The 53,680-nt window shown below is 64.8% G+C and carries 40 protein-coding genes and 2 tRNA genes; 23 read left to right on the top strand and 19 right to left on the bottom strand.

The features are described 5' to 3' along the window. The 5 genes from VKP62_17000 to VKP62_16980 form a co-directional block, all read left to right on the top strand. The coding region (locus VKP62_17000; GenBank protein MEB3198891.1) for a hypothetical protein at positions 1-237 on the top strand (237 nt) is incomplete at its 5' end. A 113-nt stretch (positions 238-350) separates the two neighbouring features. After that, the gene (locus VKP62_16995; protein MEB3198890.1) at positions 351-842 is read left to right on the top strand and encodes a hypothetical protein; all 492 of its coding nucleotides are present in this window, start codon (positions 351-353) and stop codon (positions 840-842) included. Positions 843-943: 101 nt separating this feature from the next. After that, positions 944-4,666 (top strand): AAA family ATPase, encoded by a 3,723-nt coding sequence (locus tag VKP62_16990; GenBank protein MEB3198889.1) that lies wholly within the window; start codon positions 944-946, stop codon positions 4,664-4,666. Between the two features lie 64 nt (positions 4,667-4,730). Further along, positions 4,731-4,804 (top strand) — tRNA-Arg (locus VKP62_16985). 136 nt (positions 4,805-4,940) lie between these two features. Beyond that, entirely contained in the window at positions 4,941-6,740 is a 1,800-nt protein-coding gene (locus tag VKP62_16980) for a DEAD/DEAH box helicase (GenBank protein ID MEB3198888.1), read from the top strand. Positions 6,741-6,829: 89 nt separating this feature from the next. Here the strand turns inward: VKP62_16980 and VKP62_16975 are convergent, their stop codons facing one another. Further along, positions 6,830-7,207, bottom strand: a complete 378-nt coding sequence (locus VKP62_16975) for a DUF2237 domain-containing protein (protein MEB3198887.1) — start codon at positions 7,205-7,207, stop codon at positions 6,830-6,832. 233 nt (positions 7,208-7,440) lie between these two features. Between VKP62_16975 and VKP62_16970 the strand changes: the two genes are divergently transcribed. Then, positions 7,441-7,830, top strand: a complete 390-nt coding sequence (locus VKP62_16970) for a DUF5335 family protein (protein MEB3198886.1) — start codon at positions 7,441-7,443, stop codon at positions 7,828-7,830. A gap of 46 nt (positions 7,831-7,876) precedes the next feature. Here VKP62_16970 and VKP62_16965 read toward each other — a convergent pair whose 3' ends face one another. The 5 genes from VKP62_16965 to VKP62_16945 all read right to left on the bottom strand — a co-directional run bounded on the left by VKP62_16965 (position 7,877) and on the right by VKP62_16945 (position 13,401). Then, positions 7,877-9,316 carry a hypothetical protein gene (locus tag VKP62_16965; protein MEB3198885.1) on the bottom strand — a complete coding sequence of 480 codons (1,440 nt, stop codon included), beginning with the start codon at positions 9,314-9,316 and terminating at the stop codon, positions 7,877-7,879. After that, positions 9,265-9,579: a hypothetical protein gene (locus tag VKP62_16960; protein ID MEB3198884.1), complete on the bottom strand. Its 315-nt coding sequence runs from the start codon at positions 9,577-9,579 to the stop codon at positions 9,265-9,267. The genes VKP62_16965 and VKP62_16960 overlap by 52 nt, the downstream gene beginning before the upstream one ends. Before the next feature lie 88 nt (positions 9,580-9,667). After that, the gene (locus VKP62_16955) at positions 9,668-10,972 is read right to left on the bottom strand and encodes an acetyl-CoA hydrolase/transferase C-terminal domain-containing protein (GenBank protein MEB3198883.1); all 1,305 of its coding nucleotides are present in this window, start codon (positions 10,970-10,972) and stop codon (positions 9,668-9,670) included. Between the two features lie 45 nt (positions 10,973-11,017). Then, positions 11,018-11,389, bottom strand: a complete 372-nt coding sequence (locus VKP62_16950; GenBank protein MEB3198882.1) for a response regulator — start codon at positions 11,387-11,389, stop codon at positions 11,018-11,020. Continuing rightward, positions 11,389-13,401, bottom strand: a complete 2,013-nt coding sequence (locus VKP62_16945) for a response regulator (GenBank protein ID MEB3198881.1) — start codon at positions 13,399-13,401, stop codon at positions 11,389-11,391. Before VKP62_16945 ends, VKP62_16950 begins: the two co-directional genes overlap by 1 nt. 97 nt (positions 13,402-13,498) lie before the next feature. Here VKP62_16945 and VKP62_16940 point away from each other — a divergent pair, with 97 nt between their 5' ends. After that, positions 13,499-14,596, top strand: a complete 1,098-nt coding sequence (locus tag VKP62_16940; GenBank protein ID MEB3198880.1) for a hybrid sensor histidine kinase/response regulator — start codon at positions 13,499-13,501, stop codon at positions 14,594-14,596. Between the two features lie 18 nt (positions 14,597-14,614). Here the strand turns inward: VKP62_16940 and VKP62_16935 are convergent, their stop codons facing one another. Both VKP62_16935 and VKP62_16930 read right to left on the bottom strand, forming a co-directional pair. Continuing rightward, a complete protein-coding gene (locus VKP62_16935; GenBank protein MEB3198879.1) occupies positions 14,615-14,917 on the bottom strand; it encodes a hypothetical protein in 303 nt (100 codons plus the stop codon). After that, the gene (locus VKP62_16930; GenBank protein ID MEB3198878.1) at positions 14,914-15,570 is read right to left on the bottom strand and encodes a response regulator transcription factor; all 657 of its coding nucleotides are present in this window, start codon (positions 15,568-15,570) and stop codon (positions 14,914-14,916) included. Before VKP62_16930 ends, VKP62_16935 begins: the two co-directional genes overlap by 4 nt. A gap of 220 nt (positions 15,571-15,790) precedes the next feature. Here VKP62_16930 and VKP62_16925 point away from each other — a divergent pair, with 220 nt between their 5' ends. Beyond that, positions 15,791-16,228, top strand: coding sequence for a universal stress protein (locus VKP62_16925; protein MEB3198877.1), 438 nt, complete (start codon positions 15,791-15,793; stop codon positions 16,226-16,228). Between the two features lie 85 nt (positions 16,229-16,313). Here VKP62_16925 and VKP62_16920 read toward each other — a convergent pair whose 3' ends face one another. After that, positions 16,314-17,282 carry a 2-dehydropantoate 2-reductase gene (locus tag VKP62_16920; protein ID MEB3198876.1) on the bottom strand — a complete coding sequence of 323 codons (969 nt, stop codon included), beginning with the start codon at positions 17,280-17,282 and terminating at the stop codon, positions 16,314-16,316. Between the two features lie 56 nt (positions 17,283-17,338). On the opposite strand from VKP62_16920, the gene VKP62_16915 reads away from it, so the two are divergent. Next, positions 17,339-18,457 carry a tRNA pseudouridine(13) synthase TruD gene (locus tag VKP62_16915; GenBank protein ID MEB3198875.1) on the top strand — a complete coding sequence of 373 codons (1,119 nt, stop codon included), beginning with the start codon at positions 17,339-17,341 and terminating at the stop codon, positions 18,455-18,457. Between the two features lie 220 nt (positions 18,458-18,677). Beyond that, the gene (locus tag VKP62_16910) at positions 18,678-19,466 is read left to right on the top strand and encodes a hypothetical protein (protein ID MEB3198874.1); all 789 of its coding nucleotides are present in this window, start codon (positions 18,678-18,680) and stop codon (positions 19,464-19,466) included. Between the two features lie 49 nt (positions 19,467-19,515). Here VKP62_16910 and VKP62_16905 read toward each other — a convergent pair whose 3' ends face one another. Together VKP62_16905 and VKP62_16900 are read right to left on the bottom strand one after the other, a co-directional pair. After that, entirely contained in the window at positions 19,516-21,042 is a 1,527-nt protein-coding gene (locus tag VKP62_16905) for a leucyl aminopeptidase family protein (protein MEB3198873.1), read from the bottom strand. Positions 21,043-21,110: 68 nt separating this feature from the next. After that, positions 21,111-22,262: an ankyrin repeat domain-containing protein gene (locus tag VKP62_16900; GenBank protein MEB3198872.1), complete on the bottom strand. Its 1,152-nt coding sequence runs from the start codon at positions 22,260-22,262 to the stop codon at positions 21,111-21,113. 279 nt (positions 22,263-22,541) lie between these two features. Between VKP62_16900 and VKP62_16895 the strand changes: the two genes are divergently transcribed. The 11 genes from VKP62_16895 to VKP62_16845 all read left to right on the top strand — a co-directional run bounded on the left by VKP62_16895 (position 22,542) and on the right by VKP62_16845 (position 46,420). After that, the gene (locus VKP62_16895; protein MEB3198871.1) at positions 22,542-23,183 is read left to right on the top strand and encodes a hypothetical protein; all 642 of its coding nucleotides are present in this window, start codon (positions 22,542-22,544) and stop codon (positions 23,181-23,183) included. Positions 23,184-23,432: 249 nt separating this feature from the next. Continuing rightward, the gene (locus VKP62_16890) at positions 23,433-24,077 is read left to right on the top strand and encodes a hypothetical protein (protein ID MEB3198870.1); all 645 of its coding nucleotides are present in this window, start codon (positions 23,433-23,435) and stop codon (positions 24,075-24,077) included. A gap of 138 nt (positions 24,078-24,215) precedes the next feature. Next, positions 24,216-25,223, top strand: a complete 1,008-nt coding sequence (locus VKP62_16885; protein ID MEB3198869.1) for a dihydrodipicolinate reductase — start codon at positions 24,216-24,218, stop codon at positions 25,221-25,223. A 17-nt stretch (positions 25,224-25,240) separates the two neighbouring features. Then, positions 25,241-26,896 carry a PfaD family polyunsaturated fatty acid/polyketide biosynthesis protein gene (locus tag VKP62_16880; protein ID MEB3198868.1) on the top strand — a complete coding sequence of 552 codons (1,656 nt, stop codon included), beginning with the start codon at positions 25,241-25,243 and terminating at the stop codon, positions 26,894-26,896. A gap of 24 nt (positions 26,897-26,920) precedes the next feature. Beyond that, positions 26,921-34,189, top strand: coding sequence for an SDR family NAD(P)-dependent oxidoreductase (locus VKP62_16875; GenBank protein MEB3198867.1), 7,269 nt, complete (start codon positions 26,921-26,923; stop codon positions 34,187-34,189). Further along, a complete protein-coding gene (locus tag VKP62_16870) occupies positions 34,186-41,238 on the top strand; it encodes a beta-ketoacyl synthase N-terminal-like domain-containing protein (GenBank protein MEB3198866.1) in 7,053 nt (2,350 codons plus the stop codon). The genes VKP62_16875 and VKP62_16870 overlap by 4 nt, the downstream gene beginning before the upstream one ends. Next, complete coding sequence (locus tag VKP62_16865) at positions 41,235-42,272, top strand: 3-oxoacyl-ACP synthase III (protein MEB3198865.1); 1,038 nt, start codon at positions 41,235-41,237, stop codon at positions 42,270-42,272. Before VKP62_16870 ends, VKP62_16865 begins: the two co-directional genes overlap by 4 nt. 1 nt (position 42,273) lies before the next feature. Then, entirely contained in the window at positions 42,274-43,188 is a 915-nt protein-coding gene (locus VKP62_16860) for an alpha/beta fold hydrolase (GenBank protein ID MEB3198864.1), read from the top strand. Further along, positions 43,185-44,810 (top strand): fatty acid CoA ligase family protein, encoded by a 1,626-nt coding sequence (locus tag VKP62_16855; GenBank protein ID MEB3198863.1) that lies wholly within the window; start codon positions 43,185-43,187, stop codon positions 44,808-44,810. The genes VKP62_16860 and VKP62_16855 overlap by 4 nt, the downstream gene beginning before the upstream one ends. Beyond that, on the top strand, positions 44,807-45,829 hold the full coding sequence (locus tag VKP62_16850) for an NAD-dependent epimerase/dehydratase family protein (protein MEB3198862.1): 1,023 nt from the start codon (positions 44,807-44,809) through the stop codon (positions 45,827-45,829). Before VKP62_16855 ends, VKP62_16850 begins: the two co-directional genes overlap by 4 nt. Positions 45,830-45,880: 51 nt before the next feature. After that, on the top strand, positions 45,881-46,420 hold the full coding sequence (locus tag VKP62_16845; protein MEB3198861.1) for a hypothetical protein: 540 nt from the start codon (positions 45,881-45,883) through the stop codon (positions 46,418-46,420). A 14-nt stretch (positions 46,421-46,434) separates the two neighbouring features. Here VKP62_16845 and VKP62_16840 read toward each other — a convergent pair whose 3' ends face one another. The 6 genes from VKP62_16840 to VKP62_16815 all read right to left on the bottom strand — a co-directional run bounded on the left by VKP62_16840 (position 46,435) and on the right by VKP62_16815 (position 49,588). After that, a complete protein-coding gene (locus VKP62_16840) occupies positions 46,435-46,632 on the bottom strand; it encodes a hypothetical protein (protein ID MEB3198860.1) in 198 nt (65 codons plus the stop codon). Positions 46,633-46,653: 21 nt separating this feature from the next. Next, positions 46,654-47,361 (bottom strand): response regulator transcription factor, encoded by a 708-nt coding sequence (locus VKP62_16835; GenBank protein ID MEB3198859.1) that lies wholly within the window; start codon positions 47,359-47,361, stop codon positions 46,654-46,656. 5 nt (positions 47,362-47,366) lie between these two features. Next, positions 47,367-48,290 (bottom strand): HAMP domain-containing sensor histidine kinase, encoded by a 924-nt coding sequence (locus VKP62_16830; GenBank protein ID MEB3198858.1) that lies wholly within the window; start codon positions 48,288-48,290, stop codon positions 47,367-47,369. Between the two features lie 41 nt (positions 48,291-48,331). After that, positions 48,332-48,853, bottom strand: a complete 522-nt coding sequence (locus tag VKP62_16825; protein ID MEB3198857.1) for a hypothetical protein — start codon at positions 48,851-48,853, stop codon at positions 48,332-48,334. Positions 48,854-48,879: 26 nt separating this feature from the next. Beyond that, the gene (locus VKP62_16820; GenBank protein MEB3198856.1) at positions 48,880-49,152 is read right to left on the bottom strand and encodes a hypothetical protein; all 273 of its coding nucleotides are present in this window, start codon (positions 49,150-49,152) and stop codon (positions 48,880-48,882) included. An 85-nt stretch (positions 49,153-49,237) separates the two neighbouring features. Beyond that, entirely contained in the window at positions 49,238-49,588 is a 351-nt protein-coding gene (locus VKP62_16815; protein ID MEB3198855.1) for a hypothetical protein, read from the bottom strand. A gap of 112 nt (positions 49,589-49,700) precedes the next feature. On the opposite strand from VKP62_16815, the gene VKP62_16810 reads away from it, so the two are divergent. After that, positions 49,701-51,644, top strand: coding sequence for an OPT family oligopeptide transporter (locus tag VKP62_16810; protein MEB3198854.1), 1,944 nt, complete (start codon positions 49,701-49,703; stop codon positions 51,642-51,644). A gap of 53 nt (positions 51,645-51,697) precedes the next feature. Here VKP62_16810 and glk read toward each other — a convergent pair whose 3' ends face one another. Next, positions 51,698-52,702, bottom strand: coding sequence for a glucokinase (gene glk, locus VKP62_16805; protein ID MEB3198853.1), 1,005 nt, complete (start codon positions 52,700-52,702; stop codon positions 51,698-51,700). 17 nt (positions 52,703-52,719) lie between these two features. Next, positions 52,720-53,430, bottom strand: a complete 711-nt coding sequence (locus VKP62_16800) for an HAD family phosphatase (GenBank protein MEB3198852.1) — start codon at positions 53,428-53,430, stop codon at positions 52,720-52,722. A 123-nt stretch (positions 53,431-53,553) separates the two neighbouring features. Between VKP62_16800 and VKP62_16795 the strand changes: the two genes are divergently transcribed. Beyond that, positions 53,554-53,629: transfer RNA gene (locus VKP62_16795), tRNA-Arg, on the top strand. The last annotated feature ends 51 nt before the right edge of the window (positions 53,630-53,680 follow it).

The following is a 53,680-nucleotide window of genomic DNA, read 5'->3' as shown; positions in this document are numbered from 1 at the left end:
GAGTTTGTGGCCGAGGTGATGGACCAGTTGGGGATGGCTTCCCAAGAGACGTTCACCAAAGATGATTTCGTCAAGGTGATGGGTCGCATCACGGATTTTGGCAAGGACATGATTCAAAACGCCCCCCTGCTGGAATCCGACGACGCCGAGGCGCGCACCCACATGGCCGCCATGTTGGATGCGTTGAAGGCACACGCCCTTCCGCTCCTCCAGCGATCCTCCGCCGACGTTTCGTGACGGAAGGAATCGGCCGCTTACCGCCGAGGCGTGCGTCACACGCCTGCGGCCACACCCTGCTCGCCCGCTCCAGCACCAGCGCGCTCGCCTTGGGTGGCGTTTGGTTCGGGAGATTGAACGGATTCCTGCTGGCGTCTCTGTTGGCCCTCGATCCCTCTTTGGCGCTCGCGACCACCGGCACGCCCAGTCCAGCGACCTCCGCGCCGGCTGAGACTTCGCTGGAGGCCCTGATCAAGGAGAGGCTCGCCATCCCGAAGCCTGACCTGACGCAACTTCAGATCGAGGAAGCCTACCGGGCATTCGAACAATCGTTGTGGGGAAGGCGCGTAAAAATCGAGGGAACGGTGCTGGATGCCGTGCAACGTTCGGGGGGCTATTTCATCCAGGTTCAACTGCCCCATATGGCGCGCCCCATGCTCCTGCCTGCGCACCGTGAGGCCGCTGTCGCGGCCAGACGGGGAGCCAAGATCACCGTCACGGGAACCCTCAGGGGTTTGCACGGGATCCACCTTGAACCGGATCTTGACGACCTGCGTTTCCCTGAGTTGCCCCCGCCGGGAGGAAAACCATCGACCGCTCCATCCCCCAGCCCCAAGGTCAAATGAACCTGGATTTTCCCGAGTAGCCCGGCTCTAACCTTGATTTTCGGGAATAGTAACAGGGAACTTCCCCAAACAAGGGACGTTCTGCGGGGGAGATAGGCGACTTGCAACCCGGGGAATTGATCGCCAATCGGTTCAAGATCATTGATGAGCTGGGCACCGGCGCCATGGGCGTCGTCTGGCTCGTTGAAGACGTGGACACGGCCCAACGGGTGGCACTCAAACAGGTGTCGACCCACCTCGGCGACGAGGGCGCTCTGCGATTCAAGCAGGAATTCCGCTTGATGACCCAGCTGCGCCATCCGAATTGCTGCCAGGTGCATGAATACGGGCAACTGGAGGATGGCACGCCGTTTTTCACGATGGAGGTGGTTCCTGGGCACGGCCTGGACGAACGGATTCCTTTCGAACCCGCTGCTGTCCTCCGCCTGCTGCCATCCCTGTTGGCAGCGCTTGGACACGTCCACGAACTCGGCTTCGTCCATCGCGACCTGAAGAGTCAGAACGTCCGCATCAAGCCGGATGGCACCGTCAAGCTGATGGACTTCGGCCTGATTGAGTATGCCGGCACACGTGACCTGCCCATTGCCGGCACCCTGGGATACCTGGCGCCTGAAATCGTCCTCAAAGGGGAGGTGGATGGCCGGGCCGACCTCTATGCCATCGGTGCGCTGATCTTCGAACTGGTCACGGGTCGTCTTCCCTTCACCTACGACTCGCGGGCGGAAATGTTGCGAGCCCACGTTCACGAAGCCCCTCCCGAATTGCGACGGCTGGTCCCGGATTGCGATCCCGTTCTCGATCGGGTCGTACGCAAATTGCTCGCCAAGGCCCCCTCCGACCGATTCCAGTCGACGGAAGAGGTCCTGTCCGCCTTGGGTTTCGAAGCGGGTCGCGCCAGCCGAAGCCTGCTCTCGCCGCCTCTGATTGGTCGAGAGCACGAGAGCTCCCTGCTTCAGCGCGCCGTGGAACGCATGATGGACGGCCAGGCGCCTCCCACCATCCTGCTGGAAGGCCCGCCCGGCATCGGAAAAACCCGTCTATTGAGAGAGTTCCGGGCTGGCCTGCAAGTCGACGGAATCGTGCCGGTGGTGACGGGCGCGGGCCGGGGCGAAGACAGCACGCCTTACGCCCCCTTTCGTGAAGTCTTGCGAGGCTTGGTGCCCGCCCTGAAGGAACACATACCGGAACGATTGGAAGTTCATGCCTCGGTTCTTTCCTCAATCTTGCCGGAACTCTCCCAGGCCAGCACGCCTGAGATGGATGATCCGGCCAAGGAAAAGCTGCGCTTGATGGCCGCGATCGGCGATCTGTTCGCCAGCCTGGCCGCTCGTCGCAGCTTCGTGGTGATCCTGGAGGATTGGCACCTGGCCGATCCCTTGTCACGGGACCTGTTGGATTATCTGCAACGTAACCTGGCGCAACTTCCCCTGCTACGGGTCGTCGCGACCCGCCATCGTGAACACCTCCAAGGGGAGTGGGTGGCGCATGTCGAAAACGTGAAAATCGCCGCGTTGGGGGACAACGAGATCGCCCAGATGGTCGCGCGCATCCTGGGAAACGACGCTTTGGTCGCGCCTTTGCTCCGGCCGTTGGCCGAACTGACCGAGGGCAATCCTTACCACGTGCAGCGCTTGCTGGAGCACCTGGTGCGGGAGCGCCTGATCACACCCGGTATGGATGGCTGGTTGATGGACGCGCCTCTGCAGCCCGGCGCCCTGCCCCGCAATCTGCAGGGGCTGCTGCTGCGCAAGATGGCGCAGCTACCGGAGGACGCCATCACCGTGGCACGCATCGGTGCCGTGCTCGGGCGAGGCTTCGATCTCGCCCTGCTGGGTGAACTCACTGGCTTTGGGGAAGAGCGTCTTTTCGACGCTCTGGAGTCGCTGGAACGACAGCAGGTTCTGGAGCTCGATGACGACAACCACTATGACTGGTCACAAGCCATTTTCAAGGAAGTGGTCTACGAGAGTTTCACGCCCGAACACCGAACCGCCATGCACGCTCGCGTGGCCGCCGTGCTTGAAAAGCGCATCGGCAAGGGCAAGCTGCGCGAAGCCCCCTTCGATCTGATCAAAGGGGTGGCCGACCATTACACCGTGGGCTGCCGCCCGGACAAGATCGTGACCTTCGCGCTTGAAGTGGGGCGTCGAAGCGCCATGTTGTTCGCGAATCGCGAAGCCGAGCGGTACCTCAGCACCGCCGTGACCCTGCTTCAGGCAGATGGGGACCCGCGCTGGGACAAGCCTCGCCTGCTCGCCCTGCGGCTTTTGGGGGACACCCGGCGAATGTCCGCCGACATCGCTGGCGCCAAACACTGCTACCTCGAGGCCATCCCATTGGCCCAACGCGTGGGTGCCTCGATGTATCTCGCACGCATGCTCACCTCGCTGGCGGATTGTTACACGAGTGAAGACAATCTGGCCGAGGCCCTCGGATGCTGTGAGCGGTCGCTCGAAGTCTCCCTGAGATCGGGCGACCAGGCCTCAGCAGCCCGCTGCTATCTGACCTCTTCCATGCTGCGATACATGCAGGGGAACCTGGCCCAGTCCGTGGTGCACGCCGAGGAGGCCCTGCATCGTGGCAGGGAAGTGGATGATCGAGGGGTGGTGGCCGAGGCCCTGGCCTTCATCGGTCACCTCTACGTCGCGACCATGCCCGAGAACGCGTACGTCGGCATTGCCCACCTGGAAGAAGCCGTCCAGCTGCTGGATGAACTTGGCCACAAGGTTGGCCTTCAGAATGCTTACAATTTCCTGGGCGCTGCCTTCTTCAAGCTGGGCGAGTTCCGCAAGGCGGAGAATGCGTTCCGCCTCAATCGCAACCTGGCCTTCGAACTGGGTTTACGGGAGGAGGAGGCCTTCGCGCATCTGAATCTGGCCATCACCAACTACGAATTGGGAGAGTTTGACCTCGGGCTGGTTGAAGCGGAATCGGCGGACGCCCTGGCGGCGGAAGCTCAGATGCATCTCGTACACGCCTTGGCGATTACCTTCAAGGCCCCTGGTTACGCGCATCTTGGTAGATTGCGCGAAGCCTCCAAGGCCCTCGCGGAGGCGGAGGGATTGTTCAGGGCCAGTGCGAACAAGATGCTGGAAGCCCGGGTGCTGGAACACCGAATGGCCCTGCTGCTGTATCTGGGGCGCGCCGCCGACGCCCTGGAAACGGCGGACGGCCTGCTGGACTTGCTGAAGCTGACAGGAAATACGGAACCGGAAGGCCACGTGCTGGCCATGCGCGCCGAAGCCAAGGCTCGTATGGGCAACCTGGCGGGGGCTCAACGTGACCTTGAAACGGCCTGGGCCAAGGCGCTGGAGGGCGGCGCACAGGCTTTGATGATCCACGTTCACAGAGAAAGAGCCTGGATTGCGCTCCGGGAAGAACATTACGAAAAGGCCAAATTGGAGGTGGAGGCAGGGCTCGTCCTCGCTGAAAAAACCGACGCGATTCTGTCCCTGTGCGACTTGCTGGGCTTGCTCGGAGAAACCCGCCTCGCCCTGGGGGACAGCGAGGCCGCAATGGCTTTCCAGCGCCTGACCGAATTGGCCAGCCATTCCGGTTCACGCCTTCAAGAGGCCCTGGGATATTTCGGGCAGGCTGCCTCCCGCCCCTATGACCCGGAGGCCAAACGCCACGCGGAACGCGCCCAGCAACTGGTCCATTCCATGGTGGCCGGGTTGGACGGGGAGGCCGTCAAACATTTTTGGAATCCCATCGAAAGGCAACGGGTCATGCAGGGCAATTACATCGACTTCAGCTTGAGTCGGAAGCGCGCGCAAACGCCGCAGGGGCCGATCGGGCTGCCATTCGGGATGAACAAGTTCTAGCCCGCAGCCAGATCGACGGCTCGACTTGCGGTTATGCGGGGGACCTGATAGCATTTGAATGCAAGCGCCCATAGCTCAGTTGGATAGAGCGTTTGACTACGAATCAAAAGGTCCCAAGTTCGAGTCTTGGTGGGCGCGCTCGATTCCCCCGGCACCTGACAGGGTGTCGGGGTTTTTGCTTACACATTTCCCCTACGGCAGCGTGCAGCTGACGCCTCTGATGGGCGAAGCCGGGTTGCGTGGGGCCGATCTTTGGTCCGCCAGGAGGATCACGATGACCACCACCCTTCCCTTCACGTCCTGGGAACTCCGCCCGGAATTGCTGGCAGGACTGGAAGCCCAGGGCCTCCAGACGCCCACCCCCGTCCAGTCTGAGGCCTTTCCAGCCGTGCTGTCGGGCCGCGATCTGCTGGTGCAGTCCCGCACGGGCACCGGCAAGACCTATGCCTTTGCCCTGCCGATCCTCCAGCGCCTCCCGGTCACCGAGCGTCCCCGCGTGGACGCCCTGATCGTGTTACCGACGCGAGAACTGGCCCTTCAGGTGGCCACCTCGATCACCAAGCTCGCACGCCCGATGGGCGTCGAGGTCGCGGCGGTGTACGGGGGCGGGTCCTATCGGGACCAGTTACGCGCCATCGCCCACGGGGCCCGCATCGTGGTGGGTACGCCGGGACGGCTCGTCGACCATCTCGAGCGGGAGCGTCTCGATCTGTCTTCCTGCCGCACGCTGGTCCTGGATGAGGCGGATGAAATGCTGGACCTCGGCTTCGCCGAGGAACTCGAACGAATTTTTTCCGCGCTGCCGGCGGACCGCCAGTCATTGTTGTTCTCCGCCACGCTCGCGCCCGAAATCCGTGCCCTGGCCACCAAGACGCTGCGGGAGCCTCAGGAAATTCGCCTGTCCCAGGGCGGCAAGTCCGCACCGGAGATTCAGCACGTGGCCTACGAGTGCTTTGCGGAGGCCAAAACCGATGCCTTGGTGAATGTCCTGCACGTGGACCAACCCGCTCTGGCGATCGTCTTCTGCCACACCAAGCTGGAGACAGAGCAGATCGCCGAACGACTTCGCGAAGAGGGATTTTCGGCTGGATTTCTCAATGGTGACCTGCCTCAGGAGGCTCGCAGTCGCACGCTCAATCAGTTTCGTCGCGGCCTGATCGACCTGCTGGTGGCCACCGATGTGGCCGCCCGCGGCATTGACGTGAAGGGCGTCTCCCACGTCTACAACCTCGGCGTCCCGCGCGACCCGGAGTCTTACATTCACCGCGTGGGTCGAACGGGCCGGGCTGGGGCCAGCGGGGAAGCCGTGACGTTCGTGCCGCCTCGCGATGCAGCGCGCTTTCGGCGCATGCTGATCAACGCAGGAGTCGAGATCAAGACGAAACCTGTTCCCCAGCCCTCCGATGTCCGAACCAAGCTGCGGGAGCGCTTCCATGAGCAATTGACGGCCCGCATTGCGACCGGTCCTGACCCCGACTATCTGGCACTCGCCTCCGAACTGTTGGGCTACATCGAACCCGCCGATCTGGTGGCGGCCCTGCTGGCCGGAAACGAAGACGCGCGTGCGACGCTGTCCGCGGGGAACGATATCGTGGTGCCGCGTCGACCAAGCCCGGTGGCGGCGGCCAGCGGACCTGCGCGTGCCAAGCCAAGTCCACGCGGTGCCAAAGGCGACCGGCCTGGCGAAGCTGCTCCGGCGCGAGGCGCGCGCGGAGGCGAGACCCCCAAGGGACAGGCTGGAACGGACCGCCCATCCAAGGGCGAAGTGAGAGCCTTCGTGCCGGATGGCGAGGAAGGCCCGAAGCGCCCGCTGCGACGGCTAAGTGAACATCACGAACCCGGCTTTACGCGCCTGTGGCTCAATCAGGGCAAGTCTCACGGTTTGACGCGCGGTGCCCTGGTCAAACTGGTGTGCGGGGTTGGCAATGTGCAGGGGGCCGCGATCGGGGCGATCGCCATCCATCCGCACTTCGCCTTCTTTGACGTTCGCGACGCGGATGCCCGTCGCGTGTCGACCCAACTGAACGGCATGAACTATCGCGGACGCGCCCTCAAAGCCAACGTGGTGGAGTGAACCGGGAGGATTCTCCTCGGTTTTCCCTCCCAGGCGATTCCGCTTGCCTGCGTGACGGCGTCGCCCCCTCGCGCAGGCACGTTTCATTCTCAGCGGGCGTCAATGGCGAATGGCTTCAGGTCCTCCAGACGGCAAAACTCCAAGGCCGCCACGTGAGTAGATTCCAGCAGGACGTAGGGGGCTTTGCCGGCCTCAAAGGCCTCTTGCCAGCGTGGCGCGCACAAACACCAGCGATCGCCGGCCTTGAGGCCGGGAAAACCCCATTCTGGGCGCGGGGTCGACAGATCGTTGCCCATGGCTTGGCTAAAGGTCAGGAAGTCATCCGTCATGACGGCGCAAACCGCATGAAAGCCGACGTCGTCGCCCGTGACCTCACAACAGCCATTGCGGGTGAAACCGGTCAAGGGAGTCGTGCTGCAGGACTTGAGTTGCTCACCATACACGTTGAACTGCGCGGACGGTCCCAGGGAACTGAATGACGAGGGCACGGTGAGAGGCTCCTTTCAAGCTGAGCCCGCAGTATCCCATACCGGCTGGCGCCAAGCTAGCATCGCGAACCAGTCGAGGGGCTGCCGTTCGGCATCTCGCGGGCTTGCATGTTGGCATCCGCCCCCAGGGCAGGACACCCTTGTGGTCATCGCTGGCGCGATCCAGACGTGGACGGCCACGGGGTTCGCCGCGGCGGCATCCCAAGGAGGTCATGATGAGCACCCACGCGGTTCCTCCGGCCCGCTGGCAGGAGTTCCTCTGCTCGCTCGGTAATCATCGGCTCAATCAACCGGTCAGTATTCAGGTGTCTGGAGGAGAACTCGGCAGCCAAGCACTGGCGGAACACCTGCCACTGGTGGGGCTGTCTCTGGAACAAAAGGGCTCGGAGTCAGGCGCCATCGAGGTCACCCTGGCGGGTGGAAGTGGCCCCTTCACCCACCTCGTGCTGGAACCCCAAAGCGTGTGGGCCCAGGAAGACGCTGCCGGACGCGTTCACGCACTGGACATCGAAGACAAGGCCAAGGTCAAGACTCTGATCTTCTTCGAGGAGCCCGCCCGGGAGCCCTCCCTGGAAAGCCCTCCCACCAGCGAGGTCGATTGACGGGCCACCCGTGCCGCGGGGCAAGAGGTGATCCGCGCCAGGCTACTCAGCCCTCAACCATCTGCTCGTGGCCAAAGGTGATGCCCCCTCTCGATTCGAGCTTGCCCAACAGGGCGAGACCCATATCCCCCGAGAGCTGGAATTCATTTCGGCGAACCCGCTGGATGTTGCCCTCCTGCAGCGAAAAATCCGAACGATTCAAGCCACCGCTCACCAGAGCAGTCACAGCCTGCTGAAGCGCAGCGGGATCGCCGGTTTTCATTTTCGCCAGGACCTCAGGACGGACAGACAGCGTCATCCTGACTGTATCCTCCGATGACAAACCGGCGATGAAACCCTCATCCAACGGTCGCCCGTACACGTCTTCAACCGTGTTACGCAACGCCGCGAATTGTTCCCGGCTCACCGTCATCGTCACATTAGCGCCCGTGACCACGCCTTCCTTGGAGACCAGGCTGATGGTTCGCTCACCGCGCACCTGACCGTTGGCCCCCTGGTTGAGCAAGGTGGCACTGGCCCCGGCCTCAGCCGCCACCCGAATCTTCATCGTCCGCTCACCCGTGCGACCATTGAGTTCCTGGCCCACCCCCACCTCGCTGCCAGCACTGGCGGATGCGGCAGCCAGGGTCAATTTCAGCAGCCCTTCGAGACCGTTTTTCTCGAAGGCGTCGGCATTCTGGATCAAACCGGTGCTACCTTTTTCGGCTTGGCGCAACCCCGCCTCCAAGGAGGCCTCGGCCGAGGCGGCGGTGTAGAGCCCGATGTCCTGGGAAATGGATTCGAAGATGGTATTGGTGGCCGGCGAGGGCGGACCCCCGGTGGCCTGCTGCAGTGCTTCGGTCAGCCCGGGGACGGTGTTGAGACCACTCGCCTTCGCCACGGAATTCAGCACGTGGGACAGCGTGGCCCCGCTCGATGGATCGTTCGGGTCCAGCCGCGTGGTCAGGGTCACGGTCTGGTTCGCGCCGAGTTCCGCTTCAGCCTTGGCCTCCGCCGTCAGGCCAACTCGGTGCTGCCCCCATGTCACCCCCGCGTTGACGCCAACTTCCGCGCTGTAGGCCGCTCCGTCCCGCGACACGTTCGTGAGTTTGACCTCGAGGCGCGTCTCGGGCTTCCCGGTGGCCGGGTCGAGGATGGGACGATTCTGTTCATACAGAGCCTCGACGCGCCGAACCGTCAGCGTGGCTCCCCGATCCAGCTTGACATTGGGCGCCCCCGTGAATTCCGTGGGTAGCGTGACGCCAGCCTCGACCTCCACCGAAACCGCTTCCCCTACGGCCAGTCGCTCGGTCAACACGGGGCCGAGGGGCCCCATGCCCTTGTCCGTGTGGACCCGACCGCCGACAGGCGAGCCGTCCAGCACAGGGAGGACGATGCTCTGGAACGCGTCGCCGGCTGCACTGGTGACCGTGGTGGCAAGCTGAACCTGCGTCTTTACGACACCGTCAAGCGCCTGCTGGCCTTGTCGAAGGCCCGCTTCCAGCATCTGACGCCTTGGCCGGCCAGGGCGGCCAGGCCCTCTTGGGCCCCCTTCAGCGCTTTACCCGTGACGTCCGCCGCCTGTTCCGTGCCCGGCAGGACCAGTCGACTGGTGGTGCTCGAGCCTTTCAGGGCCTCCGGCTTCGCCTCCAATGGTCCGGTGTTCACTGCTTTTTGGCCGCTGGGCGAGTTGGCTTGCTTGGCCGGCGGTGGGGGAGGTGGCGGAGGGGTGAGCTTGGCAGTGGCCTTGCGGTTGGGTTGAATCTGCATCGACACTCCCTCCAGGGTTTCTGGCGAAATACAGCTGGCTAGTGCCCCTTATACCCTTGGTGTCGCGAACGAACCGGTCTGAGGGTCTTTATGGCATGGGAATCGAGAACTGGCGCCGTGCCAGGATGGCCGCCCGCAGGTCGGCCTGGTGGGACGGGTCGGCGATCGCCCAGAGCGCCTCCGCGCGCTCGCGCAAACTCTTGCCGCGCAGGTCGGCCACCCCGTGCTCCGTCACCACATACTGCACGTGCCCCCGGGTCGTCACCACCCCGGCACCAGGGGCCAGCACGGGCTTGATCCGGCTCAGGCTGCCTTGCTTGGCGGTGGAGGGAAGGGCGATGACGGCCTTGCCGCCCGGGGCGATCGCCGCCCCGCGCACGAAGTCCATCTGTCCCCCGATGCCGCTGTAGATCTCGGTGCCGAGGGAATCCGCACACACCTGTCCCGTCAGGTCGACCTCCAGGGCGCAGTTGATGGCCGTCATGTTGGGCTGCTGGCGAATCAGGCTGGTGTCGTTGACCACATCGGAGGGATGAAAAACCACCGACGGATTGTCATGCACGAAGTCGTAAGTCTTGCGCGTCCCGATCACGAAGCTGGTCACCGTGCGGCCAGGGGCCAGCAGCTTGCGCGCATTCGTCACCACGCCCCGCTGAATCAGGTCCACCAGACCATCGGAGAACATCTCCGTGTGGACGCCCAGATCGCGCTTGCCCGCCATCGCGGCGAGGGCCGCGTCGGGAATCGCCCCGATCCCGACCTGGAGGGTGGCGCCGTCGCACACCAGTTCCGCGATATGCGAGCCGATGGCTCGGGACACGGCATCCAGCGGACGGGGCGGCAAGGTGAGCAGGGGACGGTCCGTCAGGACAAAGGCATCCAGGTCGTCGACGTGCAGCACGCAGTCGCCCATGGTGCGAGGCATCTGCGCGTTGATCTCCGCCACCACCACGCGGGCCGACAGCACGGCCTGATGGGCCACATCAACCGAGGTTCCCAGCGAGCACCATCCGTGGTGGTCGGGTGGCGAAAGCTGCACGATCGCCACATCGATCGGCAATAGTCCCTGCCGCATCAGGTGGGGAATGTCGCTCAGAAAGACCGGGATGAAGTCAGCCTGGCCCGCGTTGACCGCGGCCCGCACCCGCGATCCGCAGAACATCGAATGGATTCGCACGTGCCCCTGAAGGGCCGGGTCGAGCAGCGCTTCCTCGCCCTCCTTGTGCATCTGGTAGACCGCCACCTCCTCCAGGGCGAGCGCGTGACGGGCGAGCGCTTGTTCCAGCGAAAGCGCGACGGCACACCCGCCGTGCAGAAACACGTGATTGCCGCTGCGAACCAAGCGGACAGCCTCTTCGGGTGAACACGCACGAATGCGCCAATCTGAACTCATCGAACGCTCCACTCCCGGGGATGAGCCGACTTGGGTCAGTGCCTCTCAGACCGAGGCAGACGGCAAGAAGGACAGGACCTGGTCGCAAAAGGTCGACACATCGATCGGTTTGGACATGTAGCCCCGAAACCCGTGCGCCATGACCCGCTCCCGATCGCCCGCCATGGCGTGCGCCGTCAGGGCCACGATAGGGATGTTGCGCCACTCAGGCGTCGTCAAGATCGACCGCGTGGCGTCCCAACCATCCATATCCGGTAACGAAAGGTCCATCAGGATCAGGTCAGGTTGCCGCTTCCCAAGGGCCTCAAGCGCTTCGCGCCCCGTGCAGGCCTCGTCCACGTCAACACCCTGAGATTCCAACAGAAAACGAGCCAATGCCCGATTGTCCTCGACATCCTCGACCAGCAGTATGCGCATCAGGAATGAGAGCCTTTCTGAGCGAGAACCGCACGCAGCTCGAGCAGCAAAGAGTCCGCGTTCAGGGACGCCTTGCGCAGGATGCGCTGCGCTCCCGCACTGAGGCGCTCCTCATCGCGCGGGGTGAGCGTCATTGCAGTCAACACAATCACGGGAATGGTCCGCAGGTCGGCATCGGAGGCCAGGGTTTCGATCACCAGGAAGCCATCCATCTCGGGCATCAAAATGTCGAGAACGACCAGATCAGGGCGCCGTTCCCGGATGGCCGCCATCGCCTGCTGCCCATCAGACGCCTCACGGACGTCGAAGCCCGCCGAACGCGCAAGGTCACGCACCAGCGCGCGCGCATCGGGTTCGTCGTCGACAATCAGGACCTGATGCGCCTGACCGGGAACCCCTTTGATGGTTCGTCGCAAGGTTTCCAGCAGGCGCTCACTGGCAATGGGTTTGACAATACAATCCGAGGCACCCAGGCCAAACGCCATCGCCCGATCCTCCACGATGCTCATCATCACCACGGGAATTTCCGCGAGGACCGGATTGGCCTTCAAGCGTCGCAACACCTCCCAACCGTCCAGTCCCGGCATCATGACATCCAGCGTGATCACGTCGGGGCATAGCCGCTCCGCCGCCTGGAGCCCCGCTTCTCCGCCCAGGGCAGTCAAGACACTGAATTCGCTGCCTTGGAATCGATTGACCATCAGGGCCAGAACATCGGCGTCATCGTCGATCGCCAACACCACGGTTCCGGGCGGCCGCTCACCCGTCGCCAAGCAGGCTCCCGGCGTCGAAGAGTCTTCCATCCCGGGGGCCAGCGGAAGTGACAAGGTGAACGTGCTTCCAACTCCCAGTTCACTCTCCACGCGAACCGTGCCCCCCATCATCTGGGCCATTCTGAGGCTGATGGCCAGACCGAGGCCCGTGCCGCCCACCTGGCGCGTGCTGGAGGAGTCCACCTGGCGAAATTCCTCGAAGATCAATCGCTGATGCTCAGGCGCAATGCCGATTCCTGTATCGGTGACTGCCACGCTCCAGCCCTGAGGCTCTCCGGACAGACGCACCTGAATGGTGCCGCGTTCCGTGAATTTGATGGCATTCGAGAGCAGGTTGACCACAATTTGCCGCACTTTTCCCTCGTCGCCCGTGACGCGCGCAGGCGAGTCCTGAACGGCCAACTCGATCGACAGGCCCTTGTTCGACGCCAAGGATTCAAGTGCGGTGATACAGCCTTCAACCAGGCCACGAGGCGCAAAGTCGGCTTCAGCCAGCTCCATCTTGCCTGCTTCGATCTTGGACAGATCGAGCACCCCGTTGATCAGCTCGAGCAGATTCCGAGCGTTGCGAAGAACCCGTCCGAGGCCTTCCCGTTGCTTGTCCGTTACAGGCCCCAACGCCCCATTCGACACCAGTTCGGTGAACCCCAAGATGGCGTTCATGGGGGTGCGCAACTCGTGGCTCATATTGGCCAGAAACTCGCTCTTGAGGCGACTGGCGGAACGAGCTTGCTCGTAAAGTTCAGCGTTTTCGATGGCCACCGCCGCCTGCGCCGCCAGCATGATGGCGAATTCCTCATCTTCCGCGGTGAAGGCATCGCTGCTGCGTTTTTCCGTGCAGTAAAGGCGCCCGAATACCTTACCTCGACGAAGAATGGGCACTCCGAGAAAGCCTCTCATGGGAGGGTGGTTGGCAGGAAACCCTGACGAGCGCGGGTCTTTGGGCATGTCCGCCACCCGCAGGGGGCGCCCCTCCGTGAGCAACGCGCCCAGAAGTCCCTTGCCTTCGGGGAGGTGTGGCATGGCCGCCACCTGTTCTTCCGTCAGCCCGTGGTGCAGAAAACGCTCGATCCGGCCGTTCTCATCCAGCGAGGCCAACGCGGCGTACTTGGCATCCACCAGATGCGAGGCCAACGCCACCAAACGTTGCAACACCGCATCGAGGTCCAAGCCCTGATGGAGCAACATGCCGGCTTCCACGAGCTGCTGCAGTTTTTGTTCGCGCAAAGATGCCTGCACGCCTGCCTCCCCCCTGCTCCGCCACATTATAGGTTCCAGCACCGCGAGCGTCCACGATGCTGCACGCGTCAAGTCAGAAGCCGACTATAATGGCGACATGCCGACTGAAAACGAATCCGCGCGTCAAATTCTCGTGATCGACGACCAGGAGGACAACCTGGCGCTCATGGACGCCATCCTGGATGCACGCGGATTTGGCGTCTTGCTGGCCCAAGACGGACCGACCGGTCTGAAAATGGCCAGAGAGCACAGCCCCGACCTGATTCTGCTGGACCTTGCCATGCCAGGCATGGATGGATTCCAGGTCCTTGAGCAGTTGCGCCAGTCAGCCAGAACACGACGCATTCCAGTGGTCATCCTGACAGCCAACGCACGTGAAGCCGCCCTGGTCGAGCGGGGCCTCGAATTGGGAGCCACCGAATACCTGACCAAACCGATTCAGATGGATGAGCTCGTCGTCCGCCTCCGAAGTGTTTTGCGCCTCTCGCAAGCGGAACGCGAGCTCGACAGGTTGAGGCGTGACTTCGCCTCGATGCTGGTCCACGACATGCGCGCTCCTCTGGATGGCGTTCGGCTCACGTTGGGCGTGCTCAAGCGTCAGGAAGAAGAGGGATCGACGCGCTGGATCATGCTGGACCATGCCACCACGGCCACGGAGGAGGTGGCCGCCCTTGTGGATGGTCTCCTGCAGGCCAGCGCCTTGGAGGAGGAGGGGTTCGTTCCCAACTTTCAGCGGGTCGAACTGGGGCCGCTGATCAAACGTTGCTTGACCATCCTGCGCCCCATGGCGGTGTCTCGAGGCCTGGCCATGAGTGCCGCTGTACCCCCCGATCTTCCGGCGGTCAGGACTGACCCCGACCTGGTCAAGCGCCTGATCGAAAACCTGCTGGCCAACGCCCTCAAATTCACTCCGGAAGGGGCTGTCCAGATATGCGCCCGGACCGTGGAGGACAGGCTGCTGGTGGAAGTCCACGACACCGGGCCTGGCATTCCGGATGTCGACAAGGCCCGGATTTTCGACCGTTATGCGCAGGGCGGCGGCGAGAGCGGTGGTCGCCAGCGCGGCTATGGACTGGGTCTGGCCTTCTGTCACCGGGCCATGACGGCGCTCGGTGGGGCCATTCGCGTGGAGGACGCCCCCGGTGGCGGCAGTGTCTTCAGCTTCAGCCTACCATTGGAGAAGGGCGGAGCCTGACACGCGGCCGGTTGAGTGTCATTCCACTGGTGGGGCTGGCTCCTGTGTCTCAGAGTGGGGAAACGCCTCGCCCCTCTCCCGCCGGCCCTCGATGTAATCGTCGAGCACATGAACCATCGTGCGCGCGTTGCGACTGATCCGCAGCAGGGCCTCTCGTTGGACCTCGCTGATGGGACCAAAATGGCCTTGAGTAAGTACTTCCGAGAATCCCAAGGCCGCGTTGATGGTCGTGCGCATGGTATGGCCGAAAAGGGCCAGCGCGGCTTCAGCCGAGGCTGAATCCGAGGGGTTCCTCAGCGACAGGATTTTTTCGTCACTCACGTCAAAAAACCCTTTCGAATGGCATAGTCCACCAGTTCGGAGCGTTTTTTGAAGCCCAGCTTGTCCATCAAATGGGCGCGATGGGTTTCTACGGTGCGGACACTGATCACGAGGTGGCTGGCAATTTGCTGGTTGGTTAACCCTTTGGCCACGAAGCCAAGAATCTCACGCTCGCGCGGCGTCAAACGCTCGAAGGTTTGGGGGTCTGCGCCGCCAGCCTCCAGGCGTTCCAGAAAATCGGCGGCCAGGTGGGCCTCGTACTGGGGTCGAATGAAGGCGCCCCCTCTGCGAACCTCCCGCACAGCTCCCACGAGTTCCACTTCTGCGGCTTTTTTGAGGACATAACCAGAACCTCCGGCTTGCAGGACGCGGTAGATGGAGGCCTCGTCATCCAACGAGGTGAGGATCAGCACCTGGGTCTCCGGAAGATGAGCACGCAACCGCGCCAACGCCTGAAAGCCGTCCAATTTGGGCATCTGCAAGTCCAACACCACGACATCGGGACGACTGACGAGCGCGAGTCGCACGGCTTCGTCTCCGTCGCGCGCCTGCCCCACCAGGTCGAAGTCTGGCTCCAGCGAGAGAATCGCCGACAGGCCGGCCAACACCACGGCGTGGTCATCCGCGATGAGTATGCGTGTCTTCTCGGCCATGTCAGCGTTGCCTCCCTCGCCGCCTCCCAAGGTATCACTGTGCTCGTGGCAAAGCATCGGGGTTTCTTGCGGAGGTCCTTCTTCCGGTGACAAACAGTTCCGTAAAATCCCCCCAAGCCTGTGAACCCCAGGCCCGCTAGGATATCTGAGACGCACGCCCGACCGATGGGGGCCGTCAAGGGGCCGAGCCGTCGGCTCGATGCGTCCAAGGAGGTGGCCAGTGAAAATTTTGATCGCGACCGATGGTAGTCCCTGCTCCCATCAGGCCATCCGACGGGCAGCCACGCTGTTGCCGCTGCAAGCAGCGGAACTCCACGTGGTCAGTGTCGCGAATGTGGTACCACTGATTGCGGCTGGTGAGGTGGGTTTTGCTGCGGCCGCCCAGGTCCATCGCGAAATGACTCAAGCTGAATCCCACCTCCAAAACGCCCTCGCGGTGCTGGGGAACCTCGGTTTGAAGGCCAAGACGCACGGACGTGAAGGAGACCCTGCCCATGAAATCGTGGCACTGGCGGGTGAACTCGCCGCGGACATCCTCGTCCTGGGGGCACACGGAAAAAACGGCCTGGAACGCCTGCTGATGGGCAGCATCTCGGATGCGGTTCTGCACCAATGGCGGGGGGCGGTGCTGGTGATCCGCCCCGAGACTGCGAATTAGCTCCAGGCGAGCCTGCGGAGGCAGGTGGCGTTCGCCGCCCTTTCCTGTTGCGTCGACGGCAGGCTGAGGCATGCCACGAAGCCCATCAATCCGTGGCCCGCGCACCACCGCCGGCGCGTCTCCCTCCGCGGGTGATGTGCGTGATCAGGCGGGCGATCGTGGCATTGACCGGAGCTCGCAAGCCATGCCGCCTGGCCAGGCGGTCCACCGCCGCGTTCAGAAATGGCATCTCGGTGCTGGCTCCTCGACGCAGATCCTGAATCATGGCGTTCCAGTTGTCACGGGTGTTGTCGAGGGCCGTGAAGACACGGTCCGCGTCCTGGGGGCCCAACACCACCCCCTCCGCCGCGGCGACGGGCATGGCCTCGGCGAGGATATCCTCCACGATTTCCCTCAATTCCGGGGACCCCAGGATGGCCCCGTTCCGTTCATCCAGCACCGCACAGATGCCGCTGACACTGAGATTCAACAACGCCTTGCGCCACTCGACCTCCGCCACGCTACCACCGTGTCTGGCGCGCAGATTGGCGGCATTCAACAGCGCCAGAACCTGCTCGGAGGCCTTGCCGACTTCCGGCTGATCATATCCTGACTCGAACAGCGGCGCGCCGGCCACCACGGCTCGACGCCCCTGCTCGAGGGAGACGCCCACCCAGCATGTCAGGCGAACCAGATGAGCGGTGGGCAGATATGATCGGGCAAATTTATGGACGCCAAGGCCATTCTGGACGAGGGCGACGGTCTGCCCGGCCGCCACATTCGGCGAGAGAACGCCGACCAGCTTTTCCAGGTCGGTGGCTTTGGTCGCCACCACGACGATGGCCTCTTCCGGGATGGCAAAGGCCTGATCGATGGGCACCACCTCCGGGCGAAAGTCCCCGCTCTCCGCGCCAGCCAGCTGGAAGCCGGACTCTGCCAGCCAGGTGGCGCGCGCCGCACGAGCCGCCAAGGTCACGCGGGTGACGTGACTGAGATGGGCCGCCATGTAGAGACCGATCGCCCCGGCTCCAATGATCCAGACAGGGGGATTGGCAGGTGCCTCTCTGAGTTTCAAGCACCCCTCCCGGCAACATCGCCCCGGCCGCCTCTCAGAGGCGTATGATGGGGCCTATGATGCCCCTGCCGAACCACCTTGTACGCGACCATTGGCTCTACGATCCTGCTCGTTGGCCTTTCCTTACCTCGGATGTACCCGGTACCGGGGGCCGCATTCGCCAGGAAGTGGACGACTTTCGCGTGGACGAGCGACAGGCCGCGCCTTTCGACGGCGAGGGAGACCACGTGGTGGTCCGGATCGAGAAGCGGGACCGGACGACCCGTGACGTCATGGACGCCTTGCAGGAAGCATTCGGGCTTGATGTCCACGCGGTGGGTCACGCAGGCCTGAAGGATCGCCGAGCTGTCACCACCCAATGGCTATCCTTGCCGGCGTCCACCGGGATCTCCATAGACCATTGGCCCGAGATTCCCGGGGTTCGTCTGCTGGAGGTGGACCGTCACGGAAAGAAGCTTCAAGCGGGTCATTCAGGCGGCAACCACTTCCAGATTCACGTACGCGGCGCCGATGGGCAGGCAGATCAAGCCAGGGCCGTACTGAGCCGCCTTCAACGGACCGGGGTACCCAACTATTTCGGGCCTCAGCGCTTCGGCCGTGACGGAGACAATGCCTGGGAGGGATTGCAACTTCTGGCGCGGGGGCGGAAGCCCCGAGGGTGGCGCGAAACGCTGCTCTGTCAGGCCGTGCAGAGCTGGGTGTTCAATGATTGGTTGGCGCATCGACTGGCCATTGGGTCCTTTGCAGAGGTGTTCAGGGGGGACATCGCCATCAAGCACGTCAGCGGGGGGAAGTTCCAGGTGGGGGACGCCGAGGTCGAGAATCGCCGGGCCGCGGACTTTGAGATCAGTGCGACCGGGCCGCTGTTTGGGCGTAAATTTCACGAAGCCGCCGATCGGGCCCGGGCCGAAGAAGACCAGGTGTTGGCAACGCTGGGCCTGGAAAGAGCGGGTTTCAGGCCCTTGCCGGGTTCTCGTCGCGCCATCCGGATTCCGCTGGGTGACGCCGAGGTCAGCCCCACTGAAACGGGATTTTGGCTGCGTTTCAGCCTGCCTCCGGGCGGTTATGCCACGGCCGTCTTGCGGGAAGTGCTCAAGGACCATTCCGATGTCGATGGGGAGGGAATGGCCGCCACGCCGGAAGACCGACTCGAAGGAAGTGACGACGACGCCTGACGGGGTGGCGGGAGACACGCCGCAGGCCCCGGTCACTCAGCCCTCGCTGCTCCCGAGCGCGAGCGGCCGAGTCTGAAGATCGCGCCAGGCACACGGCGGAGCGAGGCTCTCAAAATAAAACCTTGCTTAAGTTTTTGTGATCCGACGACAGTTCGTTTCACCGTGGGGGATGAAACAAGCAGCTGGGTGTGGCGTGTTCCCCGGCGAGAGAGAGTGTGTTGTGCGAGCCGACGATCCCAAGCATTCCGGATTCCCTGCTGCGAGCCCGACCGCAGCCCCCAAAGCCGGCCCTGCAGAGCGTGGCGCGCCGGACGGGTCGGCCAAGGGCGCCTTTGGCCGGGATGCGATGGCCACCCAGGCGAAGCCCGAACAAGTCGCCGGGTCCGCCGTCGCTGCTGCGTCGTCTCGGGAGGGCGCCGAACCGACGGGCAACCCGCTGGCCTCCAGTCCCGCTCGGAAAGCGGTGGATGGCCTGGCCGGTACCGCGGGGGCTGCAGACGCCGCGCGCGCGGTCCCCTCGACGGCCCGCGTGTTGCGAGCAGCCTCGCAGTCTGGGGGCTTGGGCAAGCTTTCTTACGCCGGACGTTTCGCGGCCCAATTCGCGGATGAGGCCGTTCGCCTGGCTGGCGTGCTGACGGCGAAGGCACCGGCTGTGGCCAAGGTGTTCAATGGCCTGGCCCGCACCGCCCCCTTGCTGGGCGCGGGCGTGGCTGCCCTGGATGTCGGACGGGCAGCCATGGAAAATGATCCGGTCAAAAAGCAGGAAGCCACCGGGCTGGCCGTGCTCAGCGTGACGGGCGGCGCGGCGGGGCTGCTGGCAGCGGGCGGAGCCGCGGGTGTGGCGGTGGGCGGACTGGCCCTGGCTCCGCTGGTGGTACCCATGACGGTGATCGGGATTTCCGCCACGGCGGTCTCTCTGCTGGACCAGTTCTTGCTGGGCGGTACGCTGTCTCGCCCCATTGGAGCAGCCTTAGGGCGGGCCACCAAGGCCTTGGGCTTATCGTCTTAGGCGGCTGACGCGCGGATACCTGCGGATCCGCAACAATCGTTGCCCTCCGTCACGCCCCTGGGGCACCGGCTTGCAGCCAGTGCAGCACCATCCTGATCGGCGCTCCGGTGGGCCCCTTGATGCGATACCCATCGACCTTGTTGGACCAACCGACCCCGGCGATGTCCAGGTGAACCCAAGGCTTGCCGAAAGTAAACGGCTTCATGAACGAGGCGGCCGTGATGGAACTCGCCTCACCGCCAGGGTAGTTGACGAGGTCCGCAATGTCGGACTTGACCATGTCGTCGAAGCGGGGCTCGTTCAAAGGGAGTTCCCAACCCGGGTCACCAGCCAGGCGTCCCGATCGTATCAGGGCAGCGGTCATGGCAGACTCGGTGCCCATCACCCCACAGATGGTCCGTCCCAGGGCAATCGCTACCGCGCCAGTCAAGGTGGCCATGTCGACGATCGCCCTCGCGCCGAGGTCCTTGGCCGCATAGGCCAGCGCGTCGGCCAAGATCACGCGACCCTCTGCATCCGTGTCGTTGATCTCAGCCGTCAGGCCTCCATACATCGTGAGTACTTCATTGGGACACAGCGCGCGATCACTCGGCATGTTCTCCACGCTGGGAATCACCGCCACAAGGTTCACCGGCAGGCGCAGATACGCCGCGGCCAGCACAATGGCCAGGGCGGCCGCGCCACCGGCCATGTCGTACTTCATCTTTTCCATTCCACGGGAAGGTTTGATCCCGATGCCGCCTGAATCAAAGGTCACCCCTTTTCCGACGATGGCAATGGGGGGCACCCCCGGCTCACCCCCCTCATGGTGGAGGGTGATCAATCGAGGCGGCTGCTCACTGCCCCGCCCAATCGCCACAATTCCGTTGAAGCCCCGCGAAGCGAGTTCCTGCTCGTCCATGACCGCCACCCGAAGGCCCGCCTCCCCAGCCAGACGAGACGCCTCGTCGGCGAACACGGCCGGCGTCAGGTCGCCCCCTGGGCGAAGAATCAGACGCCGGGCGTGGTCGATCGCCGTGACAATCTGCGCGGCGCGGGTCCAACCAGCCTGGTGGGCCGCGTGATGCAGCGGCTCTCCCACCCATTCGAACACCGTGAGCCGAGGTTTGGGTTCAAGCAGCGCCTTGCTGGCACGCACGAATTCGAAAACCGCCAGGCGAGCGCCTTCACCCACAGCCGCTGCCAGGTCCGCCGGAGCGGCGTCGCCATCCTCCCGGGTCGCCCGCAAGCCCGTCGGCAGATGGTAAACGGCTGCAGTGACCTCAGCCTCCTGCAGCGCGCGGGCCGCAATTCCAGCCGCCCGACGAAGGCCCTCCAGGTTCGTCCGATCCGGTGTACCAAGGCCCGCGAGGGCGATTCGACGGACGGGAAGCTGCGGAGCGTAAATGAGTAAACACTCATCGGCCCGCCCCCGGAAGTCACCGGCGGCCAGGACGGAAGCCACCAGCCCACCAAGTTCAAGGTCCCAGGCTTGGAAGGCCTCGGGCAAGACGAGGGTGGTGTCGGAGAAAACGACCAGAGCGGACGAATTCGGGTCCGCCAGGGAGGAAATGGCCTGATGAAGCGGGGAAGACACGATGAACCTCTTTCCACGCCGCCGATTGGGCCGAAACGAGGCCGGGGGCGACGGACCGGTCCATCAGCTTACCATCGGATAGGCTCAAAGTGGTGGGACGGGGTATCCCAGGCCTGATTGAGCGTCAATTCGCGCCGAGTGGCCTCCTGGTATACCCAGTCGATCTTTGAGATGACCTGATTGACGGTGTCGTTCCCACATTCCTTTTGCCCGGTCCGCGACTGATAGAGCAATTTGGCCAGGGCCACCCGGCTCTGCATCGTCGTCAGGTTGCGCCAGTCCCGCCCATCGATCACCCGGTTCCGGTCCACGTCGTAGCGGGCCAGTTGCTTCTGCAAATCCGGCACGACGAAAGCGGCTTTGGCTGGATTTCCCTCCGTTCCCCCCACGACGGCGAGCACCTTGGGTTCAAAATCGCTGCGGACCGGGACGACTTCAGGCCTGCCGCTCAAGGGTGACATCCGGGCCTCGGTGCCCGGAGCGGCCAGGGAGATGGTCGTGGCAGAGGGAGTGGGAAGGGAGGCAGCAACCGGTTTAGACGGCTGTGCGGCCGGGCGTGCCTGAGACTTCGTTTTGAACGCCTTGAGCTGAGCGAGTATGCCCGGATGGTTGTAAGCGCTGGCCAGATCGTGCGCGGCAAATCCCCGCTTGTCCTTCAGGTCGGGATTGGCGTTATAAGCGAGCATTTCATACACCAGCGTCCCGTGCCCCTGCTGGGCAGCCCACATCAAGGGGGTGTAGCCCTCGTTGTCCCGTACATTCGGGTCAGCCCCTTTGGCCAACAAAATCCTCGCGACGGCCAACTGTCCGTCCTGCGCGCTCCAGTGAAGGGCCGTGTAACCGTGATTGTCGCGGGTATTGAGTGCTGCACCCGCATTCACCAGCTGTCGAACCACGGTCTCGTACTTGTTCTGGGTCGCCCAGATCAGCGCCGTGTAGCCCTCCCGATCCTGGAGGTCGAGATTGGCCTTCAGGTAAACCAGGGTGGCCACGGCATTGACCTGCCCGTTCAGGGCCGCCCACATCAAGGGCGTGTAGCCTTCGCTGTCCGGGGTGTCCAGACTCTGCCCCTTGGCCACCAAGGCCTTGATCCGGGCCACGTCGCCGCTGGAAGCGGCCAGACCAAGTTCGGTGGCACTGGCAGCCGAGACGGGCTCAGGGGCGCTCAGGCTGGAACACAGAATCATCGTGGCGGCGATGAGCAAAGGCGCGACTCGCATCGTCGGAACTTCCTCGCGGAACGGAATGGACACCAAGTCCCTGTTCGGAAAAACGGGGACGCAAGTTCCCTATACCCGACGAGGGGCGCCTTCTTCGCCCCAAAAGGCGCGCTCCCATTATGTTCTCGCGTTTGCCTGAAGGCGCGCCGAGGGCCGGCCGGCGACGGGTCGGCACTGTAATTTTTAACTAAAATTTAACCCGATAAGCAGGTCAGAATAATTCATTAACAGGAGATTATAATTGCATAATTTACTGGTTAAGTACTGGAGGTTCCTGCCGTGCATCAACGTTTGCTTCTCACTTCCATGACCTTCTCGGTTCTCGTCGCCTCGGGATGCGCGGACGGCCCCACGCAGGCGGTCCTGCGGACGACTGAGCTCAAGCCGGCCTCGGCGCCTCAGGCTGCCGGCGCGTCGATCGGCGTCAGCCTCGAACAGGCCACATCGCCATCGATTCGTTCGGAGGGCAGCTTGTCCGCTCCCGCCGTGCCCCCCCAGGGGAACGTCCTCCCGCAGGCCATTCCCTTGCCCCCTGCCGACTCGGTAGCCATCCCGGAGGCCCCTCAGTTCGACCTGGCGGTTCGCCGCAGCACTGCCGCGGGTGAGGCGGAAAGCCAGAACATCCTCGATCCCTGGCGCCCCTATGGGGTGGGCATCATGAAAAAGACTGCCACCTCGGTGACGATTGCCTGGCGCACGGATGCTGACGCCAAGGGGATCGTGTATTTCGGCAAGACCTTCGGCCTGGAGCGCCGCGGTTATGACGGGGTCTACCACCTCAACAAGTCTGAAAAGTTGCAGCAGGTCACCATCGAGGGCCTTTCCCGGTTTCGCTCCTACACCTTCACGGTGGTGGGCCTCGGCCCCCTCGGCATGCAGTTTCCGAGCTACCCCTTTCAGACGCGCACCCATCTGTTTTGAAGGGAAGACGGACCGCCGGGTCTGCCTTCCCCTGACCTCCGACGCGTTCCCCGCTTGACTGGAGCCTTACCTTGATGAACCGCCTTGATCAACTCATCCGGGGTGGAACCACCGACCCGATCGCCGAAATTTGACGCCTTAGTCCTTCCTTGGTGTGTTTTTTACCAAAAAGACGCAAGCGGGCGTGACTTCTTCGCGATAACCCTGTCGTGTCCTCCCGTACGCCTTGAGGGTCCGAGCTTGTTGAAAGTGGCCACAGCCGTCGTCTTTTCCGTCGCCTTGCTGGTCGCCAGTGGCTGTGCCCGCGCCGGTAACCCTGGCCCCGTGGTAAGTGTGCCGGGGAGCCTGGGAGTTCGAAGTGAGGCAGGCCTCGCGGAGGGTTTCAATAAGGTATACGCCGCGGCGTTTGCCAAGGCTGACGCCAACGCAGACCTGATGATCGACGAGTTCGAGGCAGGGCCCTTCATCGACGTGCGAGATTATCAACGCGCAGATGACGATCGCAACGGCAAGCTGTCCGAGCGCGAGTTTCGCACGTGGGCCTCTCGGGGAGGCGTGTTCGGCCTGTTCCACCAGAACGTGGGAGACTTTGTCCGGATCTACCGGCGGTCCTTGCTCAAGGCGTTTGAGCACCTCGACACCGACAAGAATGCGCTGCTGAGCCCCAGTGAATCGAATGACGCCGCCCTGCAACGCGCCAACCTGACGCTCACACTGAAAGGCATTCGAACCGCGGTCCGGATCACCGCCATCGACGCCGCCACCTTTCAGGCCGCTGATAAGACCCAGGACGGCCAGCTGAGTCAGGCGGAATTCGAGGACCTGGCCATCGCGGCCTGGGTCACCCTGATCAACCCACCCAAGGGCGACCAGAGCACGACGCCTCTGCGCTGAACTCGTTCTGAGCCCTCCAGGTCGGCGTCCGGATTCCACTGCCCCCATCCCCTCAGGCGGGACAGTTCCCTCCCAGGCTGCTAAAATCAACGGGTCGCGCGCTCCGCGCGACCGGCGGTGAGCTTTGGGAGGACCAGCGTGGCAGAGGGTTTGCGGGTTGTACTGTTTGGCTTGGGGCCGATCGGGGCTTCCATCGGGCGCTTGGTAGCGGAAAAGCCGCACGCGACGATCGTGGCCGCCGTGGACGCCGACCCGGAGAAGGTCGGCCGAGACCTGGGCGAGATCCTGGGACTCTCTCAATCGCTGGGAGTCCCGGTGCTGGGCAGCCTGGCGGAAGGGCTCGAGGTGCCCGCCGATGTGGTGGTGCATTGCACCGGCAGCTACCTGGTCTCGGTCCGAGACCAGTTGGTGTCTTGCCTCTCGGCAGGCCGAAACGTGGTCTCGACGTGCGAAGAACTGGCCTATCCGTTGCGGAAACATCCCGCCCTGTCGCGGGAACTCAATGAGATTGCGGTGGCCCACGGCGTGACGCTCCACGCCACGGGCGTGAACCCAGGGTTTGTGATGGACAAGCTGGTCCTGACGCTCTCCTCCGTGTGCCAGCGCGTCGAAGGCGCCACCATCACCCGGGTCGTGGACGCAGGTCGTCGCCGTCTGCCTCTGCAGAAAAAGGTGGGTGCCGGAATGACGGAAGCCCAGTTCCGGGCGGAAGTGGAAGCGGGGAGGATCAAGCATCACGGGTTGCCGGAGTCGGCCGCTCTGATCGCCGACGCGTGGGGCGTACCGGTGGACACCATCAGCGAGACGATTGACCCGGTGCTGGCTCGGGCCACCACCACGACCGATTACCTGACGGTCGAGGCTGGTCAGGTGGCGGGAGTCCGCCAAGTTTGCGTGGCGTCGCGTGGGGAAGAGGAAGTTCTGCGGCTGGTCCTGGAGATGTATGTGGGCGCCTCTGCGCCGTCAGACCGGATCGTGTTGCGTGGGGTGCCGGACCTGACGCTCGAGATTCCGGGCGGCACCCATGGTGACCTGGCAACGGCCGCCGCGATCCTCAATGCGATTCCGTTGGTGGCGGCGGCCCCCCCTGGTCTCCGCACGGTGGCAGACCTGCCCGTGCGCTACAGCGACGCCTACCCCGCCTGAACGCAAGGAGCCCTTTCATGTCGCCGCTGACCACAGAGCCTCCTCGCACGGCGATCGCCGCGTGGCGTCAAGGCGCCGGAACCGTCCTCGAAACCGAGGGGGAATGGACCTTGGGACTGCGTTCTCTGGGCCGCTCTATGGTCCTTTTGGAGCGCAACGGAGGCGCATGCCTCGGGATGGGAGGCAGCCTCCTCTCCGAGCGGCAAGGTGACGGCGATGCGCCGGTCCTGGGAATCATCCCTGCCCTGCGCCCCGCGCAGCTGGGGGCGCCCGACTTTCTGCGGGACCACGGCCTGAAATACCCCTACGTGGCCGGCGCGATGGCCAATGGGATTGGCTCGGAAGCGATCGTGGAGGCCATGGGGCGGCATGGAATGCTTGGATTCTTTGGAGCCGGCGGCCTATCTCTCCCACGGGTGGAGGCGGCGATCGACCGCATTCAGGCGGCCTTGGGAGAAGCTCCCTACGGGTTCAATTTGTTGCATGCGCCGAACGAGCCGGACCATGAACGGGATACGGTGGCCCTGTATCTCCAACGCGGGATTCGACTCGTCGAAGCGGCGGCCTACCTGGACTTGACCTTGCCGCTCGTGCGCTATCGCACGGCGGGGATCCGCCTTGGCGAAGACGGGCGTCCCCATGCCCCGAATCGCGTGATTGCAAAGGTTTCACGGGTGGAGGTGGCCTCCAAATTTCTGGCCCCACCGCCGGAAGGCATGCTGACCAAGCTGGTGGAGGAGGGGCACCTGTCGGCCGAGCAGGCGGAATGGGCGCGGGCGCTCCCCGTGGCCGACGACCTGACCGCCGAAGCTGACAGCGGGGGGCACACCGACAATCGGCCGGCCCTCTCGCTGCTTCCGACCATGTTGGCCCTGCGTGACGCCCTGGCCAAGCAGTACGGTTATGCCCGGCGGCCCCGAGTGGGCCTCGCCGGAGGCATTGCCACCCCGGAGAGTGTGGCGGCCGCGTTTGCGCTCGGTGCAGACTACGTCGTGACAGGCTCCATCAATCAGGCCTGCGTGGAGTCTGGCAGTTCCGACGCTGTGCGCGCGATGCTCGCACAAGCGCAGCAGGCCGATGTGGCGATGGCGCCTGCAGGTGATATGTTCGAGATGGGCGTCAAGGTCCAGGTCCTCAAACGCGGGACCATGTTCCCCATGCGCGCCACACGGCTCTATGAGCTTTACCGCAGCCACGACAGCCTGGAGGCACTCCCGGAAGAGGTGCGCAAGTCGCTGGAGAAGGACTACTTTCGAGCCACCTTGGAGAGCATCTGGGAGGAAACGCGGCAATATTTCACCACCCGTGATCCGAGCCAGATTGCGCGAGCGGAGCGCGACCCCCGCCATCGGATGGCGCTGGTGTTCCGCTGGTATCTCGGGCACGCGTCGCGCTGGGCCAATGCGGGTGAACCGACCCGCAAGCTGGACTACCAGGTCTGGTGTGGTCCCGCCATGGGCGCCTTCAACGCCTGGACGGCCGGAACCGCGCTGGCTGAACCCGCTGCGCGTGGGGTGGTGAGAGTGGCGCACAACCTCCTGGTGGGAGCGTGTGCGCTCAAGCGCTGGGAGTTGTTGCGGTGTCAGGCTTCAGGGGCAGCGCTGCAGCTGCCTGTCGGGTTGCCGGTTGCGCCGGTGCTCTCCGACCTTGCCCTGGAACAAGCGCTGGCTTGACCCCCACACAGAACGGGACCCCACGTGACTCAATCGATTGACGCCAAGGCAGCCTCCACCCCCATCGCGATCGTGGGGCTCGCCTGTCTGTTTCCCAAGGCCCAGAACCTCGGGTACTACTGGGGCAACATCAAGCGAGCCGTCGACGGGATCGGCCCCGTTCCGGAGACCCACTGGAAGCCAGCAGACTATTACGATCCCGACCCCAAGCGCCCCGACCACACCTATGCCCAGCGGGGAGGCTTCATTGACCCTGTGCCCTTCGACCCCACCGCTTACGGCATCGCACCCCACGCGCTGGAGGCGACCGACCCGGCTCAGGTGCTGGGCTTGGTGGTCGCCAGCGAGGCGCTCAGACATGCGGGTTATGGACCCGACAGGTCATTCGACCGCAGCCGGGTCAGCGTGGTGCTGGGCGTCACGGGAACCTTGCAACTGGTGATTCCCTTGGGTGCCCGTCTGGGACATCCCCACTGGCGCCGGGCGTTGCTGGAGGCTGGCGTCCCAGCTGACCAGGCCGATGACGTGGTGGCACGCTTGGAGGCCACCTACGTACCGTGGCAGGAAGCCTCCTTCCCGGGCCTGCTCGGAAATGTCGTCGCCGGGCGAATTGCCAATCGCCTCGACCTGGGCGGGACGAACTGCGTCGTGGATGCGGCCTGCGCCTCGTCCCTGTCAGCCATTCATCTGGCGGCCCTCGAGCTGTCCGCCGGCCGCTCCTCCATGGTGATCACGGGCGGCGTGGATGCCTTCAACGACATCTTCATGTACATGTGTTTTTCCAAGACGCCTGCCCTCTCCCCCACCGGCAATGCCAGACCGTTTGATGCAGAGGGCGACGGCACCATTCTCGGTGAGGGGGTGGGGATGGTCGTGCTCAAACGCCTGGACGAGGCTGAGCGAGATGGCGACACCATCTATGCCGTGCTGAAGGGGGTTGGGACGGCCAGCGATGGTCGAGGCAAGGCCATCTACGCGCCGGATGACGACGGACAGCAACGGGCGCTGACGGCGGCCTATGCCGCAGCGGAGGTCACGCCGGCGACGATCGAATTGCTCGAAGGACACGGAACCGGGACCAAGGTCGGCGATGCCATTGAAGTCACCGCGCTGCGTCGCATCTACGGCGAGGCCGAGGCCCACCGACCCCACTGTGCCCTGGGATCGGTCAAGAGCCAGATCGGCCACACCAAGGCGGCGGCTGGAGCCGCTGGCCTGATCAAGGCCGTGCTGGCGCTCCACCACAAGGTGCTTCCCCCCACGTGCAAGGTCAAGCAGCCCTTGCCCGGCATTCAGGACGCTCAATCCCCGTTTTATCTTCCTGCAGAACCCCGTCCCTGGCTGCGTCGGCGTGCTCACCCACGCCGGGCGGCGGTGAGTTCCTTCGGGTTTGGTGGCAGCAACTTCCACGTCGTCCTGGAGGAACACAAACCGGAACGCCGCGCCACGGATTGGGACGGCCGGGTCCAGCTGGTGACCCTCTCCGCCGACTCGCTCGACGCCCTACACGCGGCGCTCAAGCCCTTTGGAACGCTGGAGAGTTGGGAAGACCTGGAAGTCGCGGCCTGTGATGCACGGGCCGGTTTCCACCCGGGAGCCGCTCACCGTCTCGCGTTTGTGGTCGAACGCGACAGCACTCAGGTGGCTGACCTCGTGGCCCGCCTGCTGGCAAGGACGGCCGAAGGACGAGACTTCGAGTTCCCCGACGGCGCCTGCTATGCCTCGGGCCCTTCGGCGGGAGGCCTTGCCGTGCTGTTCCCCGGGCAGGGCGCGCAGTATGTGGGGATGGGGCGAACGCTCGCCTGCGCCTTCCCTGAAGCCCTTGAAGCTCTGGAAGAGGCCGAGGTCGCTTTCGGCCTGGAAGCCGGGGGCGAATTGCCTCACGGCAGCCGCCTGATCGACCGGATCTACCCCCTCACCGCCTATGATGCCGCAGGCGTGACCGAACAGGAGGAGCAGCTCAGGGCCACCGATGTTGCGCAACCCGCGATTGGTGCCGTGTCGTTGGGGATGTGGTCCATCCTGGCCAACTGGGGCCTCCGCCCTGTGGCTGCAGCGGGACACAGTTACGGGGAGCTCACCGCCCTGATGGCATCCGGTCGCCTGTCGCGCACCGAATTTCTGGAGCTTTCGGTGTTGCGAGGTCGCTTGATGGCCGCGGGAACGGAGGCGCGAGGCAGCATGCTGGCCGTCCTGGCCCCGCTGACCGAACTGGAGGCCTGGCTGGCCCGTCACGGTGAGGGGCTCGTGCTGGCCAATCGCAACACACCGAACCAAGGCGTCATTTCGGGCTCCCGCGCCGCCATCGCGCGCGCGGAGACGGAGTTGAAGGCAGCCGGGATGCGCGTCGCGCCGCTGGCCGTGGGTGCCGCTTTCCATTCTCCCCTGGTGGCGGATGCTGCCGACCCCCTGGCGGCTGCCCTGGCCCGCATGCCCCTGCCGCCCGCCTCCTTTCCGGTATACAGCAACACCCTGGGTGGTCTTTATCCGGGCGACGCCGCTGAAAGCCGCGCCCTGCTTGCCTCGCAGTTGGCCAGGCCGGTGGACTGGATCGGTCAGATCGAAGCGATGTATGCCGCCGGTGTCCGCGTCTTTCTGGAGGTGGGGCCTGGCTCACGTCTGTCCGGAATGGTTCGCGCCATTCTGGGTGATCGCCCGCATACGGCGATCGCGCTGGACGCCTCCCAGGGAAAGCGGGACGGGTTGGCCGACCTGGCCCGCGCGATGGCCCAGCTTTGCGCCGTCGGTCATCCGATCGACCTGACGCAGTGGCAGGGGGGCGCAGCCGCCGTTGCCTCCCTACGGGAGCGGAAAAGGCCTAAAATGAAGGTGATGGTCAGCGGGGCTCTCTACCGAGATCCGCGGCGTCCCACTTCACTGCCCCCTGCTGCGGGTGACCGTCGTCGCCCGACTGCAACCGCGGAGTCTCTCGTGACCTCTCCTCACTCTGAATGGCGTGGACCTGAAGCGGCTACCCCTGTGGCCGACCATGAAGCTGTCAAGGCGCTGATTCAGGCCTCGACGGACACGATCGCGGCGTGGCAAGCCTCCCAGCAGGAGGCTGCCGCCATGCATCAGGCATTCTTGGAGAGCCAGCGGGCGTCCCAAGAAACCTTCCGACGCCTGATGGACCAACAACGGGAACTGCTGGCGAAGCTCGGAGGCGAGACCGAGCCCCCAGGGGAGGCAACGGCAGCCGGCGCGCGCCCGGCGATCGCCCCGGCGGCAGCCGCTACCGTTGAGGCCACTCGTCGCGCCCTGAGGGGAATGCGGTTTCAGGCGGCCAAACCGTCGGCCCCGTCGCAAGCCGCCGTTGAACCGCTGCCCGAGCCGCCTGCACGGCAGGAATCCGTGGCAAGCTTGCCGCCGGTCGCGCCGGTCCAGCCTGCCAATCCGGGCAGCGTGATGCCCCCTATCGACGTCCGGCCACTCCCCCTCCCGAGACGCCCCCAGCCAACGGTCGCCTCCGCCCCGGCAGCGGAGACGCCAGTCTCGCCCCCAGAACGGTCGGGCGCGATGCCTCCTGCGCCGTTGCGTCAGCCCGAACCGGCTCCCGCGCAGCTGCCGAAGCAAGAAACCGCGGTGCCCTTGGACGGTGTGCGGGCCGAGTTGCTGGCCGTCGTGTCGGAGAAAACGGGTTACCCGCCAGAAACCCTGGAATTGGATATGGCCCTGGAGGGAGACCTCGGTATCGACTCCATCAAGCGGGTCGAAATCCTGTCGGCTCTGATCGAGCGCCTCCCCGGTACCCGTCCGCTGGGACCTGAAGAGGCTGGCGCCCTGCGCAGCCTGCGTGACGTCGCGGTCGCCCTGGCGGCCCAAGTGGGCCCGGCCCTCCAAGCCAACGGTGCCACTTCAGCCCCTCTTGCGACTCCCTCACAGCCGGAACGAACGGAGAGCCGTCCATCGCTACCCCCGCCTGCCGGGACTGCTCCCGTTGAGACGGGGCCTGCCCCTCTGGAGTCGCCCGCCCCGTCGGCTGCTGCCCACTCGGTGGAAGCCCTGCTGGGCGTGGTGTCTGAGAAAACGGGTTACCCGGTCGACACCCTGGAACTGGACATGGCGCTGGAGGGCGACCTGGGAATCGACTCGATCAAACGCGTGGAAATTCTCTCCGCCCTGGTCGAACGCATTCCCGGCGCGCACCCGCTGGGCCCGGAACAGGCGGGTGGCTTACGGACCCTGCGGGACGTGGCCGAGGCGCTGGCGGCTCAGGCTGCGCCGGCTGAGGCGCTGCCTGCCGGGCCTGCGCCGGCCCTCGCGGGCCCTCAGGCGGAACCCGTGAACGACCAGCTCGGCCTGCCTGCCTGGCCGGAGCCGCTCATGCCCGAACGGCCTCCAGCCTCTGCCGGCCTGCCACCATCGAATGGCGGCGCGCAGGAAGTTTCAGGGGCCCACGCGGCCACCGACGCTTTGTTGGCGGTGGTTTCGGAGAAGACGGGCTATCCGATCGACACGCTCGAGCTGGACATGGCGCTGGAAGGTGACCTGGGCATCGATTCCATCAAGCGGGTCGAGATCCTGTCAGCCTTGGTGGAGCGCCTCCCGGGAGCGCGTCCTCTCGGCCCTGAACAGGCGGGTTCCCTGCACACCCTGCGCGACGTGGTAACGGCCATGGAAAGCGCGACCGGGAGCCAGCAGCCCCCGGTGGACCGTGAAGCCCCCCCGGCGGTGAACGGCGCCAACCCACCCATGACCGCCTCCCAGGTGTCGTGGCAGACCCTGACCGCGGCCGTCCAGCATCTGGCCGAGGCGCCCTTGTTACCAGCGGTGCCGGAGCCAGACAGCGGGCTTCGGCCTTTGGTGCCCGCGGATTTCAACCCCGCCCCTTCGCCCGCTCTGAGCGCGCGCTGGCAGTTGGCCCAGCGGGCGGCAGACCCGGCGACGGCTCTGGGATTGAGCTGCGAAGTCCCCAGCCTGAGTCCGCTGCCAGTCACGGATCGGCTGGCGCAACCCAAGTTGGCTCCTGGGGCCACGGTCTGGGTGGCGGGGCCGCCTGGGCATGGACTCGTGACCACCCTGGTCGAGTGCCTCCGAGCGGCCGGTCTGACAGCCGTGGCCGTGAACCTCCAGGATTCGTCCGAATGGACGGTGCCGGGTGAACTGGCTGGCCTGGTCCTGGTCGCCCCCCAGGGGGATGGACCGACGTGGAGCGCATCAGACGAAGGGCTCGTCAAGCGGGCCTTTCAGCTCACAGTGGCGGCGGCACCGCTGCTTCAGGCCAACCGCGGCTGGTTCGTGACCGTGGCCCGTATGGATGGTGCCTTTGGCCTGGTCGATGCCTCATTGCCTTTCAGCCCCCTGGCGGGCGCGTTGGCGGGCCTGGCCAAGACGGCCGCTCACGAATGGCCTGACACCATCTGTCAGGCGTTTGACCTCCATCCAGGGTGGGATGACGCGGCAGCTGCGCTGGCCTTGGTGGATGAGATCACGCTTCCTGGTCCGAGTGAGGTGGCGCTGGGTCCCAATGGCCGCTTCACGCTGGTGCTTGAACCCGCTGGCCCCGCGTCAGCCCGTCCCCTCAGCCTGCAACCCGGGGATCTGGTGGTGTTGACCGGGGGCGGGCGGGGGGTCACGGCCGAAGTGGCTGTGGCAATCGCGCTGGCCTATCGCCCTGTGGTCGTGTTGTTGGGACGCACCGAGCTGCCGGAAGGCGAGCCAACCTGGCTGGCACAGGCCCAGGATGAAGCGGCCATCAAGCGCGCCATCTCGGACCACTCGGACCATCCCCTGGCGCCCCGCGAAATATCCGCGCGCTGGCAAGAGGTCGCCGCAGCGAGAGAAGTGGCTCGCACGCTGGCCCGTCTCGCGGCGCTTGGCGTGACCGCGCGCTATGTGAGCGTGGACGTGCGTGACACCCAGGCCCTGACCGACACCCTTGCCTCGCTCAGGCAGGATTTCGGCCCGGTGCGGATGCTGGTCCACGGAGCGGGCGTCCTCGCCGACAAGGCGATCGCCGACAAGACGCCCGCGCAGTTCGACCGGGTATTTGACACCAAGGTGGCCGGGCTGCGTGCGCTCTGGCAGGCGCTGGACGTCCAAGAATTGCGCCATCTGGTGCTGTTCTCTTCCATCACGGCCCGGGTGGGCCGACTGGGACAGAGCGATTACGCCATGGCCAATGAGGTCCTCAACAAGTTCGCCCGGCGACTGTCGGCCACGCAACCGACTCTGCGGGTGATGTCCGTCGGCTGGGGCCCCTGGGATGGGGGCATGGTCACCCCTGCGCTCAAGGCGATGTTCGCGGCCGAAGGGGTAGGGATTTTGCCGCTGAATGAGGGTTCCGTGTGGCTGGCTGCGGAACTGGGTCGCGATCGCCCAGCGGCTCCCGAGCTGATCGTCCTGGGCCCGACCGACGGCCTGCGCGTCGCCTCCGAGAACCAGGCGGCTCCAGTGGTGGCGCCTGCGCCTGCCGAGGAAAGGCTGCAAACGGTGATGCGGCGTGACCTGGCCGTTCGAACCCACCCGTTCATGGGGGACCACGTGCTGAATGGCAAGGCGGTCCTGCCGGTGGCCATCATGCTCGAGTGGATGGTCCATGCCGCCAGTCAGTTGCGCCCCGGGGCGGCCCTGATTGGATTCGACGACTTCGAGTTGCTGAAAGGGGTGGTCCTGGAGGTGGAGCCGTATGGCCTGCGGTTCGATGCCGGCAAGCCTGTGAGCGATCCGGAAGGCCAGCAGAGGGTCAAGGTCGAACTGTATGGCGATGGACGGGAGCGTCCACTGTCGCACACCACGGTCCTGTTGGGGGCCGACCGCGCAGCCGGACCGGAACGACACTGGTCCCACGGATGGCAGGGGGGCCTGGATGCCTGGCCGTACTTCCGAAGTGTGGAAGAGGCCTATCGCAGCGTGCTGTTCCACGGGCCCACTTTCCATGGCCTGCTGACGGTCGATGTGCTCGGTCCCGAAGGCGTGCTCGGCAAGGTGCAGGCTGCCGGAAATCCCCAGCAGTGGATGCAAGCCCCGGTTCGCGATACGTGGCTGACGGAACCGCTTGCGATCGACGCCATGTTCCAGATGCTGATCTTGTGGAGTGTCGAAACGCTTGGGGCGGCCTGTCTACCCTGCCGAGTCAGCAGTTTCCGGATGTATCGCCCCTTCCAGGCCCCCAGTTACTCGGTGGCTGTCCACGTGACGGCCCGTCGGGTCGGTACAGTGCTGGCCGATGTGGCCTTCCTCGATCCATCCGGCCAGCTGGTTGCCGAATTCCGAGGGGCGGAATGCACCTTTGCGACCGGCCTGGTGGAGGCCTTTCGGCGCAACACCCTGTCAGCCCCGATGACACCATGAACGGAAACTGGGCGCCCATTGCCGTCATCGGGGCTGGCGGGGTCTTTCCCGACGCTCCAGACCTGGAAACCTTCTGGTCCAACATTCTGCTGGGGCGCTGCGCCAGTCGGGATGTGCCGGAGGGGCGCTGGGTGCTCCCTAGCGCGGCCATTGTCGACCCCACCCCAGGTACCCCGGACCGTGTCCTGTCGTCACGGGCGTGCCTGCTCGATGAAGCCCTGATGGGCCGGGAGGAGCTGGGAATCCCGCCGGAGACGCTTGGCACGCTCGACCCCCTCTATACGGTTGGATTGACCGCAGCCACGCGTTGTTGGCGCAGTTTGCGGGCAGCCCCGGCGAATCTGGAGCGGGCCGGCCTCGTGATGGGGAACATCGTGCTGCCGGACAGCGGGGCTTCGGCCGACGCCATTGCCACCCTGGACGGAGAAGGGTCGCCGCGCCCGGCCGCCTATCGGGGGGCCGGCCTGGTGTCAGGCTTGGTGGCCCGCGCGCTGGGACTGGGACTGGGTGGCTATGCCATCGACGCGGCCTGTGCCTCCTCGCTTTACGCCATCAAGCTGGCCTGTGCTGAATTGGCCGCTGGCCGAGCCGATCTGATGCTCGCGGGTGGTTTGTCCCGGCCTGACAGCCTCTACACCCAGATGGGGTTCAGTCAGTTGCGCGCCCTGTCCCCGAGCGGACGGTGTGCCCCCTTCGATGCGGAAGGAGATGGCCTGGTGGTCGGAGAGGGAGCCGGTCTGGTGGCCCTCAAACGCCTGGCCGATGCGGAGCGAGATGGGGATCAGATCTGGGGGGTGATCCGTGGCATCGGAACCTCCAACGATCTGGAGGGAAGCCTGCTGGCGCCCCACTCCGAGGGGCAATTGCGAGCCATGCGTGAGGCCTACCGCCAAGCGGGTTGGCAGCCTGGTGACGTCGATCTGGTGGAGTGTCACGCCACAGGTACGCCACGCGGTGACGCCGTGGAGGTGGCCAGCTTGCAGACGCTGCGAGCCGACCTGGACACGCCCTGCGTGCTCACCTCGGTCAAATCCAATGTCGGGCACCTGCTGACTGCCGCGGGAGCCGCTGGTTTCATCAAAACCCTCTTCGCGCTGAGGAACGGCGTGCTGCCTCCGACCGCTCAGTTCAAGCAGTCTCCCACGGAATGGAAGATGGCCGAACATGGCATGCGCGTGTTATCCGCGCCCGAACCGTGGTGGGAAACGAGGGGGCGGGCGCGCCGCGCTGCGGTCAGTGCGTTTGGTTTCGGGGGCATCAACGCCCATGTTCTGCTGGAGGAGTACGGCGCGCCGGGCGGAGCAGAAGTCACGCTCTCGACGGCCCGATTGTCGCAGATGTTGGCCAAACGCCTGCGTCGAAAGGACAAAGCGTCCCCCCAGGAAGAGCCGCCCCCCTCGCCCGTCGCCGTGGTTGGCATGGGCTGCCGGATTGGCGCTTTCAAAAACCTGAGAGAATTTCAGGAGTTCGCTTTGGCGGGGGTGCCCTTGCCTCCGCACAAGCGGCGAACCGTGCAAGCCCGAGCGGGCATCGACCTGCCCTCCGTGCCGGAGAGTCTGGCGGGTTGTTACCTCCCGGGAGATCTGGAGGTGGCCACCGCCGGTTTTCGCATTCCGCCACGCGATTGGCCAGAATTGCTCCCCCAGCAGGCCCTGATGCTGCTGGCTGCCGATGAAGCCCTCCGGGACGTCGGACCTGCCTATCAAGACCGCCGGGTGCGTCACCCACGGGCCGGCGCCTACATCGGCATCGGCCTGGACGCCCGTTCGACCGACTATCACCGGCGCTGGCACCGTTTGAGCCGCCAAGAGGGCTCTCCGTTGCCGGCCCTGACGGCGGACCGCACCCTGGGGGCGCTCGGGGGCATGGTGGCCAGTCGATTGGCCCGAGAGTTTCGTTTCGGTGGGCCGACTCACACCGTTCAAGCGGAAGAGATGTCCGCCTATCGGGCACTCGAAGCGGGAATTCGAGCGCTGCAGCGGCGCGAAATCGAGCTGGCCCTGGTGGGAGCCGTGGACGTCCCGGGGGACCCGCGCTTGCTGGCATCTCGCCAACGTGAGGGGGACGGCCTGCCCACGGCAGAGGGGGCGGGTGCGTTGGTGCTGAAGCGTCTGGAGGACGCCCAAAGAGATGGCGACCGCATTTACGCGGTGATTGAAGGCCTGGCCAGCGCCAGTTCGCCTCGCCTGAACCGCCCCCTGGCGGGGCCGGATGCAGATGCCATTTCACGCGCCATTTCAGCCGCGTGGGACGAAGCGCAACTCTTGCCCGCTGCGGCCGGCTTGCTCGAACTGGACGGGACGGCATCGAAAGCTGAGCACGAGGCTGTCTCGACCATCTGGTCGCAAGCGGCGCCGGCCAGTCTGGCACTCGCTCGCGCGTCTCAGCGGGTGGGACGCGCCGGGCTGGCCTGTGGCATGGTGTCGTTGTTGCGCACGGCACTGGCCCTCTATCACGAGGTGTTGCCCGGGTGGGCCGGCCATCAGGAGGCGGCACCAGCCCTCGAGGCCCTTCACACCCCAAGGATGTCACAGTACTGGTTTTTCGATCGGGCCCAGGGGCCGCGCCGCGCCGGTGTCAATATCCTGGGACGCGAGGGAGGCGCGGGCCACGTGGTGCTGGCCGCCGCGCTGCAGCCCCCGGCAGCCGTCGAGCAGTCCAATCGTGAGCGCCTGCGCCCGCTCGGGGCGCCTCGCTGGGCTCTCTTTGCCCTGGCGGGTGATGACACCCGCGCGCTGACCCGCCAGTTGGAACGACTCACCCTGCACGCGCGAGCGGAACGTGGGGAGGCGAGCGTCGCACACGTGGCGCGCAGCTGGTGGCAGGAACACGGGGTGGGAGAAGGCAACCTGGGCCTGGCCATCGTGGCGCGTGATCACGTGGAACTGGAGGAACGCATCCGTGAAGCCCGGCGTGTGTTGGCTGGAGAGCATCTTCCAGCCGGCGATCCCCGTTCACCCGTGGCCAGCGTGTTCTTCAGTTCAGCACCCCACGGTCCTGACGCGGACCTGGCCTTCGTCTTCCCTGGCAGCGGCAACCATTGGCCCGGAATGGGGACCGACCTCTGGACCGCATTCCCGCAAGTCGCGCGTCTCCAGGACACCGATTCTCAGCTGCTGGCGACCCAGGTTCGGCCCGCCAGGCTGGTGCCCTGGCGGCGTGATTGGCCGGAGGGCTGGCAGGCCGAGACCGAAACTGCCCTGTCTCAGGATCATCGCACCACCTTACTGGCCCAAGTGGCGCACGGCGCCTTGATGCACGACTTGCTGCGCCTGTTTGGCGTGGGAGCCCGGGCGGTGATGGGCTACAGCCTCGGTGAAACAGCCGGACTTGTGGCCACGCGCACCTGGCGAGACCGGGACGAACTGACCCGTCGTATGGTGGCCAGCAAGTTGTTCACGGTCGAGCTGGGTGGCCGCTGTGCGGCAGCCGCACGAACGTGGGGCTTGCCCGCTGGTATGCCGGCGGCCTGGGTCAGCGGGCTCGTCGATCGCCCTGCTCAGCTGGTGCGCCAGGCCCTGTTGGAGATTCCCCAGGCCTATCTGCTGATCGTCAACACGCCGGGTGAATGTGTCGTCGGCGGAGCCCCCAGCGCAGTGGAAGCCTTGGTGGAGAAGCTGCGCTGCGCCTTTATCCCGATTCAGGGCGTCACCACGGTCCACTGTGAGGTGGCCGGACAGGTCGAGGGGGCCTATCGCGCCTTGCACGACTTGCCCACCAACCCGCCGCATGGGGTGCGTTTCTACAGTGGTTTCTGGGGTCGGGCGTATGACGTCACGCGCGCTGCCGCCGCCCAGGCACTGGTGGGACAGGCCCTCTCCACGCTCGAATTCCCGACCCTCGTGCGCACGGCCTACCAGGACGGCGTGCGGATTTTTGTTGAACTGGGCCCGCGCCATTCTTGCACGCGGATGATTCAGGCGATTCTCGGGGATGCCCCCCACGCAGCGCGTTCTGCCTGTGTCCGAGGCGTCGAAGGGGAACTGTCCCTGCTCCGCTTGTTGGGGCACCTTCATGCCGAGCGAGTGGCCATTGACCTCACCCCCCTCTATGGCCAACTCGCGACGCCGTGGGCCGCCCAGGTTCGGCCCACAGGCCCCGTGGCACGCGTGCCCCTTCACGCCGGCGGCCTGGCGGTTGCAGCAGCGGCGAACAGACCCTCGGAGGTGGCGATCGCCCCGTCCGAGTCCCCCGCTTCCCCGGCCCAACCCTCGCCCGCCCCCATCGTCACCGCGCGCATTCGGCGGCGCGGCAAGCCAAGAACCGACCTGGTCGCTCCGTCGTCACGCGAGCCTGAACCTCTCGCCGAGAAGCCTTCACCAGGCGCCGTCTCAGCCCGTCTACCGCGGCGTGAGACGGGGAAGCGAGCCGAGCCGTTCCACTCCCCAAGGACCACTGGCGGGGAGGCGCTGATGGCCGCCGTGCGGCCGGAACCCCGCGTCGAGCATGGCGCTCCCGTTCACTCCCCGGGAGTCGCTCTGGCTGAGCGTCAGGACACGGTGTCGGCGCTTCGGCGCTGGATGGACCGCGCCAACGATGGCCTCGCCTGCGTAACGGTGGCCAACCACCAGGCCCGGGAAGCTTATGCCGCGCTGGAGGCCGAGAATCGGAGCGGCGAGGAGAGCATTCGGGCGATCCATGCGCTGATCACACGCTGGTTGCCGCGCACGGAGTCAGTTTCCGACGCGCCGGTTTGGCTCGATCGGGCAGGCTGCCTGGCCTATGCCAGGGGCCAGATCGAGCCGGTGCTGGGGGCCTACTTCGCGCCGATTGACGCCTATCCGACGCGCGTGAGATTGCCGGATGAGCCGCTGATGCTGGTTGATCGGATTCTTTCTGTCACGGGAGAACCCGGTTCCCTCACGCAGGGCACCATTGTGACGGAACATGACGTCAAAGCGGGGGCCTGGTACCTGGACGGGCATCGCATCCCCACGTGCGTGGCCGTGGAAGCCGGTCAGGCTGACCTGTTCCTGAGTGGCTGGCTCGGGATCGATTTCAAGACGCGCGGTCTGGCGGTCTATCGCCTGCTCGACGCGGTGGTCACCTTCCATGGGCCGCTCCCGGGCCCTGGTGAAACGATTCGCTACGACATCGCCATCGATCGCTTCATCGAACAGAGCGGGGTGACGCTGTTCTTCTTCCGATTCGACGCGACAGTCGCGGGCCGCCCGCTGATGACCATGCGAGAGGGCTGCGCCGGATTCTTCACGGCGGAACAGCTGGCCGAAGGCAAGGGAATCGTGTTCTCCGCCCTTGAGAGTCGCACGTTGCCTGGCCGTCTGCCGCCGGATTGGACCCCCCTGCTGCCCATGGGCAAGACACCGTTGGATGCCTCACACCTGGCAGCTCTGCGTGATGGAGACCTGGTTGGCGCGTTCGGCCAAGCCTTTTCGGGCCTGCCTTTCACGCGTGCGGCGACACTGCCCGATGGCCTGATGCGCCTGGTCGACCGGGTCTGTGCGATCGAGCCGACCGGTGGCCGTTTCGGGCTCGGACTGATCCGGGCGGAGCATGACGTGGTGCCGGATGCCTGGTACCTGAAATGCCACTTCGTCGACGATCAGGTCATGCCAGGCACCCTGATGTACGAATGCTGCCTGCACACCATGCGAATCTTTCTGATGCGGCTGGGCTGGGTCGGACCAGCCGGGACCGTCTCGCATGAACCGGTGGTTGGCGTTCAAAGTCGGCTGCGGTGCCGTGGGCAGGTCTTGGCGACCAGCAAGGTCGTGACCTATGAGGTCTCCTTCAAAGAACTGGGTTATGAGGCGGATGGCACGCCCTTCGCCCTGGCAGATGCCCTGATGTTGGCAGATGGCAAGCCGATCGTCTTCATCAGCGACATGAGCATCCGACTGTCCGGACTTCGGCGTGTCCATCTGCAAGCCATGTGGGAGCTGGCTCGCGCCAACCGCTCTCTGGGCGAGACGTCACGCGCGCCCGTCGTGAAGCGACAGGAGCCCCGGTGCCAGTATGGCCCCGAAAGCATCCTCGCCTTTGCGGTTGGGAACCCCTCCGAGGCCTTCGGTGAGCGCTATCGCATCTTTGACCGCGAGCGTGTCATCGCTCGTTTGCCGGGCCCCCCCTACATGTTCCTGGATCGGGTCGTGCAGGTCAGCGGGGCTCCCTGGGTCTGCGAGGCCGGGGCCGCCTGTGAAGCGCATTACGACATTCCCACAGACGCCTGGTACTTCAGGGACGAAGGTCAGCCGACCATGCCCTTTGCCGTGCTGCTTGAAGTGGCGCTCCAACCCTGTGGCTGGCTGGCCGCCTACGTGGGTTCTGCCTTGACCTCGCCCGTGGATCTTTCCTTCCGCAACCTGGGGGGCAAGGCCATTCAATCCCGACCGGTCGGCCCCCAGGACGGCACCCTCGTCACACACGCCAGACTGACGAAAGTGTCGCAGTCATCCGGGATGATCATCCAGGAATTCGAATTCAGCGTGACCTGTCAGGGGGAGGCCGTCTACACGGGGTGGACGATGTTTGGTTTCTTCACGAAGCAAGCCCTCTCCCAGCAGGTCGGACTGAGGGGGGTGGAGCCCTCACCGCTCGACCCCAGACAACGGCTTCCTTTTCCGGCGCAGTTCGGCCCCATGCCGACCGGCAAGCTGGCCTTGGTCGGCGAAATCGATCGATGGGAGACGCACGGGGGCGATCACGGCCTTGGATTCATGCGGGGCCGCAAGCGAGTCGACCCGGCCGACTGGTACTTTGCCGCCCACTTTTACCAGGACCCTGTCTGTCCCGGCTCGCTCGGACTCGAAGCCCTGGTGCAGCTGATGAAGGCCGAGGTGTGGCGTCGCTGGGGGGCCTGGGTGGAACGCCCGACCTTCGGATCGCTGGCAGCGGGGAGGGAGCATAGCTGGCTGTACCGAGGCCAGATTGTCCCCACCAATCGGGAGATGGTGGTGGAGATGCACGTGAAGCGAATCGATGAGGAAACGCGGACCTTGGTGGCAGACGGGATCCTGTCGGTGGACGGTCGGCCCATCTACAGCATGACCGATTTCTCCCTCAGCCTGGAGGAAGGGACCAGCACGTGAGATACACCCGCGTGCATCTGGCCGGCTTGGGCTACGAGCTGCCCCAGGAAGAAGTCACATCAGAAGCGCTGGAGGCCAGGCTTGCGCCCCTCTACGAGAGCCTACGGGTGGCGCCGGGACAACTGGCCTATCTGACGGGCATTCATTCCCGACGCTGGTGGCCGGAGGGACAGCGACTGGCTCCCATGGCCGCCAAGGCAGGGCTTCAAGCGCTTCAAAGAGCCGAGCTGAGCCCGGGAGAGTTGGGGGCCGTGGTCTACGGCAGTGTGTGCCGGGATGATTTCGAGCCGGCCAGCGCGTGTGAAGTGGCTCATCTGATCGGGGCCGGCGGCGCCGTGGCCGTGCTGGACGTGGCGAATGCGTGCCTCGGTATGCTGAGCGGCGTGTTGCACGTGGCCAATATGATCGAACTGGGGCAGATTCGGGCAGGCCTGGTCGTAGGCTGCGAGTCGGCCCGCGAAATCAACGAGGCCATGATCGCGGAGATGTTGCTCGAACGAAACATGGGGCATTTCATGAAGGCCATGGCAACGCTCACGGGAGGGTCAGCGGCGGCGGCGATCGTGCTCACGGATGGAACGGTCGGGGCCCCCCCTGGACCTCGACTGGCCGGGGGCATTCAATGGGCGGCCCCCCAACACCACGATCTTTGTCGCTGGGGCCTGGACCGGCGCCGCCCAGCCCGCCAGGCGATGGTGATGGAAACCGATGCCGTCCCGATCATGCGGGAAGGGGTCCCCTTGGGGCGGGACACCTGGCAAAGGTTGCTGCAGGAACTGAACTGGCCAGCGCCGGACCGGACCATCAGCCATCAGGTCGGTCAGGCCAATCGCGCGGCCATTCTTCAGGCGATCGGGATGCCGCTCGAACGCGACTTCGTGACCTACACGCAACTGGGCAATACCGGGAGCACCGCCGTTCCCGTGACGGCGGCCATGGCCGCCGAGCAGGGTTTCACGCAGGCCGGCATGCGGGTGGCGTGGCTGGGTATCGGCAGTGGCCTCAACTGCCTGATGCTGGGATGGGAGGGCTGAGATGGGTTCCAAGCTCGGCGAGTGGCAATCGCTCTATCCGTTCACCGGCCACTACCACGAGCGAGAGGGTTTGCGGCTGCACTATCTCGACGAGGGCCCGCGTGATGGCGAGGTGGTGGTGATGCTCCACGGCAACCCCTCCTGGTCCTTCCTGTTTCGAGACCTGGTGCGGGCCTGGTCCCCGTTCGGTCGTGCGATCGTTCCGGACCACATGGGAATGGGATTGTCCGACAAGCCGACCGACGATCGCTACGCCTACACCCTCGCAAGCCGCGTGTCCGACCTTGAGCATTTGCTGGAGAGTCTGGCGGTGCGGGGACCGATCTCGCTGGTGCTGCATGACTGGGGGGGAATGATCGGGATGGCCTGGGCAGCGCGCCATCCCGAACGGGTGAAGCGCCTCGTGGCCCTCAACACCGCAGCCTTTCCCTTGCCTGGCAGCAAACCATTCCCCTGGCCCCTCCGGCTCGTGCGGGATACCCCCCTTGGCACCCCGCTCGTCCTGGGCTTGAATGCCTTCGCCGCCACGGCGGCCCGCGTCTGTACGGTGAAGCCCCTCGCCCCACTTGTGCGACGGGCCTTCGTCGCCCCCTACGACAGCTGGAGCAACCGGCTCGCCACCCTGCGTTTCGTCGAAGACATCCCACTGGCCCCCGGAGACCCCGCCTGGCCGCATCTGGCCGCAGTGGAAGCGAACCTTCCCCATTGGCGCCACCTGCCAGTCCTGCTGGGATGGGGCGCCCAGGACTGGGTGTTCGACGATCACTTTCTGGCCGGCTGGCAGGCGCGGTTTCCGCAGGCGGAAACCCACCGTTACCCTGATGCAGGGCACTACGTGCTGGAAGACGCCGGCGATCGCCTTATACCTGAAATCGTGCGTTTCCTGAAGACCCCGGTGGAGGCCCCTGCCCCTTGAACGCGGTTGCCACGACCAACATCGCCAATCGCTTCGATAGACAAGCGGCGCTCCAACCAGAGGGGCGCGCCGTGATCGCGCGGGGAAAGGTCACCACCTTCGCCGGGCTTCGGCAGCGTTGCGACGCATACGCGCATCGGCTCTCGGCGCTTGGTATCGCCAGGGGTTCGCGTGTGGCCCTGATGGTTCGTCCGGGCGAAGATTTTTTCGCCTTGACCTTTGCCTTGTTCAAGCTGGGGGCTGTCCCCGTGCTGATCGATCCCGGCATGGGCCTGGCCAACATGCGCACCTGCCTGAGCGAAGCGGCTCCCGACGCCTTCATCGGGCAGCCCATGGCCCATCTGGCGCGGGTGCTGGGCCGCTGGGGCAGCGCCGCCGGGCGTCTGTTGTGCTGCGTCGGGGGCCGTTTCCCCGGCACCCTGCCCCTTCATCCGGGCCCGCTCCCCTCCTCCCCGTTCACGGCCGTCGAGACGGGCCCCGAGGCGATCGCCGCCATCCTGTTCACCAGCGGCAGCACGGGTGTCCCCAAGGGGGCGGTGCATTGCCACCGCACCTTTGACGCCCAGGTCGAACTGCTGGCCAGCCACTTCGGCATTGGGCCAGGCAGTATCGACCTGGCCACCTTTCCGCTCTTCGCCCTCTTCGATGCTGCCCTGGGCGCCACGGCGGTGATCCCCCGCATGAACTTCACCCGGCCAGGTCAGGTCGACCCGACGGCGATTGTCGGTCCAATCCTGACCTACGAAGTCACCCAGATGTTCGGCTCTCCCGCGCTGCTGGAACGCGTGGCTGGCTGGGCCCTGCCCCGTGGCATTCGTCTGCCCTCGCTGCGCCTCGTCATCAGCGCAGGGGCCCCGGTCGCCCCGTCCGTGTTGCAGGATTTCGGCGCCTTGCTCGCGCCGGATGGACGACTCGAAACCCCTTACGGTGCCACGGAGGCCCTGCCCGTCGCCAGCATCACCGCACGGGAAGTGCTGCAGGAAACCCGAGAGGCGTGGGCGCGAGGCGCTGGAACTTGCGTGGGCCGCCCTCTCGAAGGCATTGAAGTGGCCATTATCGGCATCTCCGATGAGCCGATTCTCACCTGGAGCGACCAGCTCCGCCGGCCGGTTGGCGAGCCCGGTGAGATCGTGGTCAGAGGGCCGAATGTCAGCGATCGTTACCACGGTCGCCCGGATCACGATGCGCGGGCCAAAATCGCGGACCCAGCCGGGGGCGTGTGGCACCGGATGGGGGACCTCGGACGTTTTGATGACCTCGGACGGCTATGGTTCCTGGGGCGTAAATCGCATCGTGTGCGTTGCGCCCAGGGCGACATGTTCACCATTCCGTGCGAAGCGATCTTCAACCAGCACCCGGCGGTTCGCAGAACCGCCCTGGTGGGCGTGCCGGACCCGAACCATCCTGGATTTCAGCGCCCCGTGCTGTGTGTGGAGCTCAAGCGGGGCCAGCGGGCTAGTGGGGATCTCATCGAGGAAATCTGGAAGCTCGGGCAGGCGCACGGCCACACCCGGGCGATCGCCAAAGTCCTGGTCCATCCCTCGTTTCCAGTCGACATCCGCCACAACGCCAAGATTTTTCGGGAGAAGCTGGCACTCTGGGCCACGGAGCGCATCACGTGAACGCGCTGGTCACGGGTGGCGGAGGCTTTATCGGAGGTCGATTGGCCCGGGCCCTTCAGGCAGCAGGCCATGCCGTCACCACCTACCAGCGCGGCGATTACCCCGAGCTGGCCGCAAGCGGCATCCGCACCGTCCGTGGTGATATTGCGGACGAACGCCGCTTGACGGAGGCGGTCACCGGGCAGGACATCGTCTTCCACGTCGCGGCCCTGGCCGGCGCGTGGGGCCGTTGGGAGGATTTTCATCGCAGCAATGTGCTCGGCACCCGGTCCGTGATCGCGGCTTGCCGTCACCAACAGGTCAAGCGGCTGGTTTTCACCAGTTCCCCCAGCGTGGTGTTCCACGGGCAGGACATGAGGGGCGCGGATGAGACGGTGCCCTATCCAGCCCATCATGAAGCCGCCTATCCCGCGACCAAGGCCGAGGCCGAGCGCGCGGTGCTGGCCGCCAACGATGATCAGCTCGCCACGGTGGCCCTCCGTCCGCACCTGGTCTGGGGGCCGGGCGATTCCCATCTGCTGCCCCGCTTGCTCAAGGCGCACCGCGAGGGCAGGCTGCGCCGGATCGGCGACGGAACGAACCTGGTGGATGCCACCTACATTGACAACGCGGTCCAGGCGCATCTGGCTGCGGCGGAGCGATTGGCGCCAGGTGCCCCGTGCGCGGGCAAGGCCTACTTCATTGCCAATGGGGAGCCACTGCCGGCCTGGGAACTGATCGACCGTCTGCTCATCGCGGCGGGGGCCGGACGCGTGCGAGGATCCGTGCCTGCCTTCCTGGCCGTGGGAGCCGGCACCGTGCTGGAGTCGGTCTATCGAACCCTGGCGCTCCCGGGGGAACCGCCGATGACCCGCTGGGTCGCGCGCGAACTGGCCACTAGCCATTATTTTGATCTGGCGGCTGCCCGGCGTGACCTGGAATACCTGCCCCGGGTTTCGACCGACGAGGGCCTCCGCCGCCTGACGGACTGGTGGGCCTCACATGGCGCTGCATCAGCTCGCCGGGTGGCGTCGCCCTGACACAAGCGGTAGCATGATTTTTGGAAGTGCAAAACGGGGTGAAAAAATCGCATGGATTTGTGGACCAACGTGTGGGTCATTTTGGGTGGCGTCCTTCTCGGGTTGACCCTGGCGGCCTTTGCCACGCGGAAACGCTGGGGACCTCAGGCCGCGCGCCTGATGGGGGAGGCCTATCAGCAGCGAATGCTCAAGAAACTCCGAAAGAGTTACCCGCTTCTGGCCGCCCGCTTCGAGGAGTTCGATGTCAGACCTGAGCGCCAAGAGGCGCTACAGGCGGCCATGCGGCGCCTACCTCCGCAAGAAGGCTTGAAGTTGCAAACCGAGTTCATGCGGCTCAAGGAAAACTTTCTGGCTCGCCACCCCGAAATCGGGGAACTGATTTCGGGTGCGGCCGATCCGCGCGGCCAAGCCAAGGCCTTTGAGAAAGCCATGAAGCTGCCCAACGACCAGCGTCAGGCCATCGAAAAGGATCTCTTGTGGGCCTGGGATCAGCTGCGGGGGCGCTTTCCGAGGTTGATGGGGCCACTGGAAGCCTCCGTCCGCAAACGAGCCGAGGGCGACGCCAGACCCGCCGAACCTGCCAAGGTTTGAAACTGGGCCATTGCTCAGTTTTGAGGCTTGTCACGCCCCCAGCGTTTCATTTTCCCGGTCACCCCCAGCAAGCTGCCCCCAACGGCGAGGCCAGTGGCCACGACCAGCGCTTTGACGGCAATCCAGATGGCGCCGATCAGCATGGGTTCAGGTGACACGCCAAAGAGGTTCAGCAACGAAACAATGGCGGCCGTGATGGCGGTTGTCAGCACGTGATGGCCTCTTTCATCAATTCATCGGACAAACTTGTAGCCACGACCCCGCACCGAGCGAATGTACACAGGGTGCGCCGGGTCGGGCTCAAACAGCTTCCTCAAACGCAAGATGAAGTTGTCCACGGTGCGAGTCGTGATGGAAGCCTCCGTCCCCCAGGCTTCGCGCAAGAGATCTTCCCGGGAAAGGACGCGACCCTCGTGAGCCTTGAAGGCCTTCATCATGGCCATCTCGATCGGGGTAAGGTTGATCTCTTGCCCCGCCACTGTAGCTTCGTGTCGCGCGAAATCGATCACCACGTTGGCGAACACCAGTCGATCATCCTGCGCCTCCTTGGCCAGTGGGCGCTGGGCCTCCCAGGCTCTGCGGCGCAGCAACCCCTCGATGCGGGCCAGCAACTCCTCCAGATTGAAGGGCTTGGTCACATAGTCGTCCGCACCGACCTGAAGCCCCTGAACCTTGTCTTTTTCGTGCTGTTTGGCCGTCAGCATGAGCACCGGCGTGTAATTGCCCGTGGTCCGTAAGGCACGACACAGGTCAGAGCCGGAAATCCCAGGCAACATCAGGTCCAGGACAATCAGGTCGAACGCCTCCTGGCGGTCGAACAGGACCTCGTGAGCCTGCCGTCCATCCCGCAACCAGGTGACGACGTGACCATCCAGTTCGAGGTTGAAGCGGAGCCCCTGCGCGATGTGGTCTTCATCTTCCACCAGCAGCAATCTCGCCATCTCGTTCACCTGGGCAAGGTCAGCGTGAAGACGCTGCCCCGATTTTCGCCCGGGCTGGCCGCTCGCAGCTTGCCACGCAACGCACGCACACTTTCCTGCGCGATGAACAACCCCAGGCCCGTTCCTTGCCGGATCCGAGTAGACTCGTTGCCGACCCGGTGGAAGCGGTGAAAGATGCGACGCAACTGCCCTTTGGGGATGCCAACCCCGGTATCCGAAACGGCGATGGTGACACCGCGAGGGCCAGCTTCCATCCGAACCGTGATCTGGACGCTGTCCAATGAATACTTGACCGCATTTTCGAGCAGGTTGGTGAGCGCGAGGTCGAGCGCCACCACATCGGTCTGAATGGTTCCCACCTGCCCTTCGATCCGCACGGCTGAACCGTCCAGCCCGTGGCGCTGAATCAGGCGTTCCACCAGGTCTCGCACGTGCCCATCAAGATCCAGGGGGGAAACGGCGATGGGACGGCGCCTGGCTTCGGCCCGTGCGGCCTCCAGGACGTGGTCAATCAACTGGTCCAACCGATCGACATCGGCGAGCATGGTGCAGGTAAACTGGGCCGCCTGCTCCTCCGTGAGGGTTCGCCGCTGCATCGTCTCCAGATGCAGTTTCAATGACGTCAATGGGCTTTTCAACTCGTGGGTCACACTGTCGATGAAATTTTGCTGCTGCTGGTTCAACCGGATTTGCTTGGCCAGGGAGATGATGAACAGGATCAACCCCACCATGACCGCAAGACCGAGAGCCCACCCCAGCACCAACCCCAGGGTGGGGGCGAGCCCTTGAATCGGTCCTTGCCTGTCGCGAAACCAGTCGGTGACCAGCGCCAGGTTGTACATCACCGTCAGGATCAGCGTGACCAGCACGAGCGCCACGCCATAGATGATGGGCGCGGCGGTGGAGGGACGCTTGGGAGGCATGCGCATCGCGCTAGACCTGCGGGAGTCTCAGTGGGAGATTCCGAAACTCAATCGGCCAGGCCGAACACGTCCAACACGTTGTCCTTGCCATTGAAGAAACAACGGAGTGGTTTGCCGTCTCGCAGGGCGCGCACGTGACCGTGATTTCCGTGAGGTTCCACTTCCACGCGTGTCCCATCTGAGAAGACAGCCGTCAACAAGTTGCCATCCGCTTGAAGCGGCTGGGTCACGCTGCCCTGACGCACGGGGGCTTGCACCGACGGCAGAAAGCGACATTCATCGAGCACGAAGGTGTTCGCGGTCTCCTGTTCGATCCGCGCGCCAGAGAGAAAATCGACCATGGGGAGCGGCGCGTCCCCAAAACGCAACACGGCCTCCTTGTCCGATTTCTCGAAGGTCAGCGCGCGGTTGGCGCTCACGGCGGATTGCAGTTCACCATGAGGCAGATGCCCCACCAGGATCTGGAGTTCGACGCCGTTGGCGTAACGATAGAGGCGAACAGACTCCCAGTTGTTCACCCCCTTTTGGCGGTCACGAACAATGGCGGCGGGATGTTGAATTTTGAGCATCTGATCGTCCTTTACGGAGAGAATCTTCACCCCAACTGCAACGCAGCCGGGATCCCATGCTGGTGATAGAAGGCCGTTTCGAAGCCTGTTCCAAGCGAGAGAACACACCATTCCCCGGATTGCTTGCTCGCGAAGCCCATCAGCGGGGTGAGAGCACCGGCAGTGTCGGCCACACGAACTCGCGCGCAAATGCCGGAGACCGCCTCAACCGTCACATCAAAGGCTTGGACGTCACTCACCTGAAGAACCGAGGCGCGAACGGAGGCCTCCAAGGCCACCTGGTCATCTGGGTCGAGCACCGCCCCTCCTCTGAGGCTCAAGGCCGTCTGAATGGCCCGAATCCAAGCCCACTCTCCAAGTTTAGCAGATCCGGCACCGCTGGCTTCAGCGTGCGCGGGCCGAGACTTCTGGCGCCGACAGGACCCGACGCGCGAGTTCCCACAAGCCCAAGGCGTACAGGCTGAGGCCTGGGTCGAGCAACATGTGCATCCACCAGATGGTCCTGGCTGCCGGCCAATGAGGGCCTTGGGTCGCCAGCAGCCAAGCTCCGCCGTGGCACAGCAAGGCCGCTCCGATGCGGACCCAGGTGCCCCAAGGAGGACGCTGCCCGGCTCGCCAGCTCAGGCCAATCCAGCGCGCGTCGTAGAGCAGCAAAGCGACCACGAGAGGAGCCGCCAAGGCCATCGCGGCCAGGCAAGCAGAAAGATGGGCAGGAGCCAAAGGGTCGATCGCCATGCCCCTCATGCTACCAAAACGTCGCCGGATGGTGGGTTCAATTGGGTAAAATGGCCCTGACCGTGGCCACTGGCGCGCGGTTCGAATCTTGAATCCCCACCTGAGGTAGCCCATGACCGCTGAATCGCATCCGCATCCCCCTCACGGCACGTCCACGCCTGCCTCTGAGATTGAAGCCGCCTTACGGCACATGGCGGAACTGTCCCCGGACGACCGGGAGGCCTACTGGTACGACCACGTTTACCGCGGAAATGTGAAGCAGCTGACGATTCGGGCCGTCTTGATGGGAATGCTGATCGGCGGCGTGATGTCGGTCTCGAATCTCTACGTGGGACTCAAGACCGGCTGGGGCTTCGGCGTCACGATCACGGCGGGGATTCTGGCCTACGCGATCTTCCGTCTGTTTGAACACGTGTTGCCGGGTGGCGAATTCACCGACCTGGAAAACAATGCCATGCAGTCCGTGAGTTCCGCAGCCGGGTTCATGGCATCAGCCGGGCTCACCAGTGCCATTCCCGCCTTGTTGCTCCTGAATGGAACGGTGCTGACACCCTTTCACCTGTTCCTCTGGATCGGTGCCATCTCGATCATGGGCGTGTTCATTGCGATTCCCATGAAGCGTCAGATGATCAACATCGATCAGTTGCCTTTCCCGAGCGGCATCGCCGCAGCCGAGACCATCAAGAGCCTGCACGGCCACGGGGAGGTGGCGCTGGCGAAGGCGAAGTCTTTGGGAATCGGCGGGGTGATCGGCGCCGTCGTCTCCTACTTCAAAGACCTGCACCCCGTGCTGGTCGAGAAGTACACCGCGCTCAAAGGTTTGGCCTTCCTGTCGTTGCCCAATCAGATTCCGGCCGACCAGACCGCCTATCAGTTTCAAGGAATCAACTGGCAAAAGCTGACCCTCGGGCTCAACGTGAGCCTGTTGCTCTATGCGGCGGGCGCCATCATCGGGATGCGGACCGGGGTCAGCGTGCTGATCGGGTCCGTGTTGAACTGGTTCGTGATCGCCCCGTGGCTCATCCAGAACCACGTGGTCGCGAACGGAAAGGTGATCGAGGGGGGCCTGAAGCAAGTGGCCGCCTGGACCACCTGGCCTGGCACCGGCATGCTCGTCGTCTCCACCCTGGTGGGATTGGGCCTGATCTGGCCTTCGTTGGCTCGCGGTTTTTCCGGCATCACGGAGGTGTTCAAACCCGCCTCTGAGAAGCAAATGGATGCCCGCCAGGCCAGCATCGAGGTGCCCGGCTCCTGGTTCCTGTATGGCTTTACGGGTGGGGCGATCGCCTGCGTCATCCTCCAGGTTTGGCTCTTCAAGATTCACTGGGCCATGGCCATCCTGGCCGTGTTGCTGGCCGTCGTCTTGTCGATGGTCGTCTCGCGCGTCACGGGCGAAACCGACATCTCGCCGACGGGCGCGATGGGCAAGGTCACCCAACTTACCTACGGCGCCCTGGCGCCGGGCCAACCCATCACCAACCTGATGACGGCCAACGTCACCGCGGGGGCGGCCATCCACTCGGCGGACCTTCTGACCGATCTGAAGAGCGGCTACCTGCTGGGCGCGAATCCCAGACAGCAATTTCTGGCTCAGATGTACGGCGTGTTGGCCGGTACCCTCTTTTGCATCCCGGCCTACTTCCTGCTGGTCCCGAACGCGTCGGTGTTGGGCGACAAATTTGCAGCTCCCGGCGCCCTGGTTTGGAAGGCCACCGCAGAAGCTCTGGCGCGCGGCTTGTCGGCGTTGCCTCCGTCAGCCCTGAAACTGGCAGCGTTCACGATCACCGTCGGCGTGGTCATCACCTTTATCGAGCACTACCGACCTGCCCTGAAGCGTTATCTGCCTTCCCCCACCGGGTTGGGCCTGGCCCTGGTGCTGCCGTTCAGTGACTCCCTGGCCATCTTTCTGGGAGCCTTCACGGCGTGGTGGTTGGCCAAGGCCAGACCGGCCACCGCGGAGCGGCACACGATCCCCTTCTCGTCGGGGATCATCGCAGGGGAAAGCATCGCCTCGGTCCTGATCATCGCCTTGCTTGTGGTGATAGGCGCCGCCTGACGCCTCCAAGCGACTCTCTGACCAGCGGAGGCCGCCCCCGTTCGGGGCGGCCTTCAGCCGCTTTGCGCCTCCAATTCGGCCGCCGCTGCCGCCGCCCCGACCAAGGCCACGTAGGGGTTGATGACCATCCGCACCGGAATCGAGGCCACCAGATCCGAAAAGCGCCCCTTGTGACGGTAGGCCGTCTGAAATTGACCATCTTGCATTCTGGCCAGGTTCTTGGGGCCGATGCCCCCCGCAATGTAAACCCCTCCGCGAGCGAGCACTTGGAGGGCCAGGTTACCCGCCTCGGCACCATAAATGCGGGTGAACATCTCCATCGCCTGGATGCAGACCGGGTCATCGCCCGCGGCGGCATGACCTGCGATCAGGGCCGCATCGTCCTCGGCTTCGAAGCGACGTTGCAAGTCTACCCGCGCGGGGCCCGCGCCAGCCTCGATCAGATGGTCATAGATGGCCCGAATGCCGGCCCCGCTCAACAACCGCTCGTAGGAGACGCGGGCGTGGCGCTTCAACATGAAGCGCAAAAGCCCCATTTCTTCTTCATTCCGCGGCGCGAAATCCTTGTGTCCCCCCTCCGTCGAGACCACCTGGTAGCGATGACCATCATGGAACAGGAGAGCCTCGCCCAGGCCCGTTCCGGCGCCCAGCACGGCAATCGGGGCCCGCGGCTCAGGCACCCCGGGGTTCAGTTCGACCCAGTCGGGCTCCTTCATGTGAAGAACCCCCAGCGCCGCAGCCTTGAAATCATTGATCAGCGCCACCCGCCCCAACGGCAGGCTGGCCTCGAGTTCCCGGGCGTCCACCACCCAGGGCAAGTTGGTGGCCTGGCAGCGTCGTTCGAAGACGGGTCCCGCAATACCCAGTCCCGTGGCCTGGACTGGCTGGGGATGGTGAAGGCGAAAATCCTTCAAGATTTCCGTAAAAGTCGGGTGATCCGCGCTCACGTAACGCGCCTCGGCCATCACCCGCCAGGGGCCGCCCGGCGTCCACTCGAATAACGCCAGCGCCACTTTGGTTCCGCCGATGTCCGCGGCGAGCAAATTGAGCGTGCCCAAGTCTCCAGGTCCTTTCTTCAGGTTCCCGCATCCACGCGATGCAGGGTGTGTGCCACGAATAGCGCCTCCAAGGCGGCCCCGTCGGGCCATCCTGCCGAGAGCAGATTTTCAAAGTCAGGAACCACCCAGGCCGCCCCGGCCTCCTGCAGTCCGTCGGGGGCCACGCTGGTAGAAACGCCCAGGCACGCCGCTCCGGCGGCCCTGGCGGCCTGCACGCCCTGAATGGCATCCTCTACCACCAGACACGACGACGCTGGAAAACCAGCTTTGGCAGCGGCCTTCAGATACACTTCCGGGTCGGGCTTGCCCCGTCGAACATCGTGGGAGGTGACCTGCCCAGCAAAGGCGGTTCGCAGATTCAGTCGCCCGAGCACCTGCTCGACATTTTCAGGCGTGGCACTGGTGGCAATTACGCAGCGAACCCCGCGTTCCGACAACCAGGCCAGGAACGCGTGGATGCCCGGGACCGGATGCAGCACCGCGGATTCGAGTCGCTGACGATAGAGAGCCTCGCGGGCTTCGGCCAATTCCAGGCGCATCTGCCCAGGTGCCTCAGGAAACAAGGTGTCGATGATATCAGAGGCCCGCCGGCCATCGAGCCGTCGCCACTCGGCATCGGACAGAGAGAGGCCCCGCACCGTGGCGAATTCCTTCCAGACCGCACGATGGAGGGGCATGTTGTCGCACACCACCCCGTCCATGTCGAACAACACGGCTGAAAAACGCACGTCCACCGCTCCCATCATCGCAACCAGGTCTTCATTGTACCGGCTCCAGACATTTGAGCGAAAATATCAGCTTGCCGCCCGATGGCTGGACGATGGCACGGATCTTGAGTATAGTGATATTGTGTCTCTGTAGCTCAGTGGATAGAGCGTCTGCCTCCGGAGCAGAAGGTCACAGGTTCAAGTCCTGTCAGGGACGCCATTCCCCCTTCGTCTAATGGTAGGACGACTGGTTCTGGCCCAGTTAATCGTG

It is taken from the genome of Candidatus Sericytochromatia bacterium, from assembly GCA_035285325.1.
In the GTDB taxonomy this organism is placed as follows: domain Bacteria; phylum Cyanobacteriota; class Sericytochromatia; order S15B-MN24; family JAQBPE01; genus JAYKJB01.
The sequence above is the reverse complement of the archived record's forward strand: the minus strand, read 5'-3'. Positions and strand labels throughout refer to the sequence as shown.

Excerpts from the sequence above, each read along its gene's own strand:
- VKP62_16980 (MEB3198888.1), top strand. The coding sequence starts at position 4,941 with ATGACCACCACCCTTCCCTTCACGTCCTGGGAACTCCGCCCGGAATTG.
- VKP62_16970 (MEB3198886.1), top strand. The coding sequence starts at position 7,441 with ATGATGAGCACCCACGCGGTTCCTCCGGCCCGCTGGCAGGAGTTCCTC.
- VKP62_16965 (MEB3198885.1), bottom strand. The coding sequence starts at position 9,316 with ATGCTGGAAGCGGGCCTTCGACAAGGCCAGCAGGCGCTTGACGGTGTC.
- VKP62_16960 (MEB3198884.1), bottom strand. The coding sequence starts at position 9,579 with ATGCAGATTCAACCCAACCGCAAGGCCACTGCCAAGCTCACCCCTCCG.
- VKP62_16955 (MEB3198883.1), bottom strand. The coding sequence starts at position 10,972 with ATGAGTTCAGATTGGCGCATTCGTGCGTGTTCACCCGAAGAGGCTGTC.
- VKP62_16950 (MEB3198882.1), bottom strand. The coding sequence starts at position 11,389 with ATGCGCATACTGCTGGTCGAGGATGTCGAGGACAATCGGGCATTGGCT.
- VKP62_16940 (MEB3198880.1), top strand. The coding sequence starts at position 13,499 with ATGCCGACTGAAAACGAATCCGCGCGTCAAATTCTCGTGATCGACGAC.
- VKP62_16930 (MEB3198878.1), bottom strand. The coding sequence starts at position 15,570 with ATGGCCGAGAAGACACGCATACTCATCGCGGATGACCACGCCGTGGTG.
- VKP62_16915 (MEB3198875.1), top strand. The coding sequence starts at position 17,339 with ATGATGCCCCTGCCGAACCACCTTGTACGCGACCATTGGCTCTACGAT.
- VKP62_16900 (MEB3198872.1), bottom strand. The coding sequence starts at position 22,262 with ATGCGAGTCGCGCCTTTGCTCATCGCCGCCACGATGATTCTGTGTTCC.
- VKP62_16880 (MEB3198868.1), top strand. The coding sequence starts at position 25,241 with ATGTCGCCGCTGACCACAGAGCCTCCTCGCACGGCGATCGCCGCGTGG.
- VKP62_16870 (MEB3198866.1), top strand. The coding sequence starts at position 34,186 with ATGAACGGAAACTGGGCGCCCATTGCCGTCATCGGGGCTGGCGGGGTC.
- VKP62_16860 (MEB3198864.1), top strand. The coding sequence starts at position 42,274 with ATGGGTTCCAAGCTCGGCGAGTGGCAATCGCTCTATCCGTTCACCGGC.
- VKP62_16845 (MEB3198861.1), top strand. The coding sequence starts at position 45,881 with ATGGATTTGTGGACCAACGTGTGGGTCATTTTGGGTGGCGTCCTTCTC.
- VKP62_16835 (MEB3198859.1), bottom strand. The coding sequence starts at position 47,361 with ATGGCGAGATTGCTGCTGGTGGAAGATGAAGACCACATCGCGCAGGGG.
- VKP62_16830 (MEB3198858.1), bottom strand. The coding sequence starts at position 48,290 with ATGCGCATGCCTCCCAAGCGTCCCTCCACCGCCGCGCCCATCATCTAT.
- VKP62_16825 (MEB3198857.1), bottom strand. The coding sequence starts at position 48,853 with ATGCTCAAAATTCAACATCCCGCCGCCATTGTTCGTGACCGCCAAAAG.
- VKP62_16815 (MEB3198855.1), bottom strand. The coding sequence starts at position 49,588 with ATGGCGATCGACCCTTTGGCTCCTGCCCATCTTTCTGCTTGCCTGGCC.
- VKP62_16810 (MEB3198854.1), top strand. The coding sequence starts at position 49,701 with ATGACCGCTGAATCGCATCCGCATCCCCCTCACGGCACGTCCACGCCT.